General features: G+C 62.1%; 54 protein-coding genes, 1 other RNA gene, 1 pseudogene and 1 riboswitch (1 of these 57 running past the window's edge). Of the genes and pseudogenes, 25 read left to right on the top strand and 31 right to left on the bottom strand.

Annotated elements, in window-relative coordinates; genetic code table 11:
• From ARTSIC4J27_RS07505 to ARTSIC4J27_RS23535, 5 genes are all read left to right on the top strand, one after another.
• Nucleotides 1-1,609 carry the 3' end of a multifunctional oxoglutarate decarboxylase/oxoglutarate dehydrogenase thiamine pyrophosphate-binding subunit/dihydrolipoyllysine-residue succinyltransferase subunit gene (locus tag ARTSIC4J27_RS07505; protein ID WP_050054590.1) on the top strand. Its footprint begins 2,201 nt before the window's first position, so only the last 1,609 of its 3,810 coding nucleotides appear in the window; the start codon falls outside the window, past its left edge; the stop codon is at nt 1,607-1,609.
• A gap of 141 nt (nt 1,610-1,750) precedes the next feature.
• Nucleotides 1,751-2,350 (top strand): GDSL-type esterase/lipase family protein, encoded by a 600-nt coding sequence (locus ARTSIC4J27_RS07500; RefSeq protein ID WP_152683806.1) that lies wholly within the window; start codon nt 1,751-1,753, stop codon nt 2,348-2,350.
• Between the two features lie 81 nt (nt 2,351-2,431).
• Complete coding sequence (locus tag ARTSIC4J27_RS07495) at nt 2,432-3,292, top strand: DUF4097 family beta strand repeat-containing protein (protein WP_050054588.1); 861 nt, start codon at nt 2,432-2,434, stop codon at nt 3,290-3,292.
• Nucleotides 3,292-3,906 (top strand): PadR family transcriptional regulator, encoded by a 615-nt coding sequence (locus ARTSIC4J27_RS07490; RefSeq protein ID WP_050054587.1) that lies wholly within the window; start codon nt 3,292-3,294, stop codon nt 3,904-3,906. Before ARTSIC4J27_RS07495 ends, ARTSIC4J27_RS07490 begins: the two co-directional genes overlap by 1 nt.
• 119 nt (nt 3,907-4,025) lie before the next feature.
• Entirely contained in the window at nt 4,026-4,100 is a 75-nt protein-coding gene (locus ARTSIC4J27_RS23535) for a 50S ribosomal protein bL37 (protein WP_369299106.1), read from the top strand.
• Between the two features lie 111 nt (nt 4,101-4,211).
• Here the strand turns inward: ARTSIC4J27_RS23535 and rsrA are convergent, their stop codons facing one another.
• The gene (gene rsrA / locus ARTSIC4J27_RS07485) at nt 4,212-4,472 is read right to left on the bottom strand and encodes a mycothiol system anti-sigma-R factor (RefSeq protein WP_050054586.1); all 261 of its coding nucleotides are present in this window, start codon (nt 4,470-4,472) and stop codon (nt 4,212-4,214) included.
• A complete protein-coding gene (locus ARTSIC4J27_RS07480) occupies nt 4,469-5,236 on the bottom strand; it encodes a sigma-70 family RNA polymerase sigma factor (RefSeq protein ID WP_083435365.1) in 768 nt (255 codons plus the stop codon). Before ARTSIC4J27_RS07480 ends, rsrA begins: the two co-directional genes overlap by 4 nt.
• A gap of 280 nt (nt 5,237-5,516) precedes the next feature.
• On the opposite strand from ARTSIC4J27_RS07480, the gene ARTSIC4J27_RS07475 reads away from it, so the two are divergent.
• The 10 genes from ARTSIC4J27_RS07475 to ARTSIC4J27_RS07430 all read left to right on the top strand — a co-directional run bounded on the left by ARTSIC4J27_RS07475 (nt 5,517) and on the right by ARTSIC4J27_RS07430 (nt 14,011).
• Nucleotides 5,517-6,065: a DoxX family protein gene (locus tag ARTSIC4J27_RS07475; protein WP_050054585.1), complete on the top strand. Its 549-nt coding sequence runs from the start codon at nt 5,517-5,519 to the stop codon at nt 6,063-6,065.
• A gap of 7 nt (nt 6,066-6,072) precedes the next feature.
• Nucleotides 6,073-7,464 carry a 3-phosphoshikimate 1-carboxyvinyltransferase gene (gene aroA, locus ARTSIC4J27_RS07470; RefSeq protein WP_050054584.1) on the top strand — a complete coding sequence of 464 codons (1,392 nt, stop codon included), beginning with the start codon at nt 6,073-6,075 and terminating at the stop codon, nt 7,462-7,464.
• Nucleotides 7,448-8,563 carry a ribosome small subunit-dependent GTPase A gene (rsgA, locus tag ARTSIC4J27_RS07465; protein WP_050054583.1) on the top strand — a complete coding sequence of 372 codons (1,116 nt, stop codon included), beginning with the start codon at nt 7,448-7,450 and terminating at the stop codon, nt 8,561-8,563. Before aroA ends, rsgA begins: the two co-directional genes overlap by 17 nt.
• A 48-nt stretch (nt 8,564-8,611) precedes the next feature.
• Complete coding sequence (gene hisN / locus ARTSIC4J27_RS07460) at nt 8,612-9,424, top strand: histidinol-phosphatase (RefSeq protein WP_050054582.1); 813 nt, start codon at nt 8,612-8,614, stop codon at nt 9,422-9,424.
• 159 nt (nt 9,425-9,583) lie between these two features.
• Nucleotides 9,584-9,697, top strand: a riboswitch (SAM riboswitch).
• A gap of 37 nt (nt 9,698-9,734) precedes the next feature.
• Complete coding sequence (locus ARTSIC4J27_RS07455) at nt 9,735-11,162, top strand: aminotransferase class V-fold PLP-dependent enzyme (RefSeq protein WP_050054581.1); 1,428 nt, start codon at nt 9,735-9,737, stop codon at nt 11,160-11,162.
• 55 nt (nt 11,163-11,217) lie between these two features.
• Nucleotides 11,218-11,976: a class I SAM-dependent methyltransferase gene (locus ARTSIC4J27_RS07450; protein WP_050054580.1), complete on the top strand. Its 759-nt coding sequence runs from the start codon at nt 11,218-11,220 to the stop codon at nt 11,974-11,976.
• A gap of 31 nt (nt 11,977-12,007) precedes the next feature.
• Nucleotides 12,008-12,721: a metal-dependent transcriptional regulator gene (locus ARTSIC4J27_RS07445; protein WP_050054579.1), complete on the top strand. Its 714-nt coding sequence runs from the start codon at nt 12,008-12,010 to the stop codon at nt 12,719-12,721.
• 15 nt (nt 12,722-12,736) lie between these two features.
• Entirely contained in the window at nt 12,737-13,162 is a 426-nt protein-coding gene (locus ARTSIC4J27_RS07440) for a FluC/FEX family fluoride channel (RefSeq protein ID WP_235436593.1), read from the top strand.
• Nucleotides 13,162-13,590 carry a FluC/FEX family fluoride channel gene (locus tag ARTSIC4J27_RS07435; protein WP_050054577.1) on the top strand — a complete coding sequence of 143 codons (429 nt, stop codon included), beginning with the start codon at nt 13,162-13,164 and terminating at the stop codon, nt 13,588-13,590. The genes ARTSIC4J27_RS07440 and ARTSIC4J27_RS07435 overlap by 1 nt, the downstream gene beginning before the upstream one ends.
• A gap of 52 nt (nt 13,591-13,642) precedes the next feature.
• Entirely contained in the window at nt 13,643-14,011 is a 369-nt protein-coding gene (locus ARTSIC4J27_RS07430; RefSeq protein ID WP_050054610.1) for a hypothetical protein, read from the top strand.
• Here ARTSIC4J27_RS07430 and ARTSIC4J27_RS07425 read toward each other — a convergent pair.
• The 15 genes from ARTSIC4J27_RS07425 to ARTSIC4J27_RS23155 all read right to left on the bottom strand — a co-directional run bounded on the left by ARTSIC4J27_RS07425 (nt 14,008) and on the right by ARTSIC4J27_RS23155 (nt 26,257).
• Nucleotides 14,008-15,000 carry a S1C family serine protease gene (locus tag ARTSIC4J27_RS07425; RefSeq protein WP_050054576.1) on the bottom strand — a complete coding sequence of 331 codons (993 nt, stop codon included), beginning with the start codon at nt 14,998-15,000 and terminating at the stop codon, nt 14,008-14,010. The two genes, ARTSIC4J27_RS07430 and ARTSIC4J27_RS07425, sit on opposite strands and share 4 nt — an antisense overlap.
• A gap of 226 nt (nt 15,001-15,226) precedes the next feature.
• Nucleotides 15,227-15,595, bottom strand: a transfer-messenger RNA (tmRNA) gene (gene ssrA, locus ARTSIC4J27_RS22090).
• A 78-nt stretch (nt 15,596-15,673) separates the two neighbouring features.
• On the bottom strand, nt 15,674-16,147 hold the full coding sequence (smpB, locus tag ARTSIC4J27_RS07420) for an SsrA-binding protein SmpB (RefSeq protein WP_050054575.1): 474 nt from the start codon (nt 16,145-16,147) through the stop codon (nt 15,674-15,676).
• An 84-nt stretch (nt 16,148-16,231) separates the two neighbouring features.
• Nucleotides 16,232-17,659: a M23 family metallopeptidase gene (locus ARTSIC4J27_RS07415; protein ID WP_050054574.1), complete on the bottom strand. Its 1,428-nt coding sequence runs from the start codon at nt 17,657-17,659 to the stop codon at nt 16,232-16,234.
• A gap of 26 nt (nt 17,660-17,685) precedes the next feature.
• The gene (gene ftsX / locus ARTSIC4J27_RS07410) at nt 17,686-18,600 is read right to left on the bottom strand and encodes a permease-like cell division protein FtsX (RefSeq protein WP_050054573.1); all 915 of its coding nucleotides are present in this window, start codon (nt 18,598-18,600) and stop codon (nt 17,686-17,688) included.
• On the bottom strand, nt 18,597-19,376 hold the full coding sequence (ftsE, locus tag ARTSIC4J27_RS07405; protein ID WP_050054572.1) for a cell division ATP-binding protein FtsE: 780 nt from the start codon (nt 19,374-19,376) through the stop codon (nt 18,597-18,599). Before ftsE ends, ftsX begins: the two co-directional genes overlap by 4 nt.
• Before the next feature lie 171 nt (nt 19,377-19,547).
• Nucleotides 19,548-20,663 (bottom strand): peptide chain release factor 2, encoded by a 1,116-nt coding sequence (prfB, locus tag ARTSIC4J27_RS07400; RefSeq protein ID WP_050054571.1) that lies wholly within the window; start codon nt 20,661-20,663, stop codon nt 19,548-19,550.
• Between the two features lie 134 nt (nt 20,664-20,797).
• Nucleotides 20,798-21,208 (bottom strand): pilus assembly protein TadG-related protein, encoded by a 411-nt coding sequence (locus ARTSIC4J27_RS07395; RefSeq protein ID WP_050054570.1) that lies wholly within the window; start codon nt 21,206-21,208, stop codon nt 20,798-20,800.
• Nucleotides 21,209-21,240: 32 nt separating this feature from the next.
• On the bottom strand, nt 21,241-21,633 hold the full coding sequence (locus tag ARTSIC4J27_RS07390) for a hypothetical protein (protein WP_083435363.1): 393 nt from the start codon (nt 21,631-21,633) through the stop codon (nt 21,241-21,243).
• Between the two features lie 97 nt (nt 21,634-21,730).
• Nucleotides 21,731-22,186 carry a TadE family protein gene (locus ARTSIC4J27_RS07385; RefSeq protein ID WP_083435362.1) on the bottom strand — a complete coding sequence of 152 codons (456 nt, stop codon included), beginning with the start codon at nt 22,184-22,186 and terminating at the stop codon, nt 21,731-21,733.
• 3 nt (nt 22,187-22,189) lie between these two features.
• A complete protein-coding gene (locus ARTSIC4J27_RS07380; RefSeq protein WP_235436594.1) occupies nt 22,190-22,462 on the bottom strand; it encodes a hypothetical protein in 273 nt (90 codons plus the stop codon).
• A 90-nt stretch (nt 22,463-22,552) separates the two neighbouring features.
• On the bottom strand, nt 22,553-23,491 hold the full coding sequence (locus ARTSIC4J27_RS07375; RefSeq protein WP_050054568.1) for a type II secretion system F family protein: 939 nt from the start codon (nt 23,489-23,491) through the stop codon (nt 22,553-22,555).
• Nucleotides 23,491-24,348 (bottom strand): type II secretion system F family protein, encoded by an 858-nt coding sequence (locus ARTSIC4J27_RS07370; protein ID WP_407681123.1) that lies wholly within the window; start codon nt 24,346-24,348, stop codon nt 23,491-23,493. Before ARTSIC4J27_RS07370 ends, ARTSIC4J27_RS07375 begins: the two co-directional genes overlap by 1 nt.
• Complete coding sequence (locus ARTSIC4J27_RS07365; RefSeq protein WP_050054567.1) at nt 24,345-25,568, bottom strand: CpaF family protein; 1,224 nt, start codon at nt 25,566-25,568, stop codon at nt 24,345-24,347. The genes ARTSIC4J27_RS07370 and ARTSIC4J27_RS07365 overlap by 4 nt, the downstream gene beginning before the upstream one ends.
• A gap of 302 nt (nt 25,569-25,870) precedes the next feature.
• Nucleotides 25,871-26,257: a hypothetical protein gene (locus ARTSIC4J27_RS23155; protein ID WP_235436591.1), complete on the bottom strand. Its 387-nt coding sequence runs from the start codon at nt 26,255-26,257 to the stop codon at nt 25,871-25,873.
• Between ARTSIC4J27_RS23155 and ARTSIC4J27_RS07360 the strand changes: the two genes are divergently transcribed.
• Complete coding sequence (locus tag ARTSIC4J27_RS07360; protein WP_235436590.1) at nt 26,250-28,295, top strand: lysozyme; 2,046 nt, start codon at nt 26,250-26,252, stop codon at nt 28,293-28,295. The two genes, ARTSIC4J27_RS23155 and ARTSIC4J27_RS07360, sit on opposite strands and share 8 nt — an antisense overlap.
• Nucleotides 28,296-28,697: 402 nt before the next feature.
• On the opposite strand, the gene ARTSIC4J27_RS07355 is transcribed toward ARTSIC4J27_RS07360, so the two are convergent.
• The 6 genes and pseudogenes from ARTSIC4J27_RS07355 to ARTSIC4J27_RS23530 form a co-directional block, all read right to left on the bottom strand.
• Nucleotides 28,698-29,960 (bottom strand): lipopolysaccharide biosynthesis protein, encoded by a 1,263-nt coding sequence (locus tag ARTSIC4J27_RS07355; protein WP_161799557.1) that lies wholly within the window; start codon nt 29,958-29,960, stop codon nt 28,698-28,700.
• Nucleotides 29,957-31,078, bottom strand: coding sequence for a glycosyltransferase family 4 protein (locus ARTSIC4J27_RS07350; RefSeq protein ID WP_152683805.1), 1,122 nt, complete (start codon nt 31,076-31,078; stop codon nt 29,957-29,959). Before ARTSIC4J27_RS07350 ends, ARTSIC4J27_RS07355 begins: the two co-directional genes overlap by 4 nt.
• An 18-nt stretch (nt 31,079-31,096) precedes the next feature.
• Entirely contained in the window at nt 31,097-32,125 is a 1,029-nt protein-coding gene (locus ARTSIC4J27_RS07345; RefSeq protein ID WP_050054563.1) for a glycosyltransferase, read from the bottom strand.
• Between the two features lie 11 nt (nt 32,126-32,136).
• Complete coding sequence (locus ARTSIC4J27_RS07340) at nt 32,137-33,561, bottom strand: sugar nucleotide-binding protein (RefSeq protein ID WP_050054562.1); 1,425 nt, start codon at nt 33,559-33,561, stop codon at nt 32,137-32,139.
• 3 nt (nt 33,562-33,564) lie between these two features.
• Nucleotides 33,565-34,563, bottom strand: coding sequence for a dTDP-glucose 4,6-dehydratase (rfbB, locus tag ARTSIC4J27_RS07335; RefSeq protein ID WP_050054561.1), 999 nt, complete (start codon nt 34,561-34,563; stop codon nt 33,565-33,567).
• A 301-nt stretch (nt 34,564-34,864) separates the two neighbouring features.
• A pseudogene (locus ARTSIC4J27_RS23530) lies at nt 34,865-35,380 on the bottom strand (glycosyltransferase); the annotation flags it as partial.
• 214 nt (nt 35,381-35,594) lie between these two features.
• Between ARTSIC4J27_RS23530 and ARTSIC4J27_RS07325 the strand changes: the two are divergent.
• The 5 genes from ARTSIC4J27_RS07325 to ARTSIC4J27_RS07305 are packed head-to-tail and all read left to right on the top strand — an operon-like array spanning nt 35,595 to nt 39,718.
• Nucleotides 35,595-36,353: a glycosyltransferase family 2 protein gene (locus ARTSIC4J27_RS07325; RefSeq protein ID WP_050054606.1), complete on the top strand. Its 759-nt coding sequence runs from the start codon at nt 35,595-35,597 to the stop codon at nt 36,351-36,353.
• Between the two features lie 3 nt (nt 36,354-36,356).
• Nucleotides 36,357-36,797, top strand: a complete 441-nt coding sequence (locus tag ARTSIC4J27_RS07320; RefSeq protein ID WP_050054559.1) for a DUF2304 domain-containing protein — start codon at nt 36,357-36,359, stop codon at nt 36,795-36,797.
• A 3-nt stretch (nt 36,798-36,800) separates the two neighbouring features.
• Nucleotides 36,801-37,688, top strand: a complete 888-nt coding sequence (locus tag ARTSIC4J27_RS07315) for a glycosyltransferase (protein WP_050054558.1) — start codon at nt 36,801-36,803, stop codon at nt 37,686-37,688.
• A gap of 24 nt (nt 37,689-37,712) precedes the next feature.
• Complete coding sequence (locus tag ARTSIC4J27_RS07310; protein ID WP_050054557.1) at nt 37,713-38,807, top strand: NAD-dependent epimerase/dehydratase family protein; 1,095 nt, start codon at nt 37,713-37,715, stop codon at nt 38,805-38,807.
• Between the two features lie 11 nt (nt 38,808-38,818).
• Complete coding sequence (locus ARTSIC4J27_RS07305; RefSeq protein ID WP_050054556.1) at nt 38,819-39,718, top strand: glycosyltransferase; 900 nt, start codon at nt 38,819-38,821, stop codon at nt 39,716-39,718.
• A gap of 136 nt (nt 39,719-39,854) precedes the next feature.
• Here the strand turns inward: ARTSIC4J27_RS07305 and ARTSIC4J27_RS07300 are convergent, their stop codons facing one another.
• Nucleotides 39,855-40,937: an acyltransferase family protein gene (locus ARTSIC4J27_RS07300; RefSeq protein ID WP_050054555.1), complete on the bottom strand. Its 1,083-nt coding sequence runs from the start codon at nt 40,935-40,937 to the stop codon at nt 39,855-39,857.
• Nucleotides 40,938-41,018: 81 nt separating this feature from the next.
• On the opposite strand from ARTSIC4J27_RS07300, the gene rfbA reads away from it, so the two are divergent.
• Complete coding sequence (gene rfbA, locus ARTSIC4J27_RS07295) at nt 41,019-41,882, top strand: glucose-1-phosphate thymidylyltransferase RfbA (protein WP_050054554.1); 864 nt, start codon at nt 41,019-41,021, stop codon at nt 41,880-41,882.
• Between the two features lie 53 nt (nt 41,883-41,935).
• Nucleotides 41,936-43,933 (top strand): DUF6541 family protein, encoded by a 1,998-nt coding sequence (locus ARTSIC4J27_RS07290; protein WP_050054553.1) that lies wholly within the window; start codon nt 41,936-41,938, stop codon nt 43,931-43,933.
• 128 nt (nt 43,934-44,061) lie between these two features.
• Here the strand turns inward: ARTSIC4J27_RS07290 and ARTSIC4J27_RS07285 are convergent, their stop codons facing one another.
• The 6 genes from ARTSIC4J27_RS07285 to ARTSIC4J27_RS07260 all read right to left on the bottom strand — a co-directional run bounded on the left by ARTSIC4J27_RS07285 (nt 44,062) and on the right by ARTSIC4J27_RS07260 (nt 51,759).
• Nucleotides 44,062-46,185 (bottom strand): acyltransferase family protein, encoded by a 2,124-nt coding sequence (locus ARTSIC4J27_RS07285; protein ID WP_083435360.1) that lies wholly within the window; start codon nt 46,183-46,185, stop codon nt 44,062-44,064.
• 53 nt (nt 46,186-46,238) lie between these two features.
• Nucleotides 46,239-46,964 (bottom strand): ABC transporter ATP-binding protein, encoded by a 726-nt coding sequence (locus ARTSIC4J27_RS07280; protein WP_050054551.1) that lies wholly within the window; start codon nt 46,962-46,964, stop codon nt 46,239-46,241.
• Entirely contained in the window at nt 46,965-47,846 is an 882-nt protein-coding gene (locus tag ARTSIC4J27_RS07275; RefSeq protein WP_050054550.1) for an ABC transporter permease, read from the bottom strand. It abuts the gene before it with no gap.
• The gene (locus ARTSIC4J27_RS07270) at nt 47,843-49,864 is read right to left on the bottom strand and encodes a glycosyltransferase (protein WP_050054549.1); all 2,022 of its coding nucleotides are present in this window, start codon (nt 49,862-49,864) and stop codon (nt 47,843-47,845) included. Before ARTSIC4J27_RS07270 ends, ARTSIC4J27_RS07275 begins: the two co-directional genes overlap by 4 nt.
• Nucleotides 49,861-51,048, bottom strand: a complete 1,188-nt coding sequence (gene glf, locus ARTSIC4J27_RS07265; RefSeq protein ID WP_050054548.1) for a UDP-galactopyranose mutase — start codon at nt 51,046-51,048, stop codon at nt 49,861-49,863. Before glf ends, ARTSIC4J27_RS07270 begins: the two co-directional genes overlap by 4 nt.
• Nucleotides 51,049-51,174: 126 nt before the next feature.
• Nucleotides 51,175-51,759, bottom strand: a complete 585-nt coding sequence (locus ARTSIC4J27_RS07260; protein ID WP_050054547.1) for an acyltransferase — start codon at nt 51,757-51,759, stop codon at nt 51,175-51,177.
• Nucleotides 51,760-51,915: 156 nt separating this feature from the next.
• Between ARTSIC4J27_RS07260 and ARTSIC4J27_RS07255 the strand changes: the two genes are divergently transcribed.
• Entirely contained in the window at nt 51,916-56,001 is a 4,086-nt protein-coding gene (locus ARTSIC4J27_RS07255; RefSeq protein ID WP_050054546.1) for an FtsK/SpoIIIE domain-containing protein, read from the top strand.
• 51 nt (nt 56,002-56,052) lie between these two features.
• On the opposite strand, the gene ARTSIC4J27_RS07250 is transcribed toward ARTSIC4J27_RS07255, so the two are convergent.
• Nucleotides 56,053-56,526 (bottom strand): hypothetical protein, encoded by a 474-nt coding sequence (locus ARTSIC4J27_RS07250; RefSeq protein ID WP_050054545.1) that lies wholly within the window; start codon nt 56,524-56,526, stop codon nt 56,053-56,055.
• A 231-nt stretch (nt 56,527-56,757) separates the two neighbouring features.
• Between ARTSIC4J27_RS07250 and ARTSIC4J27_RS07245 the strand changes: the two genes are divergently transcribed.
• Complete coding sequence (locus tag ARTSIC4J27_RS07245) at nt 56,758-57,006, top strand: WhiB family transcriptional regulator (RefSeq protein ID WP_015937605.1); 249 nt, start codon at nt 56,758-56,760, stop codon at nt 57,004-57,006.
• Nucleotides 57,007-57,071: the final 65 nt, after the last annotated feature.

Below are 57,071 nucleotides of genomic sequence, written 5' to 3'. Positions count from 1 at the left end.
CACGTACTCCACCGACGTTGCCAAGATGATCCAGGCACCGGTGTTCCACGTGAACGGCGACGACCCCGAGGCCGTGGTCCGTATTGGCCAGCTCGCCTACGAGTTCCGCCAGCGGTTCCACAAGGACGTTGTCATCGACATGGTCTGCTACCGCCGCCGCGGGCACAACGAGGGCGACGACCCCTCGATGACCCAGCCGCTGATGTACAACCTGATCGAAGCCAAGCGTTCAGTGCGTAAGCTCTACACCGAGTCGCTCATCGGCCGCGGTGACATCACCGAGGAAGAAGCCGAGCAGCTGCTCCGCGACTACCAGGAGCGGCTGGAGCGGGTCTTCGCTGAAACCCACGCAGCGCAGACCTCCCCGATTCCGATCATCACCGCGGATTCGGCAGCAGTGTCCGACATCGAACGGCCCATCGCGCAACAGTCCGATTCCAGCGCCAGCGCTCCCGTGTCCACGGCCATTTCCGCTGACACGCTGGCCCGGATCGGCAAGGCACATGTGGAGATTCCCGAGGGCTTCACCGTCCACGCCAAACTCAAGCAACTGCTCGAGAAGCGTGAGCAGATGTCGCGTGAAGGCGGCATCGACTGGGGCTTTGGCGAGATCGCAGCCTTCGGCTCGCTGATCATGGAAGGCGTGCCTGTTCGCCTGGCCGGCCAGGATTCGCGCCGCGGCACGTTCGTGCAGCGCCACGCCGTCTTCCACGACCGTGCCAACGGAAAGGAATGGCTGCCGCTGGGCAACCTCTCCGACGACCAGGCCAAGCTGTGGATCTACGACTCGCTGCTGTCCGAATACGCTGCCATGGGCTTCGAATACGGCTACTCGGTGGAACGCCCCGATGCCCTCGTCCTCTGGGAAGCCCAGTTCGGCGACTTCGTCAACGGCGCCCAGACCATCATCGACGAGTTCATCTCCTCGGCTGAGCAGAAGTGGGGCCAGCGGTCCTCACTGGTGCTGATGCTGCCGCACGGCTACGAGGGCCAGGGCCCGGACCACTCCTCCGCACGGATCGAGCGCTTCCTGCAGCTGTGCGCCGAAGAGAACATCATCGTGGCCAACCCCACCACGGCGGCCTCGCACTTCCACCTCCTGCGCCGCCAGGCCTACAGCCGTCCGCGGAAGCCGCTGATCATCTTCACACCGAAGCAGCTGCTCCGCCTCAAGGCTGCTGCCTCGTCCGTGGAAGACTTCACGAACGGCACTTTCCGCCCTGTGATCGGCGAGCACGAGCAGCTGGCCGCAGACGCCGTCGAACGCGTCCTGCTGGTCTCCGGCCGTCTCTACTACGATCTGCTGTCCACGCGGCAGAAGACCGGCGACACAACGACGGCGATCGTCCGGGTGGAGCAGCTTTATCCGCTGCCGCACGCGGAGATTGCTGCCGAACTGGCCAAGTACCCGAACGCCGAGGTTGTCTGGGCGCAGGATGAGCCTGCCAACCAGGGACCGTGGCCGTTCATCGGGCTGAACCTTCCGGACGCACTTGACCGCAGGGTCCGCCTCGTGTCGCGCCCCGCGTCGGCATCCACCGCAGCGGGTTCCATGAAGCGCCACGCCGCGGAGCAGGATGCCCTGCTGAAGCAGGCATTTGCACGGTAGTAACCAATAAGGCTGCCCGGCCGGACGTCGAAATACCAGACTCCGGCCGGGCAGTTCTGTTTAATGGGATGGACAGCGCCTGCCCGGACAGGGAAACTTTCCCGGGTGGCGGCCGGCAGGCACCGAAGTAAAGAGGAACGTGTGGAAGACAGGAAGCTGCGCATCGCAGCTGTAGGAGATGAACTGCTGGCTGGACTGGGTGACCCCCGGGCGCTCGGCTGGCTGGGCCGCGTACTGGCCCGCACTCCCCAGGACGGGATGGTCCTGGAAAGCTACGCACTTCCCTGCCCGCAGGAAGGTACGGAGGGTCTGGCCGCGCGCTGGCTGGAGGAGACCGGCCGGAGGTTCAGCAGCCAGTACGAGAACCGCCTGGTCATCGGCCTGTCCGGCCGGGATATCGAATTCGGCCTGTCCACCGCACGCAGCCGGCTCAACCTGGCCAACATCCTCGATTCTGCCTCGCAGAACCGGCTGGAGGTCTTTGTTGTTGGGCCGCCGCCAACCCTCGATCCAGCCCAGAACCGGCGCCTGGACGAGTTGAACACCGCTTTCGCCGACGTCACCACACGCCGCAAACACCTCTACGTGGACACGTTCTCCCCGCTCCTGAACCACGAACAATGGCGCCAGGACCTCGCTGCCAACGGTGGCACGCCGGGGCAGGCGGGCTACGGTCTCATGGCCTGGCTGGTGCTGCACCGCGGCTGGTTCCAGTGGCTGGGGATGGCAGTACCCGAGTAAGTTTCCTTCGCGATATATCTTGAACTCCTTCCTCACCGGGAGTACGTTGGTCAGACACGATATATCGTCTTTGGAGGAATCATGGCTGGAACGACGCCTGACCAGAGCTGGACTGTCAGGGGCGCGGAGACAATCGACGTCGGGTCTGTCGCGTCACTGAAACTGGGGATGGTCCGCGGCCGCTTCGATGTAGTGGCCCACGAGCAGCCCTACACCCGGATCGAGATTTCCGAGGTGCAGGGCGATCCCGTGGCTGTCTCGCTGCAGGACGGCCGGCTGGAGGTGCGGCACCAGCTTCACGGGCCGCAGGGCTGGTTCAAGAACCTCATGGGAACGGTGAACCACCACAGTGAGAACTACGCTGTCATCAGCATTGCCTTGCCCGCCACCGTGGACGTTGAGGCGGGCACGGTCAGCGGCGACGGACTGGTGTCAGGGATGGCCTCCCGTACACGCTTGAACACCGTCTCGGGCTCCGTGATGGCGGACGGCACCGACGGTGAACTGTTCGTCACCACCGTGAGCGGCGAAGTCAGCGCCCGGAACCACAGCGGTGTCCTCACCGCAAAGACTGTCTCGGGCGAGGTCACGGCCTCCGGCCTTTTCAGCCACATCCGAGCCAACACGGTCAGCGGCGATATGAATTTCGACCTCTTGGGTTTCACCCAGGATTTTGGCGCCAATTCAGTCTCCGGGGACCTCACCATCCGGGTCCCCCACGACGTCGGGGTGGATATTGTCGCCAAATCGGCCACCGGGGCCGTAGTGATCGGGAACCAGCAATACCACGTTACGGGCGGCAAGGTGGAAACGATCGCCGGCCCCGACGCCAAGCTCATGCTGGTCAGGACCAACTCGGTGTCGGGCAAGACCTCCATCCTGCACAGGGCTCCCGGTGAGGCAAATGGAAACACCACAGGGTCCGCGGAAGAACGGCACTGATGCCCGCTGTCTTTGCCCACGGCGCCCTGCGGCTTTACCTGCTTGCCCTGCTCGAGTCCGGTCCCAAGCACGGCTACGAACTGATCAAGGCACTCAAGGAACGGTTTGGCGGCACCTACTCCCCCAGCGCCGGCACCATCTATCCCCGGCTCGGGAAACTGGAGGAAGAGGGGCTGGTGGTCACCGAAACCGCCGGCCGCCGGACCAACTACCGCATCACACCCGCCGGGCTTGCAGAACTCAACCTGCGCCGCGAAGAACTGGCAGGCGTGGAAAAGGAAATCTCCGCGTCCGTGCGCCGGCTGGCAGACAACCTTCGTGAGGACATCCGCAGCAACATGCGCGGACTCCGGGCAGACCTTGCGGCCACCGCGGAAGCGGCCAGGGCCGGAGCCGCATCCGCCGCATTCAGCGCCCTCAAAGGCAGCCCGGCGGCTGACAGCAAAAGCTCCCTCAAGGAAGCCGAGCTGATGCTCCAGGCGTTCCGGGACGATCTTCGTGCCGAGCTCCGGCAGCAGGCGGCCAGGCAGGCCCTCAGTCCTGTGGTCCTGGAAACGCTTCGGACGGTGCTGGAGCAGGCAGGCATCGCCATCCGAAACTCGGTCCGGAATTAGATAGCGGGCCGAAAGCACTGAGCCGCAGGTCACGCGCCGGTTGCCGGTTCGCGGGGTGCCAGATCATGTGGGAGACTTGAGGGCAGCTCTTTTGAGTACCAACATTAAGGAGGCCAGCTATGAGCAAGCGTGCACGCAAGCGTCGTGACCGTAAGCGTGGCGGCGCGAACCACGGGAAGCGCCCCAACACCTAGGCACATGCCAGGTACAGCGGTTAAAGCAAAGGACCCCGGAAGCCACTCGGCTTCCGGGGTCCTTTGTACTTGGGGCTGGTTTGGGACGGAGCCCTGTATGTTGCGTTCGCCCTACGCGTCCACGGGACGGATCGAGTGGATCCGGTCCAGGATGGCGTTCTTCAGGTTCTCCGGAGCAGCTTCGGTGCAGGAACGCTTGACCATGTTGCGGATGACGCACTCGAGGTCGTACTGTTCCGTGCATTCCGGGCACTCATCGAGGTGCGTCTTGATTTCCGTGATGTCCTCACGGGTCAACGCGCCGTCAAGGTACTCGTAGATGCGTTGCATCCGGGTATCGTCGCAGTCGCCCAATCCCTGGCAGTCGCTCATTTCCTGTTCTCCTGTTGTGTGCTTTCCGCCGCTTCCGGTGCATTTGCGGCCGTTTTGAATCCGCGCTCGGCGGCGTATTCCGCGAGCATGTCCCGCAGCATTCGCCGGCCGCGGTGAAGCCGGGACATCACTGTTCCGATGGGGGTGTTCATGATGTCTGAGATTTCTTTGTAGGCAAACCCTTCAACATCCGCGAAGTACACCGCGAGGCGGAATTCTTCGGGAATGGCCTGAAGGGCCCGCTTGACGTCCGAATCCGGCAGGTGATCCAGCGCCTCTGCCTCAGCGGAACGCAACCCGCTGGAGGTGTGTGATTCAGCACGCGCCAACTGCCAGTCCTCAATGGTGTCCGAGTTGGACTGAAGCGGTTCGCGCTGCCGTTTGCGGTACAGGTTGATATAGGTGTTGGTCAGGATCCGGTACAGCCATGCCTTGAGGTTGGTCCCCGGCTTGTACTGGTGGAACGCGGAGAAGGCCTTGGTGTAGGCCTCCTGGACGAGGTCCTCTGCATCAGCCGGGTTCCGGGCCATCCGCATGGCCGCCGAGTACAGCTGATCGACGTACTGCATGGCGTCGCGTTCGAACCGCGCACGGCGGTCATCCGCGGATTCCGTGGAAACGTTGACCGCTTCTTCGGCGGCGTCCGCAGGCTGCCCGGAGTCTTCCGCCGGCTCTGCCGGCTCTGGCCGGGTATCAGCGCTGCTCTTAGCCTCGTTCTGCGAAGCCTCATACATGGCCGAAACGGCCGGATCCAGGGTGCTCATTGCCTTCAAGTCTACTGTCAGGCTCTGCACACGCGGCGACCCATACCCTGGAGGTTCGGCCCCCAACGAATCCACGGCCACCGGGCCTGCTGCATCGATTCCGTCCAACACCCGCCTCAAGGGCCAACTCCGCTCTGTTGTCCGGTGCTTTGTCTTGTGGGCCCCGCTTTCCGGGCCCAGTTTCCATAACCTGCCGTTCCGGGCAAATATTCCCCAAAAGTGCAAGACTAGAACGGACTCCGCCGCACCAGACGCGGTTCGTCCACCCAGGAGGAAATCCATGTCCTTTGTCCGCACACTCGCACGGCCCATGCTTGCTTCCAGTTTTGTTCTTGCCGGAATGGATAAGCTCAAAAACGCCGACGATACCGCGCAACAGCTCTCGCCCCTGCTGAGCAAGGCAGCGGCCGCGCTGCCTTTCCAGACTAATGAGAAGACACTGGCCCGGATTATCGGCGGCACGCAGGTGGGCGCCGGCGTCCTGTTCGGCCTGGGGAAATTCTCCCGCCTTTCCGCCACCGTACTGACCGTGGTTTCCCTGCTCAACACGTTCGTCGAGTGGCGCAGCGCGGACATCAGCAGCAAGGAAGGCCGCGGAAACCGCCGCAACCAGCTGCTGAAAAACCTGTCCCTGAGCGGCGGGGCGCTGCTTGCTTCAGTGGACACGGCAGGCAAGCCGGGGCTGGCATGGCGTGCCGAACACCTGGCGTCCGATGTCCGGAAGGGCGCCGCGCACCTTACGGCAGATGCCCGGAAGACCACCAACAAGAAGCTGCACAAAGCCGACCAGGCCGTCCGCCGCGCCGTCGAACAGGCCACGGGTGCATAAGCAGGACATGACCGCACCAGCTGCCGCCACCCGGGACAACTCCGGAACATCCCTTCCCCACTGGCCTGCCCCTTTCGCCTCCCGTCCTGTGGATGCCACCGTCACGGTGCCGGGTTCGAAGTCGCTGACCAACAGGTACCTGGTGCTCGCCGCGCTGGCCGACGGTCCCTCCCGGCTGCGCGCACCGCTGCATTCCAGGGACTCCGCACTGATGATCGAGGCGCTCCGCCAGCTTGGCGCCACCATCACGGAGGTGCCGGGGGACGGTGCCTTCGGGCCGGACCTGGAGGTCCTCCCGATCACCGCGGACAAGGCACCGTCCGCCGCCACCATCGACTGCGGCCTTGCCGGAACGGTGATGCGGTTCGTGCCGCCGCTGGCCGCGCTGCGCAACGGCGCCAGCCTGTTCGACGGCGACCCGCATGCCCGGAAGCGCCCCATGGGAACCATCATCGAGGCCCTGAAGGCGCTGGGAGTGGCAGTTTCCGCTGAAGACGGCGGCACGCCGTCGTCCTTGCCGTTTGTGGTGGAAGGCTCAGGCGAGGTCCGTGGCGGCCACCTGGTCATTGACGCCAGCGCCTCCTCCCAGTTTGTCTCGGCTCTGCTGCTGGTGGGCGCGAGGTTCACCGAAGGGCTGCACCTGGAGCATGTCGGCAAACCGGTGCCCAGCCTGGACCACATCAACATGACAGTTGCCGTCCTGCGCGGCGCCGGCGTTGTGGTGGATGATTCAGTGCCGAACCATTGGATTGTTGCGCCCGGACCCATCGGCGCCTTCGACCAGCAGATCGAGCAGGACCTGTCCAACGCCGGCCCGTTCCTTGCTGCCGCGCTGGCCTCCGGCGGAACCGTCAGGATCCCGGGCTGGCCTGAACAGACGCAGCAGGTAGGCGATCTCTGGCGCAGCATCCTTGCCGAGATGGGCGCCGACGTCAGCCTGCGCGACGGCGTCCTCACCGTCACGGGCGGACCGGAAATCAACGGCGCCAATTTCGCGGATACCAGCGAACTGGCCCCCACGGTCGCAGCGCTGTGCGCCCTGGCCAATGGGCCCTCCCGGCTCACCGGAATCGCACACCTGCGCGGACATGAGACCGACCGGCTCGCTGCCCTGGTCACCGAGATCAACCGCCTGGGCGGCGACGCCGAGGAGACCAGCGACGGACTGGTGATCCGGCCCGCAAAGCTGCATGCCGGCGTCGTGCACAGTTACGCGGACCACCGCATGGCCACCGCCGGAGCCATCCTCGGCCTGGCGGTGGAAGGGGTCCAGGTGGAGGACATCGCCACCACCGCCAAAACCATGCCTGATTTTCCGCGGCTGTGGGCAGACATGCTGGCCCAGACCGGCGTTTCCAGTGCGGTGCCGGAAGGTTCGACCGGTGGCTCGGAGCACTGACTCCTGGGACGAGTCGGATGTGCGCATCCGGCCGAGCAAAAAAGGATCCAGGCCCCGCACCAAGGACCGGCCCAGCCACGACGACGCCGTCACCGGCCGGATCGTCACCGTTGACCGCGGCCGGTACACAGCAGTAGTGGGTGAGGACTCCGGCAACGAGCGGACTGTCATCGCCGCCCGGGCCCGCGAACTGCGCCGGAATCCGGTGGTGGCGGGCGATTTCGTGTCGCTCGTGGGAGACGTTTCCGGCGACCCCAACACCCTGGCCCGGCTGGTGAAAATCCAGGACCGCAAAACCCTTCTGAGGCGCAGCGCCGACGACACCGATCCCGTGGAACGGGCCGTGGTGGCCAACGCCGACCAGCTGGTAATTGTGGTGGCTGCCGCCAACCCGGAGCCGCGCACCGGCTTTATCGACCGCGCCCTGGTGGCCGCGTACGACGCCGGGATCGAGCCGATTCTGCTGGTCACCAAGGCTGACGTCAAGGATCCGGCGGAGCTGCTGTCCAACTACACGCACCTGGACTTCCCGGTAATCATCAGCCGGACAGCGGATTCGGCAGCGTCAGGCATCGACGCCCGCTCTGACGACGGACTTTCGGCCCGCCTGGACAGCGCAGCCGTGGCGGAGCTGCGGGGCTACCTGGACGGAAAGGTCACCGTGATGCTCGGGCATTCCGGCGTGGGGAAATCGACCATGGTGAACGCGCTGACCGGGGCCGAGCGCGCCACTGGCGGAGTCAACGCCGTAACGGGACGCGGCCGCCACACGTCGTCGTCCGCCCTGGCGCTGAGGCTGTCCGATGCCCCGCCCGGCAGCTGGATCATCGATACCCCCGGTATCCGCTCTTTCGGCCTGGCCCACGTGGACCCGGACCGGATCCTGCGGTCGTTCCCGGACCTCTCCCCCGGCATCGAGGACTGCGAAAGGGGCTGCAAGCACACCGCCACGGCGGTGAACTGCGGCCTTGATGCCTGGGTGGCCGGCGGCCATGCCGGAACCACCGGAGAAGCCCGGCTGGCCTCCCTGCGGCGGCTCCTCGGCACCGATCCCCGGGTGGAGGCCCAGGAGGCCAAGGAGCTCGGCAGCGTCAACTGACAGTGCCGATCTCCCAGCAGAACTGCGTGCAGACGGTAGTTTGTAACCATGATCCAACCCGCTTCGAGCTACAACGATGACCTGCGCCTGGCCCATGTCCTGGCCGACTCCGTGGACGACCAGACCATGAGCCGCTTCAAGGCCCTGGACCTCCAGGTGGAGACCAAGCCTGACCTGACGCCCGTCACCGACGCGGACAAGGCCGCCGAAGAAGCCATCCGCGGCCAGTTGTCGCGTTCCCGCCCGCGCGACGCGGTGCTGGGCGAGGAGTTCGGCAGCACCGGGCACGGGTCGCGCCGCTGGATCATCGATCCGATCGACGGCACCAAGAACTTTGTCCGCGGCGTCCCCGTCTGGGCCACCCTGATTGCGCTGGTGGATGAGGGCGAGCCGGTGGTGGGTGTGGTCAGTGCACCGGCCCTGGGCAAGCGCTGGTGGGCCGCCAAGGGCATGGGCGCCTACATGGGCCGCTCCCTCGCTGCGGCCACCCGGCTGCGGGTCTCCAATGTTTCCAAGCTCTCCGACGCCTCCCTCTCCTATTCCAGCCTCGGCGGCTGGAAGGAACGCGGCAGCCTGGACAACTTCCTGGGCCTCACCGAGGATGTATGGCGGACCCGTGCGTACGGCGACTTCTGGTCCTACTGCATGGTGGCCGAAGGATCAGTGGACATCGCCTGCGAACCTGAGCTGAACCTTTATGACATGGCAGCACTGGTGCCGGTTGTGGTGGAAGCCGGCGGCCGCTTCACATCCCTGGAAGGGGAAGACGGGCCCTTCGGCGGCAACGCACTGGCCACCAACTCCATCCTGCACTCCGAGGTACTCCGCAGGCTGAACCCGGACCTGGACGACCTCCTGTAGCACAGCTTTACCGAAGAATTGAGCGGCGGGCACCCCCACGAGGAGGTGCCCGCCGTCGTTTCTTCGGCAAAAGAAGCCCTTTTCAGCAGCGCGTAACAAAACGCTTAACATTGGTACCGGCTTCGAACCTTCCGGCCCCATGTTCTACGCTCTTAACCAGGTCACGAGTGCCAGCGCGAAACCCCGGTTTGCTGGCCGGCAACCCTCCAACCGCGGTGGGGTGCCCCGGGTGACGACCAGGCCGGTCCGGAGCGGATGCGGCAAGCGCGGATTCCCCGGGTGTGGGAGTCCTTCTGAAGTGAGGTCTGCCGTGACAACTGCCACCGTCTCCCCCAACGCCACCTTTGAAGCTGCCCAGGCTGGAACCATCTTCGATGCCCGCCGTGCTGCCGCGGGCCGTCCGCTCGCCGCCGTCACCGGCGCAGAAATCCAGGCACCGCTGATCCATGGCGGCCACGTCCGCTACGCCAACCTTGACTACGGCGCCTCGGCTCCGGCCCTCTCCGTGGTCTCGGCGTACCTTAACGAGATCCTGCCGTTCTACGCCAGCGTCCACCGCGGCGCCGGTTACGCATCCCAGATCAGCACCTCCGTATATGAAAACTCACGCAACATTGTCCGGGAGTTCGTGGGCGGCCGCCCGGACGATTCGGTGATCTTCACGCGGAACACCACCGATTCGCTCAACCTGCTGGCCGGTTGCCTGCCCGCAACGGACGGCCGGCCCGACGGCGAAGTCCTCTACCTGGACATCGAGCACCACGCCAACCTGCTGCCGTGGCAGGGCGTCCCGCACCGCAGCATCGTTGCCGCCGACACCATCGCCGGAACCATCGACGCCATCCGTGCGGAACTGAGCCAGGGCGGCGTGAGCCTGCTCGCCGTCACCGGCGCCTCCAACGTCACCGGCGAAATCCTGCCCATCCGCGCCCTGGCCGCGCTGGCCCACGAACACGGCGCACGGATCGTGGTGGACGCCGCCCAGCTTGCACCGCACCGCCGGGTGGACATTGCAGCGGACGACGTCGACTACCTCGCCTTCTCCGGCCACAAGCTGTACGCACCTTTCGGTTCCGGCGTGCTGGTGGGCCGCACGGACTGGCTTGACGCCGGAACGCCGCACCTTGCCGGTGGCGGCGCCGTCAAGGAAGCACGGCTCGACGGCGTCAGCTGGGCCACCGGCCCGGCCCGCCATGAGGGCGGCTCGCCCAACGTCCTGGGCGCGGCGACCCTGGCCCGTGCCACGCAGGTGATCGCCGGGCTGGACCAGGAGCAGTGGCACGCCCACGAGTCCGCCATCCGCTCCTTCCTGGTGGAAGGCCTGCAGCAGATCGACGGCGTCACGGTGCACCAGATCTTCAAGGACACCAACCCGGACACCGACACCATCGGAGTGGTCAACTTCTCCGTGGAGGGCTACGACGCCGGGCTGGTGGCCGCCTATCTGTCCGCCGAGCACGGCGTGGGCCTGCGCGACGGCCGCTTCTGCGCCCACCCGCTGCTGAAGCGCCTGGGTTTGCCGTCCGGATCGCTGCGCGCCAGCTTCGGCGTCGGATCCCGCCTGGAGGACGCCGAGCGTCTCCTTGCCGGCATCACGGCGCTGCGCAACAACGGGCTGGGCTGGGACTACGTGGTGGACGCCGGGCGCTGGGTTCCGGCGAACGACACCCGGACCTACCCGCACTGGGCTCCCAACACTCCGGGCACCGCGGGTGCCGCTCCCTGCATCGATGACTAGGCAATTGCGGTAAATTCGAAGGATACCCAAGGGCATCAATCGAAGGAGGCCACACGTGGTACGGGGTGGCCCCAAACTTGGGCACGGACGGCGGCGGGAGCTCGGCCAGAGTTTCCAGGACGGCGGCCGGCACTACCAGCAGGTCCGCCCCGGCTACCCGGAAGAATCAGCACGCTGGCTGGTCCCTGCCGGAGCCCGCGATGCGCTCGATGCCGGTGCCGGCACCGGCAAATTCACCGAACTCCTGCTCGGCATGGGACTGTCCGTCACGGCAGTGGACCCCTCCACGGACATGCTCGAACAGTTACGGGCGCACTATCCCGCTGCCACGGCTGTCCAGGCCACTGCAGAGGCCACCGGCCTGCCCGCGGCGGCCTTCGACGTCGTGAGCGTTGCCCAGGCCTGGCACTGGTGTGACGCCCTGGCGGCGAGCACAGAACTGGCACGCGTCCTGCGCCCGCGCGGAACGCTGGGCCTGATCTGGAACCAGCTGGACACCTCGGTTCCCTGGGTGCACCGGCTTTCCCGGATCATGCATGCCGGCGACGTGTACAAGCCAGGCTTCCGGCCACAGGTGGGGCCGGAGTTCCGGGACCTCGAGGGCCACGTCACGCACTGGCAGGACCACGTCACCACCACTGACCTCGTGGAGCTGGCCAAATCCCGGAGCTATTACCTGCGGGCCGGCGAAACCACCCGCGCTAAGGTGCTGGCCAACCTCGACTGGTACCTCCACGACCACCTGGGGCACCGCCTCGACGAAGAGCTCGAACTGCCCTATCTCACGCTCACCTGGCGGGCCATCAAAGCGTGACGGCGGGCGGTCAACGGGTAGGCTAGGTGCTGTGAAGACCAGCGCGCCCTCCTCCTCCATCGAGGATTACGTCAAGGTCATCTACTCATTCACTGAATGGCAGGACAAACCCATCACGTCCTCCCAGCTCGCCCAGCGGCTGGGAGTGGCCAATTCCTCGGTATCCGAGATGGTCCGGAAGCTGAAGGACCAGGGCCTGGTGGACCATAAGCCCTACAGCGCGATCACGCTCACCGAACAGGGCGTCCGGCTGGCCCTTTCCATGGTGCGCCGCCACCGCCTGATCGAGACCTACCTTGTCCAGCAGCTGGGGTACAGCTGGGACGAGGTCCACGACGAAGCCGAACTGCTGGAGCACGCCGTCTCGGATACGTTCATTGAGCGTGTGGCAGCCAAACTCGGAGACCCGCAGCGCGACCCCCACGGCGACCCGATCCCCACAGCCGAGGGCACAGTCCTGATGCCCCGTGCCCACCTGCTCGGCGAACTGGACCAGGGGCACACCGGCAGGATCACCCGTATCAGCGACGAAAACCCCGACCTGCTCCGCTACCTCTCCGCCGAGGAGATAGACCTCGACGCCGAAGTGGAGGTGGTGGGCCGCAAGCCGTTCGGCGGGGCCCTGGTGGTGCGGATCCGGAACTCGGGCAGGACCAGGGACTACGACCTGGCCGACGAGATCACCTCCGCCCTCTGGGTACACACCGACCATCCCCACCCGGGCTGCCTCCTCGGGGACGGCTGAATGAGGCGTGCCGGCATGCCGGCAGCCCCTGCCTGGCTTGCTGTTGCTGCTGGGGGCCTGCTCGGTACTGAACTGCGGTACGGGCTGGGGCTCGCGTTTCCGGATCTCCCGGGTTCCCTACCGTGGGCCACGCTGTGGATCAACGTAGGCGGCAGCTTTGTCCTGGCGTTGCTGACCTCGGTGTGGATGGCCCGGCCGCACACCGCCTTCTGGCTGCGCGCCGGCCTGGGCCCCGGCCTCCTGGGCTCCTTCACCACGTTCTCGGCGGTGGTGTTCGCGGTGGACCAGCTGGCCCGGGCGGGCTCGCACTTCATCTGGGTCGCCTACCTGGTGCTGTCGTTGCTGCTGGGACTGGCAGCGGCCGGAGCGGGGTGGCGGTCTGGAAGGGTGGTGGGCCGCCGGTTGAACGGGCGCGACACCGGGCTTGGTGCACGGCCGTGATGGCGGCCGCGTTGGTAGGGGTGTTCGGGGTTGCTGGCGCGCTGCTCCGTTTTGCCGTGGACAGCTGGTTCGCAGATCACGCCTCGGTCCGGGCTTCCCGCGGCTTAGTGGCACGTGACTCTGCGGCCCGCGGCTCCGGCCTTGGCGGGCGGCTGCACTGGCCGTGGGCCACGCTGCTCGTGAACGTCACGGGGTGCTTCATCATCGGCGCAGCCCACGCCCTGACCCTCAGCCTCGGAATGGCCCCGGAATGGCAGATCGCGCTGGCCACCGGGCTGGCCGGAGGCCTTACCACCTTCAGTTCCTGGACCACGGCAACCGTGCGCCTGTTCAGTGAAGCCCGATTCGGTGCTGCGGCTGTGAACGTGGCCGCCAATCTCGTTCTCGGTTTTGGCGCGGCCGCTGCCGGGCTTGCACTCGCCTCCTGAACTTCGTGAGCGGCCGGAGGCGATTTGGCGGCCTCCCGTATCGTGGATGGTGATGATTAGCAGACGTGACGCGGCCATTGCCCTGGATGTACCGATGGAAATGGCACAGCGCCATGGCCTTCCAAAGTGGATGACGGAGGCTGAGCTCGGGGAGATCCTGGACAACCCTCCCCCGTGGCTGGTGCAGTCCCGTGCCAACCGCACGGGCAAGCGTCCGGTGTGGGTGCATTTGGAGTGCGCTGTCTGCGGTTACGAGGAAGCAGCCCGCCCCAAGAAGTGGTGGCCGGAATTCACGTACGTGGTGTGCGCGCACCACAACCCCGAGGACGTCCCGCCGCTGCGCCCGGGTCACGTCCGCAGCGAGTTCGACGGCGTGGGCACACGTTTCGTGGGCATCGCGGACGTGGCGGGCCAGGACTAGGCCGGGCGCTGCCTCCCGTTGCTCGTCATCTCGTCAGGCACAGCGGTGAGATGGACTTCTGTGCCGTCCCGCAGCACGGCGAGCTCGAGTGGCTCGCCGATGGCGTCGACGAACAGCAGCCGTTGCAGGCTTTCGGCGTCACTGACCGGGCGGCCGCCTGCCGCGAGGAGGATGTCTCCGGCGGTCAGCCCTGCTTTGTCCGCGGGAGAACCGGGCAGTACCTCCACCACCCGCAGCGCATCCCGCTGGCCGGTCCTGATCACGGCACTGGGGCTCAGCCGGGTGGGTGTGCTGACCAGGCCCAGGTAGGCGCGGCGTACACGTCCGTCTGAGAGCAGTGCCGAAATGATCCGCCGGGTGGTGGCGTTGATGGGGATGGCCAGGCCCAGCCCGGCACCGGCCACGGCGGTGTTGATTCCCACGATCCGGCTGTGGGTATCGGCCAGCGCTCCTCCGGAGTTGCCCGGGTTGAGTGCTGCGTCCGTCTGGATCACGTCCTCGATGACCCGCCGGTTGCCCCCGGCCCACACCGGGATGGCACGGCCCAGGCCACTGACCACTCCCGCCGTCACCGAACCGGCCAGACCAAGCGGGTTTCCGACCGCTATCACCAGCTGGCCAACCCGCAGGGACTCTGCGTTCCCGAACGTGGCAGGCGGAATCCGCGGCGGCCTGCCATGGACCACGGCGAGATCGGACAGGGGGTCGGCGCCCACCAGCTCCAGATCCATCCGGCTGCCGTCGCCGAAAACTGCATGGCCCCGGTTCGTGCCGGCCACCACGTGCGAGTTGGTCAGCAGGTACCCGTCCTCTGTGAAGAGCACCGCGGAGCCCGCGCCCACCCGGATGCGTCCGTTGCGGCGGCTCGCGGACATTTCCAAGGCCGCGACGTGGGGCGTGACGGTGGCGGCCACGCGCATGACGGTCTCTGAGTACGAGTCCAGGGCGTCGGCGTCGGGCGCCTGAACTGGTTCGCTCCCCTGGCCCATGGGGCACCTCCTCGGTTGCCGGACCCCGGCGGCGCTGCGCTTGTCCGGGTCCTACCGGTGACAACGACCGGCGGCGGATCCGTAGTCCCGGCCGTGCTACGCCTTGGGTGAACGGGTGCCTGCGTGGCCGGCCTCCCCGCCATCCGCCGGGCAAAGAAAAACACCCCGGTCCGAAGACCGGGGTGTTTCTTGATGAACCACTCCGTAAAGGAGCGATTCACCACAAATGTGGAGATGGGGGGAATTGAACCCCCGTCCGATGTCGTGTTGTCAGGGCTTCTCCGGGCGCAGTTTGCGTCGGATTTTCTCGGCCCCAGCCATGCTGCAAACAGCTGGCTGATCCGGGCCCAGTCATCTAAGAGTCCCGTTCACCCCGATGACGGGAGTGAACAGCAGTGGCTATCTAAATGACGCCAGGATCCGGGGCGATAGCAACCTCGGGCTGACGGACTGTCTTACTGCTTAGGCAGCAAGAGCGAAGTCAGTGCGCTTAGATTCGGCACTTATTGGTTTGCAGAAAGCGTTTACGAGATAATTCTGCATCCTCGGCCCGCTTCACCTGTCGCGACTAACATCGTCGAAACCGATCATCCCCATATTCACTTACCAAACCGGCAGGCAAGCCCACCGGACTACCCATCATAACGCATCATTCAGGGAATTCATTCCAATCCTAGCGGCGGCGGTTCCGCTCCCGCATTTCGCGCTGCGCTTCACGGTTGTCCTGCTGCTCGCGGAGGGTCTGCCGCTTGTCGTACTCGCGCTTGCCGCGGGCCACGCCGATCTCCACCTTGGCCCTGCCATCAACGAAGTACAGTTGCAGCGGGACGATCGTATAGCCCGATTCACGCACCTTATGCGAGATCTTGATGAGTTCCTCGCGGTGCAGCAGCAGCTTCCGGCGGCGCCGGGCAGCGTGGTTGGTCCAGCTGCCCTGGTTGTACTCCGGGATGTGGATGGCTTCCATCCACAGCTCGTCGTTGTAGAAGGTGCAGAATCCGTCCACCATGGAGGCGTGGCCCTCGCGCAGGGACTTCACTTCGGTTCCCATCAGCGCAATTCCAGCCTCGTAGGTGTCCAGCACGTGGTAGTCGTGCCGGGCCTTGCGGTTGGTGGCCACCACTTTACGGCCACTTTCTTTAGGCAAGGGAAAGCTCCTCAGTTCAAGAATCGGATGTCCTCCGGGCCAACCGGCGCGGAGTCATACCAGTGTACGGCAGGCTCATGGGCCCTACAGCAGCCCCATCGGATCAATGGCGGTGCCGTTCAGCCAGGTTTCGAAGTGGGCGTGGCAGCCGGTGGAGTTGCCGGTGTTGCCGGAGTAGGCGATCAGCTGCCCCTGCGATACCCGCTGGCCGTTCGACACCACGATGCTGGAGTTGTGATAGTAGATGGTGTTCAGGGTGTTGCCCTGCACCAGGCCGTGGGAGATCTTTACACGCCATCCTCCGCCGTCGGCCGAGTTCCAGCCGGAGCTGAAGACTTCGCCTGCCGCCGCGGCATAAACGGGCGTGCCGCAGGCCGCGCCGAAGTCGATCCCGGTGTGCAGGTAGCCGCCCTGGCCGTAGAAATCGATGGTACCCGGCGGCGTTGCACGCCAGCCGAAGCCGGAGGTGATGGGGACGCTGCCATCGAAAGGATGCCGCAGGCCAAAGGCCGACGGCGATCCGACCGGCGGCACGAACGGCGGCACAGGAGGCGGCGGCTGGTTCCTCGCTGCCGCGGCGGCTGCCGCAGCTGCTGCAGCTTCCGCCGCAAGCCGGCGCTGCTCGGCTTCCCAGGCCTCGCGGAGCTTCCGGTCGCGTTCTTCGATTTCAGCTGCAACGGCATTCTGGCTGGCCTGGACACTGGCCAGCTGTGACTGGATGCCCGGCTTTGCTGCCTGCAGCTCTGCGTCAAGGCGGGTGGTGTCGGCGATCAGCCGGTCCACCTCGTCCTTCCTGGCAGCTGCCTCATCCCGGGCGGCCTTCTCCCGCTCAAGCGCTGCGTCCGCCTTGGCCTTCAGGTCCTTGATTTCGGCTTCGACGGCCTGGAGGCGTGCCTCTGAGTTGACGTTGGTGGCGCTCTGCTGGGACAGCTTGTCCATGGCGGCGTTCTGGCTTCGCATGGCCTGGTCCGCCAGGTCCATGGTCTCGGTCAGGCTTCCGCCATTATTGGAGCCGAAAAAGAGGGACAGGTTGGAGGGCACTCCCCCGGATTTGTAGGCCTGGGTGGCGATCTGCCCGATCAGCTTTTTGGTATCGGCGATCTTTTGTTTGTCCGTTTCCAGCTGTTGGGTGATTTTGGCCTTGTTCTGCTGTGCCATGTCCACCCGGGCGGAGAGCGCCTCAACTTCCTTGACGGCTCCGGCCACACGGCCCTGCGCCTCAAGGAGGGCCTGCTGGGCACCGGGCAGCTGGCCCTGGTACATGACCAGGTCGCCGGCGGCCTTGGCGATGCGCGAATCAACGAATTCCAATGACTGCTGGACCCTGGCTGCCTCCGCTTCGAGCGCCTTCTGCTTGTCTTCAAGCTCGTCGGCGAACGCTACCGGGGTGGAGGATGCCAGCCCTGCAGCGAGGACAACGGCGAGCACGGCGCTGATAATGCCGGCGCGGTGGGGTGCCTTCCGCCGTGTGGTGCGCGGGCGCCGCGGGGACAGATGATCCGTTACGTTCATGGGCATTCCTTGTTCGGTTTGCATACCTAGACGCGAAGGTATCGGCGCAAGGTCAAGAGAGACGAAATTCCCGCCAAGGATCCGCCAAGGATTATCAGGGCCGGTGCCAGGATCAGCGTCTGGCCGGAGGAGATGAAGGCGGTGTCCGGGTATTGCTGGGACATGTATTCACCGAGGAAGAAGTGCGCCACGGCCCAGAGCGTGGCGGAGGCCAGCGCCGCGCCGATAACCGCCGCGATGACACCCTCCAGAATGAACGGCAGCTGGATCACCGTCTTTGAGGCTCCCACCAGGCGCATGATTCCCGTTTCGCGGCGGCGGCTAAAGGCCGAGAGCCGGATGGTGGTGGCGATCAGCAGGATGGCGCACACGATCATCACACCTGCGATGCTGACGGCTACCAGGGAGGCCCCGTTCATGACGGAGAACAGCCGCTCGAGGAGCTGGCGCTGGTCAATGACGGTTTCCACACCCGGCTGCGAGGCGAAGGTCTCGCTGATGATCTGGTACTTTTCCGGATCCTTCATGTTGATGCGGAAGGATGCGGGCAGCTGGTCCGGCGTCACCGAGTCCACGATGGGCGAATTCGAGAACTGGTCCTTGAAGTGCTTGTAGGCCTCGTCCTTGGACTCGTACTGGAAGTCATTGATGTACTGGGCCACCGCTGGCGACTCCAGGAGGGAGTTGAGGCTCTCCTGCTGCTCGGCGGTGACGGGCCCGCTGGCGCAACCGGCCGCCGTCGACCCTTCACTGCACAGGAAGATGGCCACCTGGACTTTGTCGTACCAGTAGCCCTTCATCTGGTTGATCTGCATCTGCAGCATGCCGGCCGCGCCCACGAAAGTGAGCGAGACGAAGGTGACCAGGATGACCGAGACAACCATCGAAAGGTTGCGCCGGAGGCCGCTGCCGATCTCGCTGAGGATGAATGCGAGCCTCATCGCTGACCCTCGCCTTCGCCCGGCTGTCCGGTTCCGGGGTTGTCCCGGCCGCTCGCGTCCTTGAGCCTGCGCGACTGGCCAACCACCGGAATCATGGAGGTGTACAGCGCCTTGGCCTCGTCGCGGATGACCACACCGTTCTTGAGTTCCACTACGCGTTTACGCATTTCGTTGACGATGTCGTCGTCGTGTGTGGCCATCACCACGGTGGTGCCGTTTTGGTTGATCTTGTCCAGGACGCCCATGATGCCCATGGAGGTGGTGGGGTCAAGGTTTCCGGTTGGCTCATCGGCGAGGAGGATTCCGGGCCTGTTGACCACGGCGCGGGCGATCGCCACGCGCTGCTGCTCGCCGCCGGACAGTTCGTGCGGCATGCGGTGCTCTTTGCCTTCCAGGCCCACGGTTTTCAAGACCTCGGGGACGGTGTCCCGGATGACGCTGCGGCTTTTGCCGATGACCTGCATCGCGAAGGCTACGTTGGCGAAGACGTTTTTCTGCGGCAGGAGCCGGAAGTCCTGGAAGACGACGCCGATCCCACGGCGGAGCCGCGGCACACGCCAGCTGGAGATCTTGGCAACGTTCTGGCCGGCCACGTAGACGGCGCCGGAGGTTGCCCGGTCTTCCTTCAGGACGAGCCGCAGGAAGGTGGACTTGCCGGAGCCTGACGCGCCGACGAGGAAGGCGAATTCGCCGCGGTCAATCTCAAGGTTGACAGAGTCCAGCGCAGGCCGGGCTTTCTGGTCGTAGACCTTGGTGACATTTTCGAATCGGATCATGGCCCTAAGTACCCTGCAGGGCATAGCTGATTCTGATGCAGCCCAGTTCTGCAGCCGGTGCGCGGGTTTTCGTTTGGGGGAAGTAGGGCCCCGGCCCCTCGACTATACGCAGGGAGGCCAGTGAATCAGGCGGGTTTCAAGGGGCGTGTCGCCCGATCCTGCGGCTGGTTGCTACTTCTCAGCGTTGCGGTTGTCCGTCCGCCACCGGATGCCGGCGTCGATGAAGTCGTCGATTTCGCCGTCGAAGACCGCAGCCGTGTTGCCGACTTCGTGCTCGGTCCGCAGGTCTTTGACCATCTGGTACGGATTAAGGACGTAGGAGCGCATCTGGTCTCCCCAGGAGGCTTTGACGTCTCCGGCCAAGGCCTTCTTTTCGGCGTCTTCCTGTTCCTTCTTGAGGAGCAGGAGCCTTGACTGCAGCACGCGCATGGCGGCGGCGCGGTTCTGCAGCTGCGACTTTTCGTTCTGCATGGACACCACGGTTCCGGTGGGAATGTGGGTCAGGCGGACGGCGGAGTCGGTGGTGTTGACGGACTGGCCGCCAGGGCCCGAGGACCGGAACACGTCCACGCGGATTTCGTTGTCCGGGATTTCGATGGAGTCGGTCTGCTCGATCAGCGGGATGACCTCGACGGCGGCGAAGGACGTCTGGCGCCGGCCCTGGTTGTCGAAGGGGCTGATCCTGACGAGCCTGTGGGTTCCAGCTTCGACGCTGAGGGTGCCGAAGGCGTAGGGGGCCTTGACCTCGAAGGTTGCCGACTTGAGGCCGGCTTCCTCGGCATAGGACGTGTCCATAACGGTGGTGGGATAGCCGTGCCGTTCGGCCCAGCGGAGGTACATGCGCATCAGCATCTCGGCGAAGTCTGCGGCATCAACACCGCCGGCTCCTGCGCGGATGGAAACGACGGCCTCGCGTTCGTCATACTCACCGGACAGCAGGGTGACGACTTCGAGTTCCTTCAGGGCCTTCTTGATGGACTCCAGTTCGGCGGCCGCATCCGCCATGGAATCGGCGTCGTCCTCGTCCTGTCCAAGCTCCACCAGGACTTCCAGGTCATCGATCCTGGAAACGAGCCTGTTGAGGCGCTCCAGTTCAGACTGGCGGTGTGACAGGCGGGAGGTGATTTTTTGTGCCGCTGCGGGGTCGTCCCAGAGGTCCGGCTCGCCCGCCCGCTCGCTCAGTTCGGCGATGTCTTCCTTCAGCGTCTCTACATCGGAGACCCGCTCAATGGAGTCGTAGGTGGCGCGAAGGGCGCGGATTTCAGCGGAAAAATCAATATTGGCCATGGTTGTTTAAGCCTACGCTATCCGGGTGGAGGGCCTGACCTGGTTTGCTTGTCCGCACGGCTTACCCTGCTGCTTGCTCTGCCTGCGGCCGCGGCCGCGGGCGCCGGTTGTGCTTTCAGAAGCCACGGCTCCGGTCAGCGGGTGAGCCTGGAGCGTGCCGTGGAAGTTGCCTCAATTCGTATGCCGTCCGGCATCAGGAAGTTCACCACCGGAGGGTGCACGGCAGCTGTGAGAACCACGACGGCGGTTGAACCGTCGGGCGTGCCGGTCGCCCCTGTGACACCGAGGCCGTCGAAGCGCTGCGACGCCGGGCTTCTGGACACGAAGTCGGCTGCCACGTTCCTGACCCTCGCAGGGTTGAGGACCGCCGAGGGGCTGCCGCCCTGAGTTGCCACTTCACCCAACGTGTAGCTGTCGGCGGCGGCAAGGGATGCGCCGTCGGCCAGGGAGAGCAGCCGTTTATGTTCCAGGTATACGGAGGAAATGCCAATGACGGCTGTGGTGACCAGGAGGGCCAGCACGACGTAGCCCAGGATCATCACCATTACTTGGCCGTCTTCGCCTCCCGTGGATCTCCTCACCGGTACCTGCCCACGATTTGAGTTGACGAGGCCTCGACCTCGCTGGCGCTGAGCCGGAAGTCGTTGCTGAAGGGCAGAAACGGGAGCGGCACTGTCAGGCGTACCGTCACCGTGACCGTGCTTCCGGCAGCCTGGCAATCTGCGGGTTCGCATGATGTTTCCACCCTGGCTGCTTCGGCCGGATGTCCGAAGTCCGACAGGGCAATTGCCACCGCCTGTTCGGCTGCAGCCTGTGCGGTGGCTGCATCAGGCTGCGCGATGTAGACCTTCGCGCCCTGGTCTGCTGCGCCCACCACGGCAAAGGAGCCGCCCTGGATCTGGCTCATGGTGATGATGAAGTACACCAGTGGAACCATCAGCAGCAGTGCCAGGAAGGTGAACTCAACCACGGCGCTCCCCCGTTCGCGGAGGCCGTTACTTTGAAGGTTGCTTGGACCACGGCCCAAAGCTTCGCTGAATCGGGCGCGGAATCTGCCCGGCACTGGCTTAGGGCTGTACTGCTGCATGGCCCTTCACCTCCAGCATGTCGCGGGGACCGATGAGTCCGATCACCGGCATCGGCGCCCGTACGGTTACCTCGAGGGTCCGCAGGCCCTGGTAGGTCACCTCGCTGGTGCTGACGTGTTCGGCGAAACCGGCGTTCAACGCGGTTTGAATGAGGCTGCGGGTTCGTTCCTGGGCATCGGCTGCGCCGCGGTCAGCGAGCGTTCCGTAACGGGCACCTGAGGCTGCCGCATCAATCAGCGTATTCCTCACGTGGAGGACCAGGGTCAGCTGGATGATGGCGAGGAAAAACAGGGTGAGCAGACTGCCTACGAGGACAAAGTCCACTACTGCCGAGCCCCGCTCGCCGTCTCCGGTTCTCGGCCCGATGACGCCCTGGGCCGGCCTTCTACTGTCCAGAACGCGGTTGCTGTTTCCGCCGCCGTCGGACGGCGTCATCGCTTAGCTTCCGACCTTGTCCATCGCCTGGTTGAACATGGCCTCCAGGGCGGGACCTGCGAGCGCCAACAGCGCTGCGACCAAGACTGCCGACATAAGCGTGATCATCACCCAGCCAGGAACGTCACCCCTTTCAGGATCATCCTCCAATCTGGCATCCCCGGAGGGGCCTGTGACTGATCGCCGGCTTTGACCTCCTTTGCGTCGGAGTGTCCTGCCGCTCCCGACACCCCCTTCCGGAAGCAGCACTGCCACATATGACAGGAACAGCACCATGCAGCGAATCCCCAATTTCTCCATCATTTCCGTCCTACTCCTGCTTCTGTTTCCACCGTTGGTTGTTCTGGGTCAAGGTTTGTCTTCGCCTCAAAAGCCGAGGTTGATCGCGGCGATGCCGGGGAAGACCGCGAAGACCACAGTCAAGGGCAGCACTCCGAATACGAGCGGCACCATCATGGCGATCTCCTTCTTTCCCGCTGACTCCATCAGGTCGCGCTTGGCTGTATCCCGGACGTCCTGGGCCTGTGCACGGAGTACATCGGCCAAGGGAGTACCTCGCTCAACTGCCACAACGATGCCGTCCACGAACCGGACGAGAGGCGCGAGGTCTGTCCGTGCTGAGAACTCCTGGAGCGCCTGGACCAGTGGTTTGCCTGCCCTGGTTTCCGCAAGGACCTTGCTGAATTCTTTTGTGAGCTCGCCCTTGGCGCTGCGGCAGACCCTGTCCAGAGCGCCAGTGGCGCTCTCCCCTGCGCTTACTGCCAGCGCCATCAGTTCGGCGAGGCTGGGGAACTCTGCCATCATCCTCGATTCCCTGCGCTTGATCTGAACGCCCAGCCAGTAGTCGCGGAACATAAAGCCGCCGACAGCACTGCCCAGGACTGCCGTTGCGGCCAGCAAGGGGTTGAATCTGCCGGAGGCTGCGGCGAGAACGATAAAGGCCACCGAAACGGCGAACCCCGCCACTGCCCAGAGGAGTTGTTCGGCCCTGAAATCGACTGTTGACTTATTGATCCCGGCCTGCGCCAATCTTCGGGCGGTAGCTTTCGACGCGGGGTTCAGTTTGCCGAGGGCAGCCAGACCGTCGCGCAGCAGGGGGCGAAGGATCCTTTCCAGGGGACCAAAAGGCGTGACATTCTGTTCTCCACTGCGGAGCAACCTAGATTCGAGGTTTTGTGATTTCAGCTGGGGTTCGATCCGCTGCGAGAGCGTGACGGCGCGCATAAAGGGGGAACGGAAGATGACGAGCCACAGTCCGATGCCCATCAGCACTCCGCATACAACAGCGGGAGGCGAAATCTCCATCACCTAAGTACCCTTTCGTCCTGTGGCAGGGCACCGATCCTCAGCATGATCGAGTAGCAGACGAGCGAGACGACCAGGCCGCCAAGCAGGAGGCCGGCACCCACCGGCGTGTTGTAAGCCTGCACTGCCTCGGGTCTTGTTGCCAGGAGCATCATGACGATCCATGGTGCGGCGACGGCGAGCCGTGCGGCGTTTATGGTCCAGGACTGCCGTGCTTCCAACTCGCTCCGCGTTCGGGCATTTTCCCGCAGAAACTCCGCCAGTGTCCCGAGGAGCTTCCCAAGGTCCGAGCCGCCCACTTCCCTTGTCAGGCGGAGGGCTTCGACGATCCGGTCCGCAACGGGGTCAGCCAGCCTGTGCTTGAGCTGGTTAAGCGATGCTTCGAATTGGCCGCCCGCCCGGTAGTCGGCGCCGAAATCCCGGAAGACATGCCGGAGCTCTTCGGGTCCTTTGTCACCCAGCTGGATCAGAGCTTCGGGCAGGGGCAATCCGGCACGGATCGCTGAACGCAGGTGGTCGACGACGTCCGGCCAGAGCGTCCGCAGCAATGCGCTCCGCCTCTTTGCCTTCCAACGCAGGACGGTGACCGGGAGCCAGGCCCCGAAAAGCCCGAAGCAAGCTGAGATCGGCCAGGAGCGGGTCACTGCGAAAAAGATCAAGGCGACGAAAAGTCCAAGGCCCACGCAGGTTCCAACAAGGCCGGTTGGGGACACTTTCTCGATGCCAGCTCCAGCAAGGAGATCTGCGAGCCGGCTGGTCCTCTCTTTGGTTGCTGTCCGTTTCGGTGACTCCCAGAAGGACCACCAGATCAGGAAGAACCCGGTGCCCGCCGATATTCCAAGAAGCGCGGACATCATCGCGGCTCCAGCAGCGCGGCGACGTCATACCCCGCCCTGGAAAACTTCTCCTGCGCGGGCATGGAGTTGGCACGTGGCTGCAGCACGCCTTCCACCATGGTGAACACCGGAGATGATTCGATGATGCCGTTCTCCACGCGGCGGCCCAGGGACAGGATTTCCGTGACTTCACGGCGTCCGTCCGCCCGGCGGCTGCAGTGCACCACTAGGTCAATGCACGACGCGACGGTGGGGACTACGAAGGCGGAGGATATGTTCTCGCCTGCCAGAAGTGGAAGGGTGCAGATTTTGGTGACGGCGTCATGGGCTGAGTTCGCGTGGACGGTGCACATCCCTGGAAGCCCTGAATTCAAAGCGATCAGCATGTCCAGGCTTTCGGCTTCCCTGACCTCGCCCACGACCAATCGATCAGGACGCATTCGGAGAGCTTCCTTCACGAGCCGGCGCAGCGGAATTTCACCTTCCCCCTCCAGGTTTGGTTGGCGGCACTGGAGGCCGACGACGTCCCTGAGGGGGAACTGCAGTTCGAAAATCTCTTCCACGGTGATCACGCGTTCCCGGCTGCCGATGCTCGCTGCCAGGCAGTTCAGCATGGTCGTTTTGCCCGCCTGCGTCGCGCCGGAGACGAGGATGTTGAGCCCGCTGGAAACCGCAGCGCCAAGGAAACGGGCGGACTGGGGTGTCAGCGTGCCAAGCTCAACCAGATGCTCAAGCCTGCTCGCTTTGACCACGAACTTCCTGATGTTGACCGCCCAGTGCCTGCGCGTCACGTCGGGGATGACCACGTGGAGCCTTGAACCATCAGGAAGGGCGGCATCAACAAACGGTGATGACATGTCCAGCCGGCGGCCGGAACTTTTCAGCATACGCTCCACCAGATCCCGCACCTGCTGATCGGTCAGGCTGAGTGAGGTTAGCTCCGATTCGCCGTTCCTGGCGACGTAGATTTCGTTGGGTGCATTGATCCAGAGCTCTTCAATGGTGGGATCATCCAGCAGGGGCTGCAGCACGCCGAACCCGGCGACCGCGTCAAAGAGGAACTTCCGGGCGGCATCCAGTGGTCCGATTGGAGGCAGCGGCCCCATCAGGGCACGTTCGTCGTAGTCGGTTACGGCTGCCTCAACGAGGCGGCGTACTTCTCCGGCCTGGTGCAGCGGATCAAGCCCCCGGCGACGGATGAGCTCGCGGACTTCGTCCTCGACAATTGCCAGCGCGTCCATAAGTTCCCCAATACAACTGCCGCCCCCGGCGGAGGCAGTGCAACTGCGGTAAAGCCTAGGGAGCCTGGTACACGCTGCCAAGTCATATCGCGAAGCCTGTTGATAACAGTTGCTACCGATATCACATCAGCAACACAGGAACCACTGGTTACCTTGGTAACAGCAATGCTATGGTGAGCGCGTTAATTGTCGAATACCACCTGCCGAGCGACTTCCCTGGGGGAAAAATCTCAGCAGCAACCAAATGAGCGCTCGCCGGAGTGCCACATTGTTTCCGGAGCAAAAATGAAGCGGAACCTGTCTCAGTCCCGTCGCCCCACCCTGCAGTCCTTGGGAATATTGCTCTTGGCTGCCTCGCTCACAGCTGGTCCGGGCGTGGCTGGTGTTGCATATGCCGTCGAACCCGCTCCGGCACCGACAGCTTCTTCGACAGCAGGGGGCACAACGGAGACTGTGGCGCCTGCACCGGCGGTTCCATCGACGTCTCCTTCGCCTGCAGAGGCCGCTCCAGCGGAGACGCCGTCCGGCCAGCCTTCTGCAGAGGCTACGCAGTCGATGGCGGAAGCCATTGGCGTTGGTGGAGCTGAAATGGGCCAGCGGTCCGCGCGGGTCACAGCCTCATCGCCGTCCAGTTCCCTGCGGCGGCTCACCACCGAGTCGCTGTCCACCGAAGGCACGTGGATGCCCACGTTCGGTGTTCAGGGATTGGACGTCAGCGGCCACCAGCCCAGCGTCGACTGGCAGCAGCAGTGGAACATGGGCGCCCGGTTTGCCTATGTGAAAGCTACCGAAGGCAACTACTACACAAACCCCTCCTACAACTCCCAGTACCAGGGCTCACGCAGTGTCGGCATGATCCGGGGTGCGTATCACTTCGCTATCCCCAACTGGTCCTCAGGAGCGGACCAGGCCCGTTACTTTGTACAGAACGGCGGCGGCTGGACCGCGGATGGGTACACGATGCCTCCGGTGCTGGACTTTGAATTCAACCCGTACGAGGGCCGGACCATCAACGGCTTCTATTTCGGCAACACCTGCTACAACATGTCCCCCGCTCAGCTGCAGTCCTGGGTTCGGGACTTCGGCAACACCATGCAGGCGCTGATCGGGCGGCTTCCCGTTATTTACACCAACACCAGCTGGTGGAACCAATGCCTTGGCAATCCGGCGGGCTTCGGAGACTATCCGTTGTGGGTCGCTGCCTACCCCAGTTCCCCCACCAACAACGCAGGTCCCGTTCCCACCGCAAGTTGGAGCACTTACAGCATGTGGCAGTACAGCAGCACTGGGCCCTTCGCTGGTGACTCCAATGTCTGGAACGGGGACTACGCCTCCCTCACCGTCTTCGCTGGTTCAGTTCCCATGGGTTCATTTGACGCCGCCACGGTGCAACGGACAGGAACAACGACGTCACTGCAAATTCGTGGCTGGGCTCTTGACCGCGCCCTGCCTGGCGCGACCACAGAGGTGCACGCATACGTCACGGCGCCCAACGGAACAAAGACCTTGCATAAGTTCCCGGCGACGTCTTACAGACCCGACGTCCACAAGGTGCTTGGTCTTGGTGAGAACCACGGATTCGATGGCCAGATTCCCATCAACGTTTCGGGACAGTACAACATCTGTGTATTCGCTATAGGTAAGTTCATCAATCCAGGTCTCGGATGCAAGTCCGTGACTGCAGACGGCGCGGAACCCCCTATCGGCAATCTGGATGAGTTCACGGAGCAACGGTCCCCGGACAAGGAGTCCCTGAAAGTGCGGGGTTGGGCTGTGGATATGAGCCGCCCGTCCGTGGCAGCCGAAGTCCACGCTTACCTCTATGGACCGGACGGCAGCAGGACCTTCTACAAAATCCCCGCGAGCACGCCCCGTCCTGATGTGGACAGGGTGCTTGCAGTCGGGCCCAACCACGGCTTTGAAACCAGCATCGACATAAAGAAGGCTGGGGACTACCGGCTCTGTGCTTATGCCATCGGACAGTATCTTCACAAGGAAATCGGTTGTAACTCGATCCGGGTTGCTCCCGGCACGACTCCTGTGGGCACATTGGATTCTGCAAGTGTCAAGAAGACCAGGACACAGGCATCCATAACTGTACGCGGATGGGCTTTCGACTCGGGAAACACATCCGCCCAAGTCGCGGTGCACGCGTACGTGTTTGCTCCTGATGGCACCAGCACAGTTCATCAGTTCGCGGCATCAAAGGCGCGCCCAGACGTGAACAAAGTGTTCGGGATACCTGGAGACCACGGCTATGAAGCCGATCTACCTATCAGTGGTCCCGGCAGGCACCGGGTTTGTACTTACGCCATAGCGCTTAGCCCGGTTTCTCCCGGTAATCCTCTCCTTGGCTGCAGTTACGTGGAGGCAGGCTTCAGTGGCAGCCCTGTGGGGCACCTGGACTCGGTGCGGATGGAAACTGCTAACGGTGTTACCTCGATCTTGGCCGCCGGTTGGGCTGTCGACCAAGATATGCCCTACGACGCACTGAGCGTTCACGCTTACGTCACGGCGCCAGACGGCAGCGTGAGTAATTTTGCGGTAACGGCGAACCAACCACGACCTGATGTTAACCAGGTCCTGGGAATCCCTGGCAACCATGGCTATACAGCAAAGAAGGCAGTAAGCCAGCGAGGAAACTACAAGGTTTGCACGTATGCCATAGCAGCTTCACCATTCACTAGCGGGAATTCGCAATTGGGTTGCCTGAATCTGACCTTCTAAGCGGGGAGTCGGCTGTGCTGGTAACTGACAACTGCAGCCGACTCCGAGTGGAGGGTCAACGGCTCCTTACCTTCAGCCTTGAAATGAGGAACAGGCAGGACGAGCCCTAGCTAATATGCCGCTTCCTTCGCAGGTCAATCGGCCAGGTCCGGGGGCAACAGGAGTAATAGCACAAAGTCGATAAAGCAACATAAGGCCATACCATCCCCTACCAGGGCCAAGAAGCTGGCGGATCAAGAATGGGCGTGGCTAATGACGTTGATACGCTCTGGGTGGTACCGGGCGCCCTTCGCTCCCCGCTACTGTCGACAAGCATCAGCTTCGTCTATGCCATAGCTGCGTCGCCGGACAGTGTAAGGCCATGATTCAGGACCGATAAGAAGGAAAGAAATCCATCCTGTTTTAGTGAATGTCTCTCTTGCGCATAGAAACTAGCAGGCGGATGGCCGGCGGGCTAATGATCATCAGCAAAGCCAATTCGCTCAGCATGAAGCCGGCGGCGACCCCGTCCGGGCCGCCGGACCGGCCGAGAAAATACATTGCGCTTACGCCTGTGACGGCCCCTACGGCAGTACCCATAAGGACGAAGCGGGTCTTCAGAGCAGGGACAAGCAGGTTTCTAATGAGCGGAGTGGAGCAGGACACCGCAAGAAAAGCGCCCCCATAAAACCACATGGATGATGCTGTCGCCTTGGCCTCGGAACCAAATAGCAGCGAAGTTGCAAATTCGCCCACGACGCCGAGGGCAACCATACCAACAAGACCCAGAACGGTATGAGCAACAATCGCGCTGACTTGCCGCTTTGTGGCGTTTGGTGCATTGGGATCAAGTGTCCATGCCTGGAGCGTGTTCCCCAGGGTCGTGACGGTGATCAGTCCGAATCTGTAGAGCCTGTCAGCAGAGGCGATAATTCCTGCCTCAGCGGTAGTCCCCGTGGCTCCTGCCAGTGGAATCGGGGCAGATACGTAGACGCCGCCTAGTCCGTCAACCAGGGCGACCCCCAGTCTCTTTCTGAGCCCGGCCAACGTATCGCGCCAATCCGAGCCTCTAAATATTTTTGGGTGTCCAAGGCTGCGCTGCACGGCAATGAGACCTGCCGCCGTCGCCAGGATCCACAATACTGGGTAGGACCACAAGGACTGGGTCAAGAAAATGACCAGTGCGGTGAGCAGTGTCGCAGCAAGCCTTGGCAGCATGTCGAACCAGGCGATGCTCTTCGGGTCGCCTGCACCGATAAAAAACCAGTTAGGAGTCAGACCACCAAGGCTGAATGCGACAGCCATTGCCACGGTGAAAGTTTCAAAGCCTGGACCCGCGAGGAACCCGGAAATCACAGCGCAGACGGGAACAACCAGGAGAGCCAGCACCAGGCGTTCCCTTAAAGATTCGCCCCACAGTTGACGCCGATCCGAGTCAGACACTGCCGTGGCCACAAGCGCCGGCCCGAGAGTATTCCAGCCATAACTAATGACAATGCTGCCGAAGGTTCCAACTGCCTGACCCACGGACAGGCTGTACCACCCGTCGACGCCTCCCACACGGGCTGCAATGGGCAGCAGAAACAGCGGAGCCAGGGTTCCAACAAGCGGAATTACGGTGAATCCGGCGAACCTCTTTAGCAGCGGAGAACTTTGTGATCCTCTAATTCTCAATTTTGCCGTCACGATCGGCCCAGGACTGCCGCTTCAAAGCGCGAGGCCGCCAAGGCCGGCGTGTTTTGGCGCATTGCTGCCATCCCTTGCGTCGCCAAAGAATTACACAATTCGGCATCCTCCATGAGTCGCTCGACATTGGTCCGCAGGGCCTCGGCGTCCCCCACGGGTGAGAAAAGCGCTGTCCCGTCGGCATACGCCCGGACGCCACCAATATCAGTCGAAACCACAGCGCAACCGCTGGACATCGCCTCGGCAGGTGGGAGATGCCAGCCCTCAGCATCGCTCGCGCAAAGGTATATCTTCGATGACTGGTATGAGTTCCGAATTTCTGTCTTAGACGGGTTCTTGATGTGCTGAACATGGCCGCCCAAGGATTCGGGGCGATCACAGGTGCCGAAGGTCACTGCCCGGAAGTTCGGGTACTTCTCCCCCAAAGAGTTGAGCACCTGAACAATGAGATCTGCCCTCTTCCATGGCACATCTGACACCATGGCACAAACATCATTCACCCGTGCATCAGTCTCCGGCCCGGACGGGAACTCAATCGGATCAATTCCGTTCGGAATAAGATCGCAATCCTCACCCAGAGTATGCATGTGCTCTTCCAGCCACGGCGCGATGACTATCTTCTTCAGTGGAAGTTTCCACGTAGAGTCGATGAAATCCGGGGCTGCCGACCAGTCTTCGTAGTGCTGAATGAAATAGGAACCCGGAATTCCGGTCTTCCCGGCAACTGAAGCAACCAATGTTGCAGTCTGCACTTCCGTTGCGACGATGTAGTCCGTGGGGCGGACCAGACCCGGGGTAAGGAATGGCAGGGTGAGAAATTGGATTCGTTCGTCAAGCGCAAACCAGTCAGGCTTTTTATGCGGGCGGAGGCCCGCGAGAATTGAAGCGATAGGTCTACGGAAGTCTTTCACCTTGTGCCGGGCACCTTTAAGGAGCAAGGCATGCAAGAGAACGACTTCATGGCCTTGACCAGCCAAATAATTGGCGTAGGAATAAACGACCTTGTAGCCGCCAATTGGATACTTGCTGAACCCAGGCAGAACTATGGTAATTCTCGACCCCTGATTACGGCCGGCCGCAGACACAACCACTTCTGATTCCTGCTTGTTGCTGAACACTTTACTCCCGAAAACTATCTAGAGATGGGTTGAACGTGCACCGGAGGATCTTCCTCGACGCATTCCGCGGCGTGAGAACACCTCTACCGGAGCACCGGCCACAAACTCGATGAAGCATGGCAAAGCAATGTTGCCGCTGCGCAGGCCCGAAAGAAGAACCCGTGACGTAGGAACCCAGCCGTGGCCTGTTTCGAAACCTGCAAGGCCATGCTCAAGTCCGGGAGCATCCCGGGCGACCCTTGCCCGCAGTGCATCAGCCATAACCCGGCGCCAGCCGAAGCTCAGGTCATTGGCGGTCTGGAGCATCGCGAAGGGGCCGCTGCTTCCCTGGAACTTACGGGACAGGGCTGCCACATGTTCTATCGACTTGAAGATGCTCTTCCGGCCGCCGACCTCGCCGAGGACATTGCCGCCGTGCTGGACGTAGTCCTGGACAACGTCGTCAACCACAAGGGCACCACCGGTGGCTTTAGCACAGACAGCCAGCCAATGGTCGTGTACCTGGGAGACGGTATTCAAACGCGGAAAGGGCAGCGCCAGGTCCAGGAGGTCCCGCTGGAATACACATAGGCCGCCGGTCACCTGATTCTGGGCAAGGAGAGCGGCCAAATCAACGTTCTTACGCTGGGTGGATTCTGTAACAACCTCGTTGGCGGGAAGCCGGACGACCCGTGCCTGCCCGCCCACAAGGCTGACGTCATTTAAGTGCGGCAGCAGCACCTCCAGCTTGGACGGATACCAGGAATCGTCCTGGTCAGACAACGCGACCCATGCCGCTTCCGCTGGAATGTGCTGAAGGACGCGTTCGAAGTTGCCGTAGAACCCAAGCCTCTCTTCGAAGCCAAGCACTCGAAACCGCTCGTCGCCGCCGAACTCCCGGTCTACGAAGTCACGAATTTCAGCAAGACCTCCGTCCGCTGAAATGAGGCATTGGAACTGCGAGTGCGTCTGGTTCTGAATGGATCGAAGCTGGGTCTTGAACAGCTCCCAGTCCGGCTGATACGCCGCCAGGGCAATAACACCGAACGTCGATGAGTCGTAACGCATGGCCCGGGCCGCTATTCCGCGGCCGCCCGCTGGCCGAGGTACTTTTCGAGAACATCCCGGGAAGGTCGGGGTTTGAAGCCCGAGTTCTTGACTTTTGTCAGGTCCAGCACGCTGTTCAGCGGCCGTGGCGCGGCAGTCTTGCCTTTGAAGTATTCTTCGCTGCTGACACCGGTGACGGCCGACCTTGGCTGCCCCGAAATTTCGTAGACATCAGCGGCGATATCTGCCCATGACTGGGGCTCGCCGTCGTTGCTCAGGTTGTAGGTGCCATAATCTGCGCCGGATTCCAGCAGGTGCTGGATTCCTGCTGCGATGTCTTCAGTGAAGCTGAGACGGCCGATCTGGTCATTTACCACGGAGGGCTCGATGCCGCGGCCGGCGAGGTTTGCCATGGTGCGGACAAAGTTGTTCCCTTCGCCGATGACCCAGCTGGTCCGCACAATGTAGTGCTTGGGAACTACAGACACCACCGCATCGCCGGCAGCCTTGGTCTGACCGTAAACGCCCAGCGGGCTAAAGGGTTCAGATTCATCGTGGCTCTTTTGGACCCCGTCAAAAACGTAGTCGGAGGATACATGCACCAGAGTCAGGTCGTACTCGATTGCGGTCCTCGCCAGCGCCGAGACGGCAGCAACGTTGACAGCCCAGGCAGCCTCGCGGCCTTCAGGAGACTCAGCCGTGTCAACTGCCGTATAGGCGGCGGCGTTGACGATGGTGGAGTAGTTTTTCCAGTTCCGCTGCACGAAAGAGGCCTGGCTGCCAAGGTCGAACTCGGTCCGGCCTGCAAACTCGACGTTCTTGTCGGATGCGTACAGTGTCCGCAGCGCCTTGCCCAGCTGCCCGTCAGCCCCAACAACAAGAGTTTTTTTCCCGGGCATCGGAACAACGTCCGCAAGGCGCGGGTGAGCCCTGTCCTTGTCAGAAAGTTCAGCTTCGTCCAACGGAACCGGCCAGGCAATTGCCGCCGTCTCATCAGCCAGGTTGAGGAACGTATATTGGCCTTGGGCGCCGGCCGACCAGTGGTCGTTAACGAGGTATGTGTATGCCGTGTTGTCTTCCAGCGTCTGGAATGCATTGCCAACACCACGTGGTATGAATATCGCCTGGCTTGGGTCCAGTTCTGCCGTAAAAACGGTACCGAAGGATGGTCCTTCGCGCAGGTCGACCCAGGCGCCGAAAATCCTTCCGGTGGCTACGGAGATGAATTTGTCCCACGGCTCAGCGTGGATGCCTCGGGTGGTGCCTGCCTTCTCATTAAACGAGATGTTGTTCTGCACCGGGCGGAAGTCCGGCAGGCCCAAGGCAACCATCTTTTCCCGCTGCCAGTTTTCTTTGAACCACCCGCGGTTATCGCCGTGAACCGGAAGGTCGTACAGTACGACGCCGGGAATGACGGTTGGGTGCGCGGTCAGCTTTTTTGAGAACTCAATCGACATCGCTTACTGGCCCTGTTCCTTGTACTTGGCTTCAGTGGCTGCTTTCTGCGGCCGCCACCAGTCCTCGTTATCGCGGTACCAGGCGATGGTGTCTTCGATGCCTTCGTCGAAGTTGGAGAACTTGGGCTCCCACCCCAGCTCTTCGCGCAGCTTGGTGGAGTCGATGGCGTAGCGCAAGTCGTGGCCCGGCCGGTCCACAACGTGGTCGTAGGCGTCCGGGGCCTGTCCCATGTGCTTGAGGATCAGCTCAACAACGTCTTTGTTGTTCTTCTCACCGTCCGCGCCGATGAGGTATGTCTCACCAATTTTGCCCTTGGCGATGATCGCCAGAACCGCGGACGAATGGTCGTTCGCATGGATCCAGTCGCGTACGTTTTCGCCCTTGCCGTAAAGCTTCGGGCGGATCCCGTCGATCACGTTGGTGATCTGGCGGGGAATGAACTTCTCCACGTGCTGGTAAGGACCGTAGTTGTTCGAGCAGTTGCTGATGGTGGCCTGCAGCCCAAAGGACCGCACCCAGGCACGCACCAGCAGGTCCGAGCCGGCCTTGGTCGAGGAGTACGGGCTCGACGGGTTGTACGGGGTCTGTTCAGTAAACCGCTCGGGGTCATCGAGCTCAAGGTCGCCGTAGACCTCATCGGTAGAAATGTGATGGAATCGCTTGCCGTGTTTCCTGGCCGCCTCAATCAGCGTGTACGTGCCAATGATGTTTGTGTCCAGGAACGGGCGGGGATCATGCAGTGAGTTGTCGTTGTGGGACTCCGCGGCATAGTGAACCACTACGTCGGTGGTGGCAACAAGTCCGTCCACCAGTGCAGCGTCGGCGATGTCTCCGTGAACGAACGTGAAACGGTCTTCAGGCAGGCCCCGCAGCGATTCCAGGTTGCCGGCATACGTCAACTTGTCCAAGACAGTGACGTGGTCATCAGTATTTGCCAGGACGTAGTGGACGAAATTCGAGCCAATGAAGCCGGCGCCGCCGGTCACAAGGAGATTCTGCATCCAATCAGCTTACCGGCTGAGCTAAAGCCTTCTCCTCAGGTCCGTTTCGCTGTTCCTGTCGCACGCGGCGCCACGCCAGGGCCAGGCACCGGAGCAGCATAACGCGGGCCCTGATAATGACGGACAGGGAACGCCAACTCCTGGGAGTGGCGTTATCCTCATGGATCCTGCGGAGCAGGGTCGAGTCATCCAGATGGCACATGGACCCGGCCACGTTGCCACAGAGTGCCAGCCAGAGGTCGTGGGATTCAACGAGGTACTTGGGAACGGGTGTAAACAGAGGGACTACATTGCGGCGGAAGCCCATGGCACATCCGTAATAAGCCCGGTAGCCCACCAGGGTGCCGAGGATGTTCGCTGCGTGCCGTTGGCTGTCTTTGCTGGAGAGGCGGGAGATGTTCGGGCGGGCAGCATCCCCCAGCACGTCGAAATTCGAGGCAACAACCCTCGATGACTGGAGTGCGCGGAGCATCAGCTCGAGCCTGCCGGGCAGCCAAACGTCGTCCTGGTCAGCCAGGAGAATGTACTCCCCCCGGGCCGCGACTACCGCTTGTTCAAACGACTTTACATAGCCCTGATTGGCGCGTACCTCAAAAAGGCGGATCCGTTCGTCGTCGAAAGCCTTGATTTTTTGAACGGTATCGTCCGGCGATGCGTCATCCACGATCACGACTTCATCATTCGGCCCGATCTGGCTCATGACGGACTCAAGCTGTTCCTTGATATAGCGCCCGCCGCGGTAGCTGGCCAGGCAAACGCTGGCCCGGATTGCCTTGCTCTTGGCCTGCTCCGGGATGCCAACGGAATCGGTCTCCACTCTGCTCCTTCGTTATGGGAGTAGCATCGGCTCGGCGGAATAACTGTGCAGAGCCCGTCCTATCCTAGTCCGCACGGCCCAGGTTCCTGGTTGCGTTGTCCTGGTGACAGCCCCGGTACAACCCAGCTTTCACGGTTCCAATCGAGCCCCCTTGGGCCGCTGGTGCCGCGCAGCCGCCGGATCAACAGTGTGAAGTTGATATAGTTTGGACACCATGGAATCCACCCCCCATCCGCGCGTCCTGGTGATCATGCCTGCCTGGAATGAGTCGGAAGCCGTCGGTAACACAGTCCGCGAAGTGCTGAGCACAGATCCCCGATACGACGTGCTTGTTGTTAATGACGGATCTACGGATGACACCGCCGCCGTTGCTGCTGCCGCCGGAGCCACGGTACTCAACCTCCCGTTCAACCTGGGTGTTGGCGGGGCTATGCGTGCAGGGTTTAAGTACGCCCGTCGTTGCGGCTACCTCCAAGTGATCCAGGTGGACTCGGACGGTCAGCACGATCCGCGCAGCATTGACGAAGTGCTTGAGGGGCTTGCCCATGCCGACATATCAATCGGCGCGAGGTTCGCAGACCGCGGCGACTACAAAGTAACCGGACCCAGGAAATGGGCTATGCAGTTGCTGGCAAAAGTCATTTCGGGGTTGGCGAAAACGCGCCTCACCGACGTGACGAGTGGTTTTCGCGCAGCGAACCTGCGCGCTATGGATCAGTACCTCGACCACTACCCGGCCGAGTACCTCGGTGACACCATTGACTCGCTCGTCGTTGCCATCCGCTCCGGCTGCACAGTAACGCAGGTGCCAGTGGAAATGCGTGCCCGGCAGGGTGGAAAGCCCAGCCACAATCCCGCGAAGGCCGCAATATACCTCGGAAGATCGGTGTTTGCCCTGTTGTTTGCCCTCACCCGTAAGCGTTCCCACTTGGTGCAGCTGACTCCAACCTCACCACAAACGTCTGGCGCCTAGAGCATGGGTAATATCGCAGCCTTCCTGCTTGCCTTGGCGATTGTTGGCCTGGTCGTTGAAATGCTCCGACGGAAAAAACTCCGGGAGAAATACGCTGCCCTTTGGCTGATCGTTGGCGTCCTCACGCTTGTCCTGGCAGCGTTCCCGAGGATGCTCAATGTTGTTGCCGAATTCGTCGGCGTGCAACTGCCATCGAACCTTCTCTTCGCAATGAGCATCCTGATGTTGCTCGGCGTGTGCCTGCATCTTTCATGGGAAATCTCGGTCGTCGAAGATGAAACACGGACCCTCGCCGAGGAGGTGGCCATCCTGCGGGTACAGGTGGAAGACCTCAACAACCGGCAGGCCCAGGGCGTCATCCTGCCTTCACAATCGATGGCGACTTCTCCAGAGTCTCAACCCCTTGCCGCCAAGCCCGATGTACGAGATAAAGGTTCGAACTGACACATGCCGTTGGATATTTTTATTCCCTACTGGGGCGATCCGGAATATATGAAGGAAACGGTCAAGAGTGTGCTGTCGCAGGACTGCGATGATTGGCTCCTCACCGTGGTGGACGACGCCTACCCCAGCCTCGAGGTTCAGGACTTTGTCACCGCCATCGAAGATGAACGTGTCCGTTACGTCCGCAAGCCAGAAAATGCGGGGATAACGGAGAATTACCGAACCTGCGTTTCCATGGCAACAGAAGAAATGCTCGTGATCCTCGGCTGTGACGACGTCCTTCTTCCCAACTACGTCTCCACGATCCTCGACGCCCACTCCCGCTATCCGGACGCAGCCCTGATACAGCCCGGGGTGCAGGTCATTGACGAAGACGGCCGTGTAATCGTCACGCTGGTGGACTCAGTTAAGCAGAAACTCATCAAACCAAGCGGAGGCGGACGGCAACTCATGTCCGGTGAGGCGATCGCCAGCAACCTGATGCACGGTGACTGGCTCTACTGGCCATCTCTCGCTTTCCGTACTGACAAGATCCGCAAGGTGCAGTTTCGGGACGGATTCCCCATTATCCAGGACCTGGCCCTCATCATGGACATGGTCTACAACGGTGATCAACTGCTTATCGAGCCGACCGTGTGCTTCCAATACCGCCGGCACTCGAACAGCGCATCCTCCACGAAACTCGTTGATGGATCCAGGTTTGCCGGCGAGCGGGAGTATTTCGCCGTGGCAGCCGGGCAGGCACGTGAGCTTGGCTGGGACAAGGCCGCCCGCGCAGCGCAGCTGAGGCTGACATCCCGCGCCCACGCGGCGTCCCTGCTTCCCAAGGCCGTCATCGGCAAAAATACCGCCGCCGTCAAGGCCCTGGTCCGCCACACCTTCGGCAAGTAACGCCGTCGCTACGAAAGGTCCCACGTGACTTCCACTACAACTTCCGCCCGCCCTGGTGGCACTGTTCTCGTAACCGGGGGCGCCGGATTCATCGGCTGCGCAATCTCCGACGAATTGGCCAACAAATTTGACCGCCTGGTGGTCGTGGACAACCTTCACCCTCAAATACACGCAACAGGAGAACGTCCACCACAGCTGAACGCAGCGGCGGAGCTCATCGTCGCTGACGTTACTGAGGCGCAGACTTGGGACTCCGTGCTGCAAACCGTGACGCCCGACGTCGTCATCCACCTCGCTGCGGAAACCGGAACAGGTCAGTCGCTGGAGGAGTCCACCCGACACACGCACGTCAACGTCGTCGGCACCTCTCAGCTCCTGGATGGCCTTAACCGACATGGCAAGCTGCCGCGGCGCATCGTGCTGTCGTCGAGCCGTGCCGTATATGGAGAAGGCGCCTGGACCGACTCAGACGGACGCACCTTTTACCCTGGCCAGCGAACGAGCGAAACACTCGACAAGGCCCAGTGGGATTTTCCCGGCGCCTCCCCCGTCGCCATGAAGGCATCGGAAGTCTTCCCGGCACCAGTCAGCGTTTACGGTGCAACCAAGCTGGCCCAAGAGCACGTACTTCAAACATGGGCCAAATCCTATGGCGTCGAAACAGTCATCCTTCGCCTCCAGAATGTTTATGGACCCGGCCAATCGCTCATCAACCCATACACCGGCATCATGAGTCTGTTCTGTCGAATGGCCATGGGCGGCAAATCGATTCCACTGTATGAAGACGGCGAAGTCCGCCGTGACTTCATCCTCATCGACGACGTTGCCTCCGCCATCGTCGCGGGCGCTGTCTCCCCCAGTGTTCAAGGGGAGCCGATGGATATCGGCTCTGGCGAGTTCCAGACAATCGGTACAGCCGCCAAGCTCATCGCCCAGCACTACAATGCACCGGAAGCCCACGTCACCGGCCAGTACAGGCAAGGTGACGTCCGCCACGCGTGGGCCGACATTACCGCCGCTGAAAAAGTACTGGGATGGTCTCCCAAATATAATCTGGCACAGGGCATTGAACGGCTGGCGAACTGGATTGACGCCCAGCCAGACGTCAAGCCTGCCTGACCCTCAAAGGCATGAAATCCACCGCAACCGCAGCGATTGTCAGCGTTTTTAACCCTGATGAACGTATTCTCGACAACGCTTCAGCCCTGCTTTCCCAAGTCAAGCACGTGGTCATTGTCGATGATGGAAGTCCTCAGAATCCGCAGCAGATCCTGCAGGGCCTGCGGGACCTGGGCTGCACGGTCGAGAGGCTCCCCCGCAACTCCGGTATCGCTGCGGCATTGAATGCGGGAATTGAGCTCGCGCGCGGCTTACCGGAACGACCAAAGTTCATCCTGACCATGGATCAGGACAGCCTCCTTGATGAGGGTTATGTCGCGGCGCTTGAAGAAGCCGCTGTTTCTGCCGAAAAGGCAGGAGTAAGGGCTGGCCTGATCGCTCCGGCTTCCATCCGAGGCCTGCCCACCCGCCGCGCCGGTCACAAGAACGGCGTGCCTTTGGGGGGTGAGCCCATTCAGTCGGGCCTCCTGGTGCCGGTGTCAGTGATTGAAGAGATTGGGGCATTCCAAACCGAGCTTTTCATTGACGGCGTAGACACTGAGTTCTTCCTGCGGTGCGAATCAGCAGGGTTCAAGACGGTTATTGCACCCAATGCCGCGCTTAATCACACGCTGGGAACCATGACCAGGGCGAGGCTGTTGGGTGCTGACGTCTCGTTCCGCGGCGTCCCCGTGAGAGTGCGAACCGCTGCGACATGGCGGTACTACTATTTGTTCAGGAACCGGATCCTGCTAGCCCGCAAGTACTGGCGTGGGCACCCCGGGTGGGCGCTGAAAGGATTTCTGGCTGACTACCGGCACCTGGCAATCGTGACGCTATTGGCGCCCGGCCGCTTGGAACGCCTGTCCGCGGCTGCAGCCGGGATCGTCGCCGGTGTTGCCGGCAAGGCCGGGCCACGACGAACCCGCTAGGTGCGGCGCAGCACTTGGCATAAATTACCGCAGTTCTTCCAAAAGCCGGACTGCCACCAAGGAAGCCCGACAGGGTGGCTGGTAGGGCTAACGGCATCTGCCGGTCGCCGCTCCCTTGGCATTCCTGACCGGACCTTTAGACGCTCTTCTTCGCCCTGCGCATCACGGGTCTTTCGATCAAACGCCAGCTTGCGGCGGCCAAAGGCACCGTGCAGACGGTCGCTGCAAGGGTGAACCACCACACTCCCCAATGATGGGCACCGAAAACCGCTAATAGTTGCTGGACCGGGAAAGCGTAGATATAGGCCCCATAGGAGATGTCGTGCTTCGAGACTATGGCTGGCTGAGGCAGCCAAGTGGAAATCCAAAGCAGTGAGTAAGCGATAAATGGTGCTGCCAGCTGCCCACCAAATCCGGGGACCCAGAGAATCAGTGCCCCCGCGATCGCTACAGCCATAGCACCCGCCACTCTATGAATGCCTAGACGTGAACTCAGCACTTGAACCACAGCACCTCCCAGGAAATAGGGAATCAATCTGGCTGCCAGTTTAAAGTCCGCGTTGGACTGCATAAAGGGCGTCGGGATTTCCACATTCGCCCAGAGTAAGACGCTAAGTACAAAAGCCCCGATGATTGGCCAGGGAGACTTCCTGAATATCGGCAGGAACCCAAGGAATCCCACAAGCAGATAGCACATAAACTCGAAGTACAGCGTCCACAACGATCCGTTCCAGGCTCCGGGATAGGGAACCCCTGCGGGAGTCCCGGCAATGTCGTAGCTAACTATGCGCAACGACAGATTGGCGAAGATTGAATTCAGGGGTGTTGTGGGAGTGGACATAAATCCATCAAGGCTGCCCCGCTGGACGATGTAGGCAACGGGAGCAAACACAAAGGCCATTACGACAAGGCACACAATGAACGCCGGGAAAATCCGTGCCGCTCGATGAACCAAGTAGGAGCCTATTCGATTGCTAAACCTGCTTGCCGTGATGAGGTAGCCACTGATTCCAAAGAAACCTGCTACTGCCCAGCCACCCAGATTTTCGCCCTTAAAGTCCGGGCCGTTGCCGGCGCCCACTATATGCCAGCTGTGCGCGAACAAAACAGAGAAAGCGAGAACCAAACGGATAAGATTGAGGCTATTGGCCCTGGGATCGAGTGCCCGTCCTATCTGGGGAACCGGAACCGCCGCGCGCTTCAGAGTCAGATTGCTCAAACCTTTGCTTCCTTTGTGTCGGCCAGACGATCCATTCTACAGGGTTTGGCGTCCCGGCCTCTGGTACGGAAGGATGGTGACATGCGTGGAATTATTCTGGCCGGCGGAACTGGGTCCCGGCTGCACCCGATCACTCTTGGCATCAGCAAGCAGCTCGTCCCTGTTTACGACAAGCCGATGATCTACTACCCGCTTTCCACGCTGATTCTCGCCGGCATTCGCGACATCTTGATCATCACTACACCTCACGACGCTGACCAGTTCCAGCGGCTTTTGGGCGATGGTTCCCAGTTCGGAATCAACCTGACCTACGTGCAGCAGCCGTCTCCCGACGGACTTGCCCAGGCGTTCATCCTTGGTGCTGACCATATTGGCGACGAAACCGTTGCGCTTGTACTGGGCGATAACATTTTTTATGGCCAAGGTATGGGCACGCAGCTGCGGAGGCACGCTGACATCAAGGGCGGGGCGGTCTTCGGCTATTGGGTCAACGACCCGAAAGCTTATGGCGTTGTGGAGTTCGACGATGAAGGCAAGGCACTTTCGCTTGAGGAAAAGCCCGAGAAGCCGAAAAGCCACTATGCGGTGCCGGGCCTGTATTTCTACGACAATGACGTTGTTGAAATAGCCCGGAACCTCAAGCCGTCGCCTCGAGGTGAACTTGAAATTACAGATGTCAACAGGGCCTACCTGGAACGCGGAGATCTGCAGGTGGAGATCCTGCCCCGCGGTACAGCCTGGCTGGACACCGGTACTTTCAATGACTTGAGCGACGCGTCCAACTTTATCCGGACGGTGGAAAACCGGCAGGGACTGAAGATTGGGGCACCGGAGGAAATTGCCTGGCGTCAAGGGTTCCTGACGGACGAAGAGCTCCGCGACCGCGCCGAGCCGCTGGTCAAGAGCGGTTACGGCAGCTACCTTTTGGGCCTCTTGGAGAACTAAATTCCTCAGCCGACGGCTCGACCGCCGTCGTTTTCTTCGAGTGGAGCCTCACAATGAGTTGGTTTTCAACCGCGCCTGCGATATTTGCATGCCTCGGATTGTTGTTCGTCCCCGGAGCGCTTGTGGTTGCTGCGCTGGGGGTTCGGCGGCCCTGGTATCTGGCAGTTGCCCCGCTGCTGTCCATCACCCTTGTAGCCGTCACAGCCATCCTTGCCCCGTTCGTCGGAGTCGCCTGGAGTTTGCTCCCGGTCAGCGTAGTGACGCTGATTGTGTCGTTGGCTTTTTTGGGCGCGCGTCTCCTGCTCCAGCGCAAGGGGGTCCAGACGGACGCCCCGTCACTGCCGCGGCAGTTCCGAAAGCCCTCCAGGGCCAACATCGTCGTCACCATAGGTTTTCTCGCCGGTTCAGCAGCGATAGCGTTCCAGCTGTATAAAGCGTTCGACCGCCCGGATAACATCTCCCAAACCTTTGACAACGTATTCCACCTGAACGCGATCCGCTACATTCTGGATACAGGTAATGCTTCGTCACTGACCCTTTCAGGCATGACCACCGGTGATAGCCCGCCATACTTCTATCCGGCCGCCTGGCACGGATTGGCCTCGCTGCTTGTCCAGCTGACGGGCTCACCCATCAGCGTTGCCGTCAACGTGCTCAACCTCTGCGTCGCCGCGACTGTGTGGACCGCTGGCTGCATGTTCCTGACGAGGACAGCCGTTGGCCCCAATACTTACGCGATCAGCGCGGCGGGAGTGCTCGCGGCCGGTTTCGGCTCGTTTCCATTGCTCCTACTCGATTTTGGCGTGCTGTATCCGAATTTCCTTGCAATCAGCATGCTGCCCGCAGCTCTCGCCTGCGTTGCCATATTCTTCGGCATCAGCGACAGGACTGGAGAGCCCGGCCTGGCACGCTACTTGCTCGCCCCGGCAGCGGCCATCGGCACAGCCATTGCCCACCCGAACGGGCTAATGTCCCTGTTGGCCCTGTCAATCCCCATTCTCCTGGTTTCCTTCATCCGTTTCCTCCTGTTGAGGTACCGTAACGGGCACGGCCATGGGCGGACAGTCTTCATGGGAGTCGGTTTACTGGCCATCCTTGGCGTCATCGCAGTGATGTGGAACTACATCAGGCCGCCCGCGGCCGCAGCTACGTGGCTTCCGTTCCAGACGCCTGGCCAGGCAATTGGTGAAATCATCACCAACTCTGCGATGCAGCGGCCTCCGGCATTTGCAGTCAGTATCCTGCTGATTGCAGGAGTTGTGGTCTTGCTTCGTCGCCATCAGCGCATCTGGCTGCTTGGCTCTTTTGGAGTAGTGGCTGCACTTTTTGTTGTGGTCTCCGCAGGACCTGTCGGCTGGATGCGCGACACGCTCACAGGGGTCTGGTACAACGACAGTTACCGCCTGGCGGCACTGCTTCCCGTTGCCGCTGTGCCGTTAGCCGCCGCCGGCGCAGGCTGGTTGGCAGGAAAGCTGCAGCATCTATGGCAGGAACGCAGCGCCTCGCTGGCTTTCCTCCCGGAACGGCTTACAGTGTCCCGGGTCATGGTTCCTGTCGTTGTCCCATTGGCCTTACTAGGTGTGCTCCTTGTAGCCCAGACGTTGCCGCTGCGGGCCTCCATAGCTTCAGCGAGGGCCAACTATTCCACGACCCCTGATTCGCCACTGGTCAGTTCAGACGAGATGGCCCTGATCGAGGAACTGGATAAGATCGTCCCGCACGATGCGACCATTGCTGTTAACCCCTGGACCGGCGGAGCCATGGCCTTCGCCCTGGCGGACCGCAACACAACTTCGAAGCATACGCTGACGACGTACACAAAAGAGGTCGAACTCCTGAACGACAAACTCAGGGATGCAGGCGACGATCCAGCAGTCTGTGACGCTGCCCGGGAGGACAACGTGCGCTACGTACTGGACTTTGGCACTCGAGAGGTCCACGGCGGCAATCATGGGTTCGCCGGACTTCAGATTCCGGATAACACACCAGGCTTTAGTCTTTTGGCCCGCCAGGGTGATGCGAAGCTATTCGAAGTCACAGCCTGCCAATAAGGCTAGGCTCGCGCACGCACGTGTGATGAGGTACAAATCCCTGGCGGATTCATTTCCCATGACGTCAGGTAACGCTGCTCAGGAGTGTGAACGCTGATTGTTTGCGCGCCCCTAAGAAGGGTCCTTGTCTAGAGATCCAGCCTTCTTGCCAGGACGGGCGCCAAAGATTTGGCGAAAGTATTGGTCAGGTGGTTGTCGCGATACACAAGCACATTGCCGATCACCGCAGGACAGGTCCTCCCCCGGCACACGTATTCGCTCAGATCCAGGACCTCCACCCCATTGACCTGGTCCGCTGCCCGCCTCAAAGGATCGTCGCTCATATCCTCGCGGGGCCTGGTCACCTGGCATTCCGCGGAGTCCCGGCCCTTTAGCTGGACACAGTCCGGGGCGGAGAACCGCGGATAGGGATTGTCGAGAACAACCGCCACACGAAGCCCGGCAGCCCGCAGGGGCCTGAGCAGATCCACGTAGCCGTTCACTAATGACTCCGGCGAATCCCAGCGCCAGTGCAACGCATGCTCATAGCCTTCAGGCCGCATCCCGGATACCACAACCAAATCAGGCCGAAGAGCCAGAATCCTTTGCAGCGATACCTGATTCTGGTTGGAGCAGTTGTGGTACACGGTCGTTGCGTCCGCAGGCGGCGTGGACGTAAAGGGACACCCGTTCCGGACCATCGCCCGCACTTCCCATCCGGCAGGGGCTCCTGCAAGCACCAGCGGATCGACAAATTGGGCTGCATGGGAATCCCCGACTAGCACCATGCTTTTCGTCGGGTTTTCGACGCCATACACGCACTGGTCAACACCCATGCTGGCCGGATCATAGACACCGCACTGACCTGCGCCTGTCAGCGGCACGTCTTTCAACGCTACTGAAGGATCCGGTTGGATGGGCAAACCAGCAGGGACAGGAACGGCACGTCCGGGATCAAAGGCCAAGGCCCCCGGATATTCGCGGGTATTCAGCAGACTCTGTAGCTCCTGGGATTTAGCTTCAACGATGCCCCAGGGGGCCAATGCGGAACCGGTAGTTGCTATCACAACGCCTAAAGCGGCCAGAAACGAACCAACGGGAACGCGGCTGGATGTCTTGACCTGGGCCAGTCCTGCCGGAAGGTGCTTGTACCCATGCCTGAATCGTTGTTCGACAAGAAAGTAGGAAGGAACGGCAAGTGCCACGCTCAAACCCGCTATGACAGTTCCATGTATGATGCCTGGTTCACGTCCAAGGAAGAAGACGTAAAAGACCCCAATAGGCCAGTGCCACAAATACAAAGAGTAGGAAATATCGCCCACGAACGTGATGGGGCGCAAACTAAGAAGGGACGTCACTGAGAACGAACCCGGTACGTCGCCCACCCGCGAACCCGAGGCAAGGATCAGCAGCGTGGCCACCACGGGGAGTAACGCCGCGTAGCCGGGAAAGGCCAACGAGGTCGAGAAACTGAAGGCCGAGCAAGCCACACCCGCCAGCCCAAACCAACCTGCGAGAGCCCAAAATTTAGGTTGCAGCGGGCCGCGGTCACGCAGCAGCAGCGCGGCCAACCCACCTACGCCAAGCTCCCAGATCCGGGTGGTGGTAGCGAAATAAGCAATTTCGGGGTGGGAAGAGGAAAACAGGACGCTGTGGCCAAATGATGCCGCAGTGATCAAAGCAACAACCCAAATGGAAACGGTAGTTGCGTTCAGATGCGCGTTTCGAGCCAGCGCCGCTCCCCCAAGAAGCAACAGCGGTATGAGGATATAGAACTGCTCCTCAACAGCCAGCGACCAGTAGTGCTGCACTGGGGAGACCAAAGCCGTTGCCTGCGCGTAGCTGTTGGCGCTGAACGCCTGATTCCAGTTCTGGATCTGCAGCCCCGACATGATCACATCGATGCTGATGGATTGCCACCTGCTCTGCGGGAGCAGGACTACAGTAGCCAGGACAATGGAAATCAGCACGAGTGTGGCCGCCGGCAGTAATCGCCAAATCCTTCTTTCATAAAATGAAAGAAGATTCAGCGTTCCCTTCGCCGAGATCTCCCGGACCAGGGAACCCACAATGAGGAATCCGGAAATGACAAAGAAGACGTCCACCCCGACAAAGCCACCCGGAAGTACGGACGGCCAAATGTGATAGACGATAACTAAGCCAACAGCAACAGTCCTAAGACCTTGGATATCGCGCCGATGGGGAATACGTTCCCCTTTGGGTGGCCCGACCCGTACGTGTCGCCCGGCAAGAACCTGGGACGTGGGCGGCATGAGCGCAGCTCTCTTTCAAATGTGCAGACGCAGGATTGCCAGGAACGGAAGCCTCAGGACCGGAGGATTGCTACGGCCTCGTGAATCGAACCGTCAAACTTGACATTGCCGTGTTCAAGGAGGATGCCGCGCTCACATATCCGGGACACGAGGTCCAGGTCGTGGCTGACAACTACCAACGTCTTGCCGTCGCGGGCGAGTTCCTGAATCTTATCGATGCACTTCCGTTGGAAAGGTTCGTCCCCGACGGCAAGGATTTCGTCGATGAGGAAGACTTCCGGATCCGTGTGCACAGCTACAGAGAATGCCAGCCGCAAATACATCCCCGACGAATAGAACTTAACCTCGGTGTCGATGAACTGCCCGATTTCCGAGAACTCAACAATGTCGTCGAACCGGTCTTTGACTTGTTGCTCGGTCATCCCCAGGATGGCACCATTCAGGTACACGTTATCCCGGCCGGAGAGATCCGGATGGAACCCTGCACCCACCTCAATAAGACCTGCAACCCTGCCCCTCGTCTTTACAGTTCCAGTGTCGGGCAGCATCACGCCCGAGATGTGTTTGAGCAGGGTGGACTTCCCGGAGCCATTAAAGCCCAGGAGTGCAACAGTCTCACCGGTCTTGATATCCAGTGACACATTCTTCAGGGCGTGGAACTTCTCAGACAGATCACCTTTGCGCCCCTTGGCCAGCCACACGACGGCTTCCTTGAGGGACCTGGTGTGGCGCAGCACGAACTGCTTGCTGATATCCGAAACTTCTATTGCCGTGACCACTTACAGCTCCTGAGCAAAACGGCCCTCGAGGCGCCGAAACGTAAACTGACCCAAAATGATTATTACCACCGCAACCACAAGTCCGACGGGCAACCACAAACTAAAAAGATTGGGAGGCATGGAGACGGACCCGTCCGTGGTGGGGAACCAGAACGCGTAATGGAACAACTCCACGCCGATAGTGATCGGGTTGGCCTGGTATATGGCAAACGCCGTACTGCCGAGCTTTTCCTCCACCATGGACCATGCGTACATAACCGGTGAGGCCCACGTGGCCACCATCAGCAGCATGTCAACGAGGTTCTCGGAGTCGCGGAAATAGACATTGGCGGCTCCGAAGAGGAGCCCCAGGCCCGTGGCGAGCAGGCCGACGATAATAAAGCCGGCCACTGCTGCGAGCAATTGAAGAAAACTCGGTTGCCAACCCGCAAAGATGCATCCGACGACGAGCACCACCAGCTGCGGGAAGAAGTGAACAGCCGAAACCCAAACAGAAGCTATTGGAAACAACTCGCGGGGAAGGTAAATCTTCTTGATCAGGTTCCCGTTCATAACGATGGACCTGGCCGCATTTCCCAATGCTTCCGAGAAGAAATTAATCAGCACGATGCCCGAAAAAAGGTACACGGCATAGTTCGCCAACCCATCTGGATTCCGGGCACTCCGCTCCAGCCCCAGGAAGACTCCCAAAGCCACATAGAAGACGATGAACTGGACACCGGGCTTGACGTAGGACCAGAGGAGGCCGAGGACAGAGCCCCGGTAACGCACTTTCAGTTCTTTCCGGACCAACAGCTTCAACAAAAAGTTCGACTGCCGGATATCCCGCAGGCCACGGCCCAGCCCGGGTGTGGTCAGATCACTGGTTGAAATCGTGCTCACTTGATCTCGTTCTGCGTATGTTTCTCGAACGTCTTCCTCCACGACTCGATGGACGTCAGGTCGTTCATGGCAGCCTTGTATTTCTTGCTGAGGGCCGGCCATTCCTTGAGCAGGGCAGCGTGAAGGCGTGCGCTTTCCACCAGCATTTTCCGCAGCTGCTTCGGATCACGCCGGTACCAGGAGGCTCCTGTACCTTCAGCGTTCGAAACAACAGCGCTGTCATACTGGGCCATGCGCCACCAGCGGTTGTCTTGGTGGGCCACCGTGGTCTGCGGCCGCTCGGCGCTGGTTCCCGTCACCGGGCTCAGCAACTGACGAACGACTGTCTTGGCTGCCCAGGGCAGAAGCGTGATTCGCGTCGGCTGGGAAGGCCCGTGGCCGCGACGCGGGGGTTTGTCCATCTTCGGGGCGGGGAAGTCCTCAGGATCCGGGCGGAAAACCGCGTCCGAATGGGCGGCCATCATTTCCCGGATTTCGGGCAGCTTTGATGACAGCAGGTCAGGCAAATCTCCCGGGCCCTTCAATACATCTTCCAAAGCCCACTGCCTGCCCTGCGCGGTGGCATACTGCATGGACACCATGTGCTTCACGTCCCCGTACTGGGAAACCTTCACTACTTCGCCGCCAAACTCGTAGGGGCTGTGCAGCAGTGCGGCAATCACGCGGTTGCGGGAGTGGAAGTAAGCCTGCCACCCGACCAGATCGTCTTTGTCGATCCAGGACACATGCCATACGGCGGAGCCTGGCAGCGAAACCGTCGGGAAGCCATGGGCTTTCGCCCGCAGGCCGTATTCGGCGTCGTCCCACTTGATAAACAGAGGCAGGGAAAGCCCGATTTCGCGGATCACCGTAGTGGGAATGAGGCACATCCACCAACCGTTGTAGTCCACATCACAGCGGCGGTGAAGCCACGGCGTTTGACGCAGGTTAGAGGACATGAAGTCATGACCCAGGATCATGTCTTCGCTGGGCAGGGACGGCTGGAAGCGGTACGGGTTGACCACCTCTCCAAACGTGTGCAGAACAGTCCGGTTGTACAAATCGAACATGTGTCCGCCCACCAGGGTGGGGGTCTTGCAGCGGTCCGCGAAGGTCAGCAGCCGAATGATGCTCTCGGGCTCGACGACAATGTCGTCATCCATGAGCAGTACATAGTCGCTGCCGTTTTCGACGGCTTCGAACATTCCCCTGGCAAATCCACCGGAACCGCCCAGGTTGGACTGGTTGATAATGCGCAACTTGCCGTTCAGGGAAGTCTTGACGTCCTCAAATCCGTCCGCCTCCGAAAGCTTTTGCGTGCCCTGGTCCACGATGAGGATTTCCTGCACGTGCGAGAGGGCTTCCTCGCTCTCGGCAAGCAGCCGGAGGTTGTTGAGGCAAAAATCCGTCTTATTGAGGGTGGTGATCTGGAGGGTCACCGTCCCGGGCGTGGTCTCGACGGCTGGGCCCTGCCATTCGGCGTCAAGCATGACCAGCGGTTCCGATCCGGCCACAAGGTCGAACCAGTACCAGCCGCCGTCGCCGAACGGGGCAAGGGAGAGCTCGAAGAAGTTTTCTGCAATGCCCTCTACGCGGCGAGTATCAACGCGCTGCAGCGACCCCCGGGCGTTTGACTTGTAGACGATAACCGAGCCCGCGCCTTGGGTCCGGACATGCAGCCGGATTTTGTCCACGGTGGTCCAACGGCGCCAGTAGCTGGCAGGAAAGGCGTTGAAGTAGCTGCCGAAGGAGACACGTTCACCGGACCGGACAGAGGTCGAATGCCGTGAAAGGAAGTCCTCCACGTGCGCTTCTTTTGTGGGGCTGCTAATGGTCCGGGGCTTGGACGTCTTTGCGTCCTGGTCACCCACGGTCGGCAGTTGAATACCGGTTGCCGTTCCCATATCCATGTACAGCGGTACCGTGTCCATCTGGCTGACGCTGGGCAGGATGACCCGTTGGAGCGTCTCCCACTGGCCGGCCTGCTTTTGGACTGCCTCGGCGGTGGCCTTCTTCTGGCTTGCAGTTGTCACGCTCATGCGTCCACGCCTCCACTTTCCAGCTTTACGCCGCTTTGATAGTGCGGCCGGATCTTGTTGTCGAACATGCTCAGCGCGGCGCCAATAGCCATGTGCATGTCCAGGTACTTGTAGGTGCCGAGGCGCCCGCCGAACAGCACATCATTCTCTGCGGCGGCGAGGTCGCGGTACTTCAGCAAGCGCTCCCGGTCCGCGGAGGTGTTGACGGGGTAATAGGGCTCGTCGCCCTTCTCGGCGAAACGCGAGAATTCGCGCATGATGACCGTCTTCTCGGACTGGTAGTCACGCTCAGGGTGGAAATGGCGTGGTTCTATCACACGGGTGTAGGGGACGTCATCGTCGTTGTAGTTCACGACAGACGTGCCCTGGAAGTCACCGACGTCAAGAATTTCTTCCTCAAAGTCGATGGTGCGCCAGGAGAGGTCCCCTTCGGCGTAGTCGAAGTAGCGGTCCACGGGACCCGTGTAGACCACGGGGATGTTCCCAACAACCTTGTTCTTGCTGTATTCATGCGACTCGTCGAAGAAGTCAGTATTAAGCCGTACCTCGATGTTCGGGTGCTCGGCCATCTTTTCGATCCAGGCCGTGTAGCCGTTGGTGGGCAGACCTTCGTACTTGTCGTTGAAGTACCGGTTGTCGTAGTTGTAACGCACCGGGAGCCGCGAGATGATGCCGGCCGGCAGGTCCTTCGGATCCGTCTGCCACTGCTTCCCGGTGTAGTGCTTGATGAAGGCCTCGTACAGGGGGCGGCCAATCAGCTGGATGCCCTTGTCGTTAAGGTTCTGGGGATCAGTTCCTGCAAGCTCGCCCGCCTGCTCCTGGATCAGGTCCCTTGCCTGGCCCGGCGTGAGGTTGGCGCGGAAGAACTGGTTGATGGTTGCCAGGTTGATGGGCAGGGAGTAAACCTCGCCTTTATGCACGCCGTAAACCTTGTGCACGTAGTTGGTGAAGGTGGTGAACCTGTTAACGTATTCCCACACCCGTTCGTTGGATGTGTGGAAAAGGTGGGCGCCGTACCGGTGGATCTCAATACCGGTCTGCTCTTCCTTTTCGCTGTAGGCATTGCCGCCGATGTGGTGGCGGCGGTCGAGGACAACCACCTTCAAGCCGAGCTCAGTAGCGGCCTGTTCTGCGATTGTCAGGCCAAAAAAGCCGGACCCTACGATGACAAGGTCAGCGGTCACAAAATCTCCTGGTTTGAATGCGGGCAGCGCAATGGTGCGCATTGTCTGCTGCTCTAGCCTACCCGAGGCACCACAGCGCACGTCGAATCAGGGTGCGGGGGCCAACCGCCAAACAAACTTGCGACACTACGCCTCTGCCAGGGAGCCATCCCGCTCGAGGTACCGAACCCCGGTCTGGGGGCACACCCACTCGCCGCCCTCCTGCTGCAGCGGATGTCCGGCCTTCCCCACCCAGCCAACACGACGGGCGGGTACGCCCGCCACGAGGGCGAAATCCGGCACATCCTTGGTGACAACGGCACCCGCGGCGACCGTTGCCCACGCCCCGATAGTGAGCGGCGCAATGCACACGGCCCGGGCCCCGATAGCAGCGCCCTGGCGGATGGTGACACCGACCTTGTCCCAATCATCCTCGGTTTTCAGGGCGCCGTCGGGAGTCACTGCACGGGGAAAGACATCGTTGGTCAGCACCACCGCAGGGCCAATAAAAACACCCGCTTCCAGAACCGCCGGCTCGTACACCAGCGCATAGTTCTGGACCTTGCAGTTGTCGCCCAGCAGGACGCCCGGACCTATGTAAGCCCCGCGCCCGATCACACAGTTCTCCCCCACCTGCGCCGACTCCCGGACCTGTGCCAAATGCCACACTTTTGTCCCCGCCCCGATGACGGCATCCTCAGAAACATCAGCGCTGGCTGCGAATGTGCTCACAAGGGCTCCTTAAGGGCCGGGACCGCGTGTGCGATCGAAGTTTGTAGCGATCCTAACCGAGCGCGGACGGAGTTTGTCCACATACAGAAACTCGGCCGGGCGCCCATGCCCTTCTGCTGGCTAGCGTGGATTCAAAGGCCGTAAGGATCTGTACCCATGAAATTCCATTGCACCCTCGTCCGCAGTCCAGGGGCCGGGCTGCCGGACGAACCACTGGAACTCACCATCCAGGCTCCCGAAGGCACCCCCGGCGCCGACATTCAAAGGCACCTGATGCGCCAGTTCGCCGCCGGAGGCGTCTCAGTCAGCGGCAAGGACCTTAACTCGCTCAGGGTGGGTGATCCACCCTTGATTAACGGTGCAGTGCTGGTGGATACAGCTTCCGGGACCGGCACGCGTAAATTACGACGGCGGGCGCCCGCCGATGATGCCCGCCTCGCCCTTGCCGTGCACAGCGGTGTCGGCGCAGGCACTGTGGTGCCGTTACGCCGCGGCTCGTACTCGATTGGCCGGAGCGGCACGCGAATCGTCATCCCCGATCCGGAGCTCTCACGGGAACATGCCCGCCTCGATGTTACTGACACGGACATCATGATCATCGACCTGGACAGCGTCAACGGCATTCACGTCGACGGCGAGCGGGTCCGGAATGCGGTTGTCTCCACGAGCTCGGTCATCCGCTGCGGGAACACAACGATGTCGCTGGTCCTGATGGATCTGCCCGAACGGTCACTTTCCGACGCCGGAGAATCCACGCACGAGCCCATCACTGTCGCCGGCCGGACGGAGGCGGGCAACCGGGCCATGCTCATCCTGGCGGCGGTCCTTCCGTTGCTGATCGGCGTGGGTCTTGCCGTCGTAACGGGCATGTGGATGTTCCTCGCCTTCTCAGCGGCCTCGGCCGTGTCAGTCCTGGTGCCCCTCGCCGCAGGGCGGCGCCAGCGCCGCGACCTTGCCAAAGCTGTTGGAGCCGCCGTGGACGAAGACCGGGAACGACGACGGCGTGCGGGCCCATCACTCGCGCGCCTGGTGTTGGCCGCGCGCCAAAAGCAAGGCAGCCGGAAACCAGGCGGCCAGCCGGAGGTGGGCTTCGACGCCGACGGCGAAGGGTGCGGCGTTTGGCTCCGGCTCGGGGAAGCCGCGCAACCGGCGAACGTGAAAGTTGAGCCGGCATCCCTGTCCGTCAGTATTCCGTCCGCCGGCACCGTGCCCGTCACATTGGATCCCGGCATCCCCAGGACGACCTTCAGCGGTCCGGATGCCGTGGCGGACGGCCTGGTCCGTTCCTTGGTGATGCAGCTGGCCGGCTACCCCAGGGGCCGAAGCACCCGCATCCTCATCGTGGGCAAAGCGGCCCGTCTTCCTCTGGCTGCACGGTACCTGCCGGGGACAACTCTCACCACTTCCCACGGCAGGGCACGGGAGATTCTGCGCGAGGGCCTTGGGCCCGCACATCAACGCGGCGTCCTCATCTTGCTGGGAACCTCAAAGGTAGAGGACGACGACTCGACGTCGGCTACGGCGGCGGAGCATACCTGGCAGGTCCTTCAGTTCGCCCCTGCTTCCAGCCGAAATGCCAGCGCCTCCGGGGTGCACCTTGCCGAGCGGGCATCCATCTTTCGGAACACGACAAGTGAACTTGTTTTTGTCCCGGATCTGGCCCCCGCGGGAGTTTTTACCGATTTTTGCAGAAGGCTTGCCGGACCACCCGGCTTGCCGGACAAAGGACGCAGGACTGTCCCCGGTTCCTGCTCACTTCGGGACCTGCTGCCGCTCACACCGGCCAGTACTGCCGCCCGGTGGAATGCGAGCGCTGCTACTTCCGCGCTGGATGTTCCCCTGGGGGCCGGTGCAGCCGGACCGCAGACCCTGGACCTCAACGCGGACGGCCCCCATCTGCTGGTCGCGGGCACCACAGGGTCGGGCAAATCCGAGCTGCTCCGCACCCTCACCTTGGCACTGGCCCTCACCCACCCGCCGGACCGGGTGAACTTCCTCTTTGTTGACTTCAAGGGCGGCTCCGGGTTGGGCCCCTTGACCAAACTCGTCCACTGCGTCGGCCTGCTGACGGATCTGTCCACTTACGAACTCGAACGGACCCTTGCCTCCCTGAGGGCGGAGATCAGGCTGCGCGAGGAAGCACTGGCTGCCGCCCGTGTGCCGGATCTCTCCGCATATCGCTCCACCGGGGCATCCCGCAGCTTCCCGCTCCCCCATCTGGTCATCGTCATCGATGAGTTCCGTATGCTCGTTGATGAAGCACCTGAAGCACTCCGGGAACTGATGCGGATCGCGGCCATCGGCCGCTCGCTGGGGATTCACCTGGTCATGGCCACCCAGCGCCCGCAGGGCGCCGTCACGGCCGACATCCGGGCCAACGTAACCTCCAGCATTGCCCTCAGGGTGCAATCCGACATGGAGTCCTGCGACATCATCAACACCAAGGACGCAGCCGGCATCAGCGTGGGCACTCCGGGACGGGCCTTCCTGGCGCGGGGTACTGAAGCTCCGCAGGAGTTCCAAGCCGCGACGATCCAGCTTTCTCCTGCCGGGCCCGCGCAGGCGGAGAGCGTGACAGTACAACCCGCCGTCGACTGCCTTGCGCCTAACAGAACCAGAGGTATAGGCCGCGACAACGGAGGTCTCCAGCAGGACGGGCAGCAAACACCCGCCCAGGCTGCCCATCCCCTGGTGGCGATGGTGCAGGGTCTCTGGGACGCCCGGAAGGAACCGGGACCCCGCTTGCCGGTGGCCGCTCCCCTGCCTTCAAACCTGCCGGTCCACGAGAGCACTGGGCTAGCAATCCACCCAGGCACCAGGAATGAATGGCTGATGGAACTCGGGTTGATGGATCTGCCCGAACAGCAGGAGGTAGTGCCCTTGGAGTGGAAGCCTGCGGGGCACAGCCACCTGGCGCTCATCGGTGGTCCGTCGTCCGGCGCGCTGGACGCCCTTGAACTCGCTGTCACCCGGATGGTTCACCATCCAGTGGAAGCACACGGCTACCTGCTGGACGCTGGAGGCACTTTCCTTGGCCACGCATCCTCCGGACGAATCGGAGCGCACGTGAGCCCATATGAACTCAAACGGGCAGTCCGGCTGCTGGAGCGCCTGAAACAGGAGATGGCCCGCCGGCTGAGTAACGGTGGCCCGAACAGCAAGGTCCCGCTGGTACTCGCTGTGTCCGGGTGGGGATCGTGGATATCGGCGCTGCGGGCAGGACCCTTGGCCTGGGCCGAAGACCTCGTCCAGGACCTTGTCCGTGACGGCAGCCGGGCCGGCATTGTGGTGATGATTGAGGGTGACAGGGAACTTGTCAGTTCCCGGACGTTCGCTGCGCTGCCGAACCGGCTCTACTTCCCGGCCGGGTCCAACCCGGACAGCCGAATAGCCTGGCCCCGGATGCCGGCAACAGCATCTGTGAAGGGACGAGCCGTGGTGTTCGGCCCCGTCGCCGGCGGCGGACCCGCCGTTTGCCAGTTGTACACCCCGGACCCTCAAACCTCCTTCAAGACCGGACCCGCCTTAGCAAAGGCGCCCGCAGAGCGTCCCTTCCGCGTCGAACCACTTCCGGCGCTGGTGCCCGCACCCATGATCAGATCGGCCACCACGAGCACTGCGGCCGGTTCCCTCGAATCTCCACGGGAGCCCGGATCCACGGGAGCCAGCGGGTCGAACAAGGGCCAACACCTGCTGATTGGCGTTGGCGGGGATGAGCTCGAGCCGGCGGGCATCAGCCTGCAGGACGGGGGCGTACTCACCGTCCTGGGCGGGCCCGGCTCCGGGAAAACCAACTTCCTGCGGGCTTTGCCGCTGATGAATCCGGCAGGCGGCCCATGGCTCTGTTCCGGAGACGGCAGTGACACTGCCTACTACTGGCAGCGATCCCTGGCAACTGCAGCCGCGGGCGGGCTTGAACGGGGGACGGTGGCGCTCGTGGACGATGCCGATCTCATCCCCGCAGAGACCCTCGAGCACGTGGCGGAGTTGAACGCGCTGGGCTGCGCAGTGGTGCTGACAGCCAACTACAGCCCGCTGCTCCTGCAGCGCCTGCCGCTGGTGATGAAGTCCCGCGCGGCCGGCACGGGCGTGCTGCTGGCACCCCGTTCGCTGCAGGATGGCGACATCTTTGGCATCAGGTTCGAGGTGGAGGCCAACCCTCCACCTGGCAGAGGGGTACTGACCTCCCGCGGCGGGGCATCGAGCATCCAAGTGGGCTGGGCGGGCGCCGACGACCCATAAAGTACTGTCCCCGGCGCACCCGGCCCGTACCAACAGTGCGGAAAAAGCCGCTCAGAGGGCCGGCGTCGAACTGCCCGTTCGGGAGGCGAACCTGATGAGCTTGTTCTGGAACAACAGCACAATGGCGGTGACCGAGGGAACCAGCATCGCCAGCCCGGCCAGCGGAAGGCCGGCACTCATTGTGGGGAAGCCGATGGTCAGGACGAACAACTGGGCCACCAAGGCCGCGGCCCTGGTCCACCGGTAGCCCCGGTAGAGGAAAACCGAAACCGCGTACAGCCACGCCGAGAATGCCAGCAGCAGCCCCAGGGTGAACACGGCACCCCAGAAAGAAAGCACGGGGCTGCCGGACGCCAGCTCATAGCCGTACCATGCGGCGGCGGCGAGCAGGGCCGTTGCCTCGGCGGCGACAATCAGCGCCACGATGAGTATGGAACGCGGACGGGGCGGACGGGCGGGTTGCTCCGGCCCTGGCCCTTGTGACGGAGTCTGCGGGTCTGCGGGGTTTTCCGGAGGTCTTGACACACTGGCACCCTACCGGACATAGTCGGACAGTGGTGAGGCCCAGTACCACCACTGTGATGCATCGCTCAGCGTTCCGGGGATTTCGAGCCTTATTACCCCTTGTTTACACAGCGTTAACATGACAGGCTTGACTCAGATGACCAACGGGGCCCTGCCGGGCCCCTTTCCTTTGTAGCTACTAGTGAATAATTTCACAAAGGGCACTTCCCAGAAATGGAGCAACTGATCAGCATGGATTGGCGTAACCGCGCAGCGTGCCTCGAAAAGGACCCGGAACTGTTTTTCCCCGTTGGAAACACGGGCCCGGCACTCCTGCAGATCGAGGAAGCCAAAAGCGTCTGCCGTCGGTGTCCGGTAGTGGACACATGCCTGCAGTGGGCTCTCGAGTCGGGCCAGGATGCCGGCGTATGGGGCGGCATGAGCGAAGACGAGCGCCGCGCCCTGAAACGACGGGCAGCCCGCGCCCGCCGGGCCTCCTGATCCACGGAGGCCACGCACTGCTGGCTGAATCGAGTTAAAACAAAGGCCTGCGCACCGCAGGTGCG

The sequence above is a fragment of the Pseudarthrobacter siccitolerans genome, from assembly GCF_001046895.1.
Lineage (GTDB): Bacteria > Actinomycetota > Actinomycetes > Actinomycetales > Micrococcaceae > Arthrobacter > Arthrobacter siccitolerans.
This window is presented reverse-complemented; position numbering and strand designations above follow the sequence as displayed.

Coding starts and splice junctions, on each gene's coding strand:
- ARTSIC4J27_RS07305 (WP_050054556.1), top strand. CDS start 38,819: ATGAAATCCACCGCAACCGCAGCGATTGTCAGCGTTTTTAACCCTGAT.
- ARTSIC4J27_RS07490 (WP_050054587.1), top strand. CDS start 3,292: ATGCCCGCTGTCTTTGCCCACGGCGCCCTGCGGCTTTACCTGCTTGCC.
- ARTSIC4J27_RS07480 (WP_083435365.1), bottom strand. CDS start 5,236: ATGAGCACCCTGGATCCGGCCGTTTCGGCCATGTATGAGGCTTCGCAG.
- ARTSIC4J27_RS07375 (WP_050054568.1), bottom strand. CDS start 23,491: ATGGAGATTTCGCCTCCCGCTGTTGTATGCGGAGTGCTGATGGGCATC.
- ftsX (WP_050054573.1), bottom strand. CDS start 18,600: ATGAGGCTCGCATTCATCCTCAGCGAGATCGGCAGCGGCCTCCGGCGC.
- ARTSIC4J27_RS07395 (WP_050054570.1), bottom strand. CDS start 21,208: ATGGTGATGATCCTGGGCTACGTCGTGCTGGCCCTCCTGGTCACCACA.
- ARTSIC4J27_RS07315 (WP_050054558.1), top strand. CDS start 36,801: ATGCCGTTGGATATTTTTATTCCCTACTGGGGCGATCCGGAATATATG.
- ARTSIC4J27_RS07325 (WP_050054606.1), top strand. CDS start 35,595: ATGGAATCCACCCCCCATCCGCGCGTCCTGGTGATCATGCCTGCCTGG.
- ARTSIC4J27_RS07255 (WP_050054546.1), top strand. CDS start 51,916: ATGAAATTCCATTGCACCCTCGTCCGCAGTCCAGGGGCCGGGCTGCCG.
- ARTSIC4J27_RS07435 (WP_050054577.1), top strand. CDS start 13,162: ATGGCGGCCGCGTTGGTAGGGGTGTTCGGGGTTGCTGGCGCGCTGCTC.
- aroA (WP_050054584.1), top strand. CDS start 6,073: ATGACCGCACCAGCTGCCGCCACCCGGGACAACTCCGGAACATCCCTT.
- ARTSIC4J27_RS07475 (WP_050054585.1), top strand. CDS start 5,517: ATGTCCTTTGTCCGCACACTCGCACGGCCCATGCTTGCTTCCAGTTTT.
- ARTSIC4J27_RS07370 (WP_407681123.1), bottom strand. CDS start 24,348: ATGATGTCCGCGCTTCTTGGAATATCGGCGGGCACCGGGTTCTTCCTG.
- ARTSIC4J27_RS07360 (WP_235436590.1), top strand. CDS start 26,250: ATGCCCACGTTCGGTGTTCAGGGATTGGACGTCAGCGGCCACCAGCCC.
- ARTSIC4J27_RS07440 (WP_235436593.1), top strand. CDS start 12,737: ATGCCGGCAGCCCCTGCCTGGCTTGCTGTTGCTGCTGGGGGCCTGCTC.
- ARTSIC4J27_RS07430 (WP_050054610.1), top strand. CDS start 13,643: ATGATTAGCAGACGTGACGCGGCCATTGCCCTGGATGTACCGATGGAA.
- rsrA (WP_050054586.1), bottom strand. CDS start 4,472: ATGAGCGACTGCCAGGGATTGGGCGACTGCGACGATACCCGGATGCAA.
- rfbB (WP_050054561.1), bottom strand. CDS start 34,563: ATGCAGAATCTCCTTGTGACCGGCGGCGCCGGCTTCATTGGCTCGAAT.
- ARTSIC4J27_RS07345 (WP_050054563.1), bottom strand. CDS start 32,125: ATGCGTTACGACTCATCGACGTTCGGTGTTATTGCCCTGGCGGCGTAT.
- ARTSIC4J27_RS07290 (WP_050054553.1), top strand. CDS start 41,936: ATGAGTTGGTTTTCAACCGCGCCTGCGATATTTGCATGCCTCGGATTG.
- ARTSIC4J27_RS07270 (WP_050054549.1), bottom strand. CDS start 49,864: ATGAGCGTGACAACTGCAAGCCAGAAGAAGGCCACCGCCGAGGCAGTC.
- ARTSIC4J27_RS07340 (WP_050054562.1), bottom strand. CDS start 33,561: ATGTCGATTGAGTTCTCAAAAAAGCTGACCGCGCACCCAACCGTCATT.
- ARTSIC4J27_RS07495 (WP_050054588.1), top strand. CDS start 2,432: ATGGCTGGAACGACGCCTGACCAGAGCTGGACTGTCAGGGGCGCGGAG.
- ftsE (WP_050054572.1), bottom strand. CDS start 19,376: ATGATCCGATTCGAAAATGTCACCAAGGTCTACGACCAGAAAGCCCGG.
- ARTSIC4J27_RS07365 (WP_050054567.1), bottom strand. CDS start 25,568: ATGGACGCGCTGGCAATTGTCGAGGACGAAGTCCGCGAGCTCATCCGT.
- ARTSIC4J27_RS07385 (WP_083435362.1), bottom strand. CDS start 22,186: ATGACGCCGTCCGACGGCGGCGGAAACAGCAACCGCGTTCTGGACAGT.
- ARTSIC4J27_RS07380 (WP_235436594.1), bottom strand. CDS start 22,462: ATGGTGCTGTTCCTGTCATATGTGGCAGTGCTGCTTCCGGAAGGGGGT.
- prfB (WP_050054571.1), bottom strand. CDS start 20,663: ATGGCCAATATTGATTTTTCCGCTGAAATCCGCGCCCTTCGCGCCACC.
- ARTSIC4J27_RS07285 (WP_083435360.1), bottom strand. CDS start 46,185: ATGCCGCCCACGTCCCAGGTTCTTGCCGGGCGACACGTACGGGTCGGG.
- ARTSIC4J27_RS07425 (WP_050054576.1), bottom strand. CDS start 15,000: ATGGGCCAGGGGAGCGAACCAGTTCAGGCGCCCGACGCCGACGCCCTG.
- hisN (WP_050054582.1), top strand. CDS start 8,612: ATGATCCAACCCGCTTCGAGCTACAACGATGACCTGCGCCTGGCCCAT.
- ARTSIC4J27_RS07320 (WP_050054559.1), top strand. CDS start 36,357: ATGGGTAATATCGCAGCCTTCCTGCTTGCCTTGGCGATTGTTGGCCTG.
- ARTSIC4J27_RS07245 (WP_015937605.1), top strand. CDS start 56,758: ATGGATTGGCGTAACCGCGCAGCGTGCCTCGAAAAGGACCCGGAACTG.
- ARTSIC4J27_RS07415 (WP_050054574.1), bottom strand. CDS start 17,659: ATGAACGTAACGGATCATCTGTCCCCGCGGCGCCCGCGCACCACACGG.
- rfbA (WP_050054554.1), top strand. CDS start 41,019: ATGCGTGGAATTATTCTGGCCGGCGGAACTGGGTCCCGGCTGCACCCG.